General features: G+C 45.8%; 42 protein-coding genes and 1 pseudogene (2 of these 43 cut by a window edge). 29 read left to right on the top strand and 14 right to left on the bottom strand.

The features are described from left to right. The 6 genes and pseudogenes from QD47_RS04670 to QD47_RS04645 all read left to right on the top strand — a co-directional run. Positions 1-705 carry the 3' portion of a pentapeptide repeat-containing protein gene (locus QD47_RS04670; protein WP_044645019.1) on the top strand. 591 nt of this gene lie to the left of the window's left edge, so the window shows 705 of its 1,296 coding nt (coding positions 592-1,296); its start codon lies off the left edge, out of view; its stop codon occupies positions 703-705. Between the two features lie 14 nt (positions 706-719). After that, on the top strand, positions 720-1,241 hold the full coding sequence (locus QD47_RS04665) for a hypothetical protein (protein ID WP_044645067.1): 522 nt from the start codon (positions 720-722) through the stop codon (positions 1,239-1,241). Position 1,242: 1 nt separating this feature from the next. Further along, on the top strand, positions 1,243-1,659 hold the full coding sequence (locus tag QD47_RS04660; RefSeq protein ID WP_044645018.1) for a DUF4280 domain-containing protein: 417 nt from the start codon (positions 1,243-1,245) through the stop codon (positions 1,657-1,659). Between the two features lie 75 nt (positions 1,660-1,734). Beyond that, positions 1,735-4,662: a polymorphic toxin type 43 domain-containing protein gene (locus QD47_RS04655; RefSeq protein WP_082067103.1), complete on the top strand. Its 2,928-nt coding sequence runs from the start codon at positions 1,735-1,737 to the stop codon at positions 4,660-4,662. 3 nt (positions 4,663-4,665) lie between these two features. Further along, the gene (locus QD47_RS04650; protein ID WP_044645017.1) at positions 4,666-5,178 is read left to right on the top strand and encodes a hypothetical protein; all 513 of its coding nucleotides are present in this window, start codon (positions 4,666-4,668) and stop codon (positions 5,176-5,178) included. A gap of 65 nt (positions 5,179-5,243) precedes the next feature. Further along, positions 5,244-5,528, top strand: a pseudogene (locus QD47_RS04645) (DoxX family protein); the annotation flags it as partial. A 91-nt stretch (positions 5,529-5,619) separates the two neighbouring features. Here QD47_RS04645 and QD47_RS04640 read toward each other — a convergent pair. Continuing rightward, positions 5,620-6,846: an MFS transporter gene (locus QD47_RS04640; protein WP_044645016.1), complete on the bottom strand. Its 1,227-nt coding sequence runs from the start codon at positions 6,844-6,846 to the stop codon at positions 5,620-5,622. A gap of 231 nt (positions 6,847-7,077) precedes the next feature. Between QD47_RS04640 and QD47_RS04635 the strand changes: the two genes are divergently transcribed. The 8 genes from QD47_RS04635 to QD47_RS04600 all read left to right on the top strand — a co-directional run bounded on the left by QD47_RS04635 (position 7,078) and on the right by QD47_RS04600 (position 19,345). Next, the gene (locus QD47_RS04635) at positions 7,078-7,656 is read left to right on the top strand and encodes a TetR/AcrR family transcriptional regulator (RefSeq protein WP_044645015.1); all 579 of its coding nucleotides are present in this window, start codon (positions 7,078-7,080) and stop codon (positions 7,654-7,656) included. Positions 7,657-8,014: 358 nt separating this feature from the next. Next, entirely contained in the window at positions 8,015-8,737 is a 723-nt protein-coding gene (locus QD47_RS04630; RefSeq protein ID WP_044645014.1) for a GntR family transcriptional regulator, read from the top strand. Positions 8,738-9,028: 291 nt separating this feature from the next. After that, positions 9,029-11,413 carry a phosphoketolase family protein gene (locus QD47_RS04625; protein ID WP_044645013.1) on the top strand — a complete coding sequence of 795 codons (2,385 nt, stop codon included), beginning with the start codon at positions 9,029-9,031 and terminating at the stop codon, positions 11,411-11,413. Positions 11,414-11,762: 349 nt separating this feature from the next. Continuing rightward, on the top strand, positions 11,763-12,419 hold the full coding sequence (locus QD47_RS04620) for a PspA/IM30 family protein (RefSeq protein WP_044645064.1): 657 nt from the start codon (positions 11,763-11,765) through the stop codon (positions 12,417-12,419). A 26-nt stretch (positions 12,420-12,445) separates the two neighbouring features. After that, entirely contained in the window at positions 12,446-13,477 is a 1,032-nt protein-coding gene (locus QD47_RS04615) for a TFIIB-type zinc ribbon-containing protein (RefSeq protein WP_044645012.1), read from the top strand. Continuing rightward, positions 13,477-14,268 (top strand): TPM domain-containing protein, encoded by a 792-nt coding sequence (locus QD47_RS04610; protein WP_044645011.1) that lies wholly within the window; start codon positions 13,477-13,479, stop codon positions 14,266-14,268. Before QD47_RS04615 ends, QD47_RS04610 begins: the two co-directional genes overlap by 1 nt. Before the next feature lie 19 nt (positions 14,269-14,287). Beyond that, positions 14,288-15,274 (top strand): SPFH domain-containing protein, encoded by a 987-nt coding sequence (locus QD47_RS04605; RefSeq protein ID WP_044645010.1) that lies wholly within the window; start codon positions 14,288-14,290, stop codon positions 15,272-15,274. A 330-nt stretch (positions 15,275-15,604) separates the two neighbouring features. Further along, positions 15,605-19,345: an alpha-L-arabinofuranosidase C-terminal domain-containing protein gene (locus tag QD47_RS04600; protein ID WP_044645009.1), complete on the top strand. Its 3,741-nt coding sequence runs from the start codon at positions 15,605-15,607 to the stop codon at positions 19,343-19,345. Between the two features lie 147 nt (positions 19,346-19,492). Here QD47_RS04600 and QD47_RS04595 read toward each other — a convergent pair whose 3' ends face one another. After that, positions 19,493-19,858: a cupin domain-containing protein gene (locus tag QD47_RS04595; protein WP_044645008.1), complete on the bottom strand. Its 366-nt coding sequence runs from the start codon at positions 19,856-19,858 to the stop codon at positions 19,493-19,495. A 220-nt stretch (positions 19,859-20,078) separates the two neighbouring features. On the opposite strand from QD47_RS04595, the gene QD47_RS04590 reads away from it, so the two are divergent. Both QD47_RS04590 and QD47_RS04585 read left to right on the top strand, forming a co-directional pair. Continuing rightward, the gene (locus QD47_RS04590) at positions 20,079-21,164 is read left to right on the top strand and encodes a DUF3626 domain-containing protein (protein ID WP_044645007.1); all 1,086 of its coding nucleotides are present in this window, start codon (positions 20,079-20,081) and stop codon (positions 21,162-21,164) included. 311 nt (positions 21,165-21,475) lie between these two features. Next, positions 21,476-22,684, top strand: a complete 1,209-nt coding sequence (locus QD47_RS04585; RefSeq protein ID WP_044645006.1) for an IS110 family RNA-guided transposase — start codon at positions 21,476-21,478, stop codon at positions 22,682-22,684. A gap of 202 nt (positions 22,685-22,886) precedes the next feature. Here QD47_RS04585 and QD47_RS04580 read toward each other — a convergent pair whose 3' ends face one another. Together QD47_RS04580 and QD47_RS04575 are read right to left on the bottom strand one after the other, a co-directional pair. Continuing rightward, on the bottom strand, positions 22,887-24,287 hold the full coding sequence (locus QD47_RS04580; RefSeq protein ID WP_044645005.1) for a phytase: 1,401 nt from the start codon (positions 24,285-24,287) through the stop codon (positions 22,887-22,889). Between the two features lie 113 nt (positions 24,288-24,400). Continuing rightward, positions 24,401-25,276, bottom strand: coding sequence for a helix-turn-helix transcriptional regulator (locus QD47_RS04575; protein WP_044645004.1), 876 nt, complete (start codon positions 25,274-25,276; stop codon positions 24,401-24,403). Between the two features lie 320 nt (positions 25,277-25,596). On the opposite strand from QD47_RS04575, the gene QD47_RS04570 reads away from it, so the two are divergent. From QD47_RS04570 to QD47_RS04560, 3 genes are all read left to right on the top strand, one after another. Then, on the top strand, positions 25,597-27,540 hold the full coding sequence (locus QD47_RS04570) for a glycoside hydrolase family 127 protein (RefSeq protein ID WP_044645003.1): 1,944 nt from the start codon (positions 25,597-25,599) through the stop codon (positions 27,538-27,540). Between the two features lie 27 nt (positions 27,541-27,567). Next, positions 27,568-28,935 (top strand): glycoside-pentoside-hexuronide (GPH):cation symporter, encoded by a 1,368-nt coding sequence (locus tag QD47_RS04565; protein ID WP_044645002.1) that lies wholly within the window; start codon positions 27,568-27,570, stop codon positions 28,933-28,935. Positions 28,936-29,208: 273 nt separating this feature from the next. Further along, positions 29,209-30,600: an MATE family efflux transporter gene (locus QD47_RS04560; protein WP_044645001.1), complete on the top strand. Its 1,392-nt coding sequence runs from the start codon at positions 29,209-29,211 to the stop codon at positions 30,598-30,600. 86 nt (positions 30,601-30,686) lie between these two features. Here the strand turns inward: QD47_RS04560 and QD47_RS04555 are convergent, their stop codons facing one another. Beyond that, positions 30,687-31,676 carry a zinc-binding dehydrogenase gene (locus tag QD47_RS04555; protein WP_044645000.1) on the bottom strand — a complete coding sequence of 330 codons (990 nt, stop codon included), beginning with the start codon at positions 31,674-31,676 and terminating at the stop codon, positions 30,687-30,689. 135 nt (positions 31,677-31,811) lie between these two features. Here QD47_RS04555 and QD47_RS04550 point away from each other — a divergent pair, with 135 nt between their 5' ends. Together QD47_RS04550 and QD47_RS04545 are read left to right on the top strand one after the other, a co-directional pair. After that, positions 31,812-32,690, top strand: a complete 879-nt coding sequence (locus tag QD47_RS04550) for a LysR family transcriptional regulator (protein WP_044644999.1) — start codon at positions 31,812-31,814, stop codon at positions 32,688-32,690. A gap of 35 nt (positions 32,691-32,725) precedes the next feature. Beyond that, positions 32,726-33,817 carry an RDD family protein gene (locus tag QD47_RS04545; protein WP_412177957.1) on the top strand — a complete coding sequence of 364 codons (1,092 nt, stop codon included), beginning with the start codon at positions 32,726-32,728 and terminating at the stop codon, positions 33,815-33,817. Between the two features lie 157 nt (positions 33,818-33,974). On the opposite strand, the gene QD47_RS04540 is transcribed toward QD47_RS04545, so the two are convergent. Continuing rightward, on the bottom strand, positions 33,975-36,230 hold the full coding sequence (locus tag QD47_RS04540; protein WP_044644998.1) for a glycoside hydrolase family 127 protein: 2,256 nt from the start codon (positions 36,228-36,230) through the stop codon (positions 33,975-33,977). 130 nt (positions 36,231-36,360) lie between these two features. Between QD47_RS04540 and QD47_RS04535 the strand changes: the two genes are divergently transcribed. From QD47_RS04535 to QD47_RS04505, 7 genes are all read left to right on the top strand, one after another. Beyond that, positions 36,361-37,254, top strand: a complete 894-nt coding sequence (locus QD47_RS04535; RefSeq protein WP_044644997.1) for a helix-turn-helix transcriptional regulator — start codon at positions 36,361-36,363, stop codon at positions 37,252-37,254. A 172-nt stretch (positions 37,255-37,426) separates the two neighbouring features. Next, on the top strand, positions 37,427-37,882 hold the full coding sequence (locus tag QD47_RS04530; RefSeq protein ID WP_044644996.1) for a PTS sugar transporter subunit IIA: 456 nt from the start codon (positions 37,427-37,429) through the stop codon (positions 37,880-37,882). Between the two features lies 1 nt (position 37,883). After that, positions 37,884-38,201, top strand: a complete 318-nt coding sequence (locus QD47_RS04525; RefSeq protein WP_014279235.1) for a PTS fructose transporter subunit IIB — start codon at positions 37,884-37,886, stop codon at positions 38,199-38,201. Between the two features lie 116 nt (positions 38,202-38,317). Next, positions 38,318-39,433, top strand: a complete 1,116-nt coding sequence (locus tag QD47_RS04520) for a PTS fructose transporter subunit IIC (protein ID WP_044644995.1) — start codon at positions 38,318-38,320, stop codon at positions 39,431-39,433. 55 nt (positions 39,434-39,488) lie between these two features. Next, a complete protein-coding gene (gene mngB / locus QD47_RS04515; RefSeq protein WP_044644994.1) occupies positions 39,489-42,164 on the top strand; it encodes a mannosylglycerate hydrolase in 2,676 nt (891 codons plus the stop codon). Between the two features lie 46 nt (positions 42,165-42,210). Further along, positions 42,211-44,178, top strand: coding sequence for a BglG family transcription antiterminator (locus tag QD47_RS04510; protein WP_044644993.1), 1,968 nt, complete (start codon positions 42,211-42,213; stop codon positions 44,176-44,178). A 215-nt stretch (positions 44,179-44,393) separates the two neighbouring features. Then, entirely contained in the window at positions 44,394-44,936 is a 543-nt protein-coding gene (locus tag QD47_RS04505; RefSeq protein WP_052646715.1) for a GNAT family N-acetyltransferase, read from the top strand. Between the two features lie 205 nt (positions 44,937-45,141). On the opposite strand, the gene lacZ is transcribed toward QD47_RS04505, so the two are convergent. The 8 genes from lacZ to QD47_RS04465 form a co-directional block, all read right to left on the bottom strand. Further along, entirely contained in the window at positions 45,142-48,189 is a 3,048-nt protein-coding gene (gene lacZ, locus QD47_RS04500; protein ID WP_044644992.1) for a beta-galactosidase, LacZ type, read from the bottom strand. 56 nt (positions 48,190-48,245) lie between these two features. Beyond that, the gene (locus QD47_RS04495) at positions 48,246-49,070 is read right to left on the bottom strand and encodes a carbohydrate ABC transporter permease (RefSeq protein WP_044644991.1); all 825 of its coding nucleotides are present in this window, start codon (positions 49,068-49,070) and stop codon (positions 48,246-48,248) included. After that, positions 49,067-49,963: a carbohydrate ABC transporter permease gene (locus QD47_RS04490; RefSeq protein ID WP_044644990.1), complete on the bottom strand. Its 897-nt coding sequence runs from the start codon at positions 49,961-49,963 to the stop codon at positions 49,067-49,069. The genes QD47_RS04495 and QD47_RS04490 overlap by 4 nt, the downstream gene beginning before the upstream one ends. A 102-nt stretch (positions 49,964-50,065) precedes the next feature. Continuing rightward, positions 50,066-51,355 (bottom strand): ABC transporter substrate-binding protein, encoded by a 1,290-nt coding sequence (locus QD47_RS04485; RefSeq protein WP_044644989.1) that lies wholly within the window; start codon positions 51,353-51,355, stop codon positions 50,066-50,068. Between the two features lie 434 nt (positions 51,356-51,789). Continuing rightward, entirely contained in the window at positions 51,790-53,601 is a 1,812-nt protein-coding gene (locus tag QD47_RS04480) for a cache domain-containing sensor histidine kinase (RefSeq protein ID WP_044644988.1), read from the bottom strand. A 39-nt stretch (positions 53,602-53,640) separates the two neighbouring features. After that, the gene (locus QD47_RS04475) at positions 53,641-55,200 is read right to left on the bottom strand and encodes a response regulator transcription factor (protein ID WP_044644987.1); all 1,560 of its coding nucleotides are present in this window, start codon (positions 55,198-55,200) and stop codon (positions 53,641-53,643) included. 239 nt (positions 55,201-55,439) lie between these two features. Continuing rightward, entirely contained in the window at positions 55,440-56,075 is a 636-nt protein-coding gene (gene udk / locus QD47_RS04470; protein ID WP_044644986.1) for a uridine kinase, read from the bottom strand. A 75-nt stretch (positions 56,076-56,150) separates the two neighbouring features. Then, positions 56,151-56,672, bottom strand: a complete 522-nt coding sequence (locus QD47_RS04465) for a ClbS/DfsB family four-helix bundle protein (protein WP_044644985.1) — start codon at positions 56,670-56,672, stop codon at positions 56,151-56,153. 324 nt (positions 56,673-56,996) lie between these two features. Here QD47_RS04465 and QD47_RS04460 point away from each other — a divergent pair, with 324 nt between their 5' ends. Then, positions 56,997-57,671, top strand: the 5' end (the start) of a protein-coding gene (locus tag QD47_RS04460) for a pectate lyase family protein (protein WP_044644984.1). 1,419 nt of this gene lie beyond the right edge of the window; 675 of the gene's 2,094 nt are visible here — the first part of the coding sequence; its start codon is at positions 56,997-56,999; its stop codon lies off the right edge, out of view.

The raw sequence follows: 57,671 nt of genomic DNA, 5'->3' as shown, positions 1-57,671 counted from the left end.
AGAGTCATGGAGGCGAACGAAATCCGGTCGTGGCTGGAGGAACAAGAAGAGCATGCCTACAGCTATCAGGCGTTGGAGGAAATCCAGCTTTCGGACGGAGATTATAGTCAGTTGGATTTCCGCTATACGGCTTTTCGCCAAATCGAGATGGAACATAGTCGCTTGCATGGTTGTGTCTTGGTTGGAACGATATGGGAGGAAAGTCAACTCGATGGAATCGACTTAACGTACAGCTTGCTTCATGGAGCTGATTTTAGCGGTTGTTCCATGAGAGGGGCGATATTGGATGTCGTTATGGGTAACACCGGATATGGATCAGATGCTTCTTTAGATTGGGAGCCATTGGGTTTTGCTGGCGTAGATTTCACAGGGGCGAACTTGCAGGGGACCCGATTTCAAGATGCACAGTTGCGAGGAGCCGTATTTCAAGAGGCGTCACTACAAAGGGCGTTCTTGAACGGGGCGGATCTAACGGATGCCTGCTTTGCTGGAGCAGATGTGTCAGGTGCATCCTTTAAAGGAGCTTGTTTGATCGGAGCTGATTTTACGGACGCCAATGTACAAGGAGTCATTTTTACCGATGCACAGCGTAGAGGAGCCATTGGATTGGAATGGGCAACTCTTGAGACTTCCCTTTCATACGGAGAGGAGTCTGCGTCTGCACAGGTGAGGGGTGCCGTTAGTAAAAGGGAGTGGCTGCATTGAGATATTTTCGACTGATGGTAGACGAGCGGGTAAAACATCGGGTAGAACCTGCTGCGCTGTCTCCCTTGCAAGTAGAAGACATCCTGACAGGGACCCAGGGACAAAAACAGCAGGATGATCCTCTTTTTCTGGCTGTACATACCGATTCACGAACGGTGTACCCGGACTTTTTGGAATTTCCTCTGCCGCTGGTGTCGGATCGTCTGAAAGCATTATTGGAGAAATATATGCCGGGACTGGAATGGAAAGCGGCCATCCTTACCGATTTCCAGCAGGCCAGACAGGACGTGTACTGGGTGCTTCATCCGCCGATGGTGGACTGTTTGTCCGCACAAACGGAATGGTACCCCAACGATATGTTGAAGCGTTTGATACTGAGACAGGGGGAGATGGAATCTTCTGTTTTTCGGATTGAGGGAATGATCGAACCTCATATCTATATCCATTTGGCTGTGGCAGAAAGCCTGCTGCGCCGATCTTTTACAGGCATTCGAGTGCAAAGAGTTGAGATGGAGGCACTAAGGAGGATGGGGTAAGGTGGAAGAAGCCCAAGTGAAACCGGGAACGGGTGCGAAAAAGAGCTATGTCGTGGCAGGAGCGATTTTAAGCTGTAGTTATGGCACGCAGCCTACCCGTTTAAAACGACCTTTCAGCCATGGGGTCTACGTGAAAAACAAAGCACAAATGAACATTGGAGATTATGTACCGGGTGTGAACATCCAGTCTTTTGGGAACTGCTCCAGTCCATTAAATCCGGCTGTGCAAGCCAGTGACATGGTGGACATCTATGGTGTGAAGAAAGCCCCGTGTGTTCCTGTCCTGACCATGCCGTGGCTGAACGGAAAAAGCGACATGAGGATTGAGGGCCAACCTGCCTTGACACAGAACTGTACCCATCAATGCCTGTATTGTGGTCATATCCGAATTGAAAATGACGGGCAGGAGCTGGATTAATGCCCGTTTCATGACTGCTATATTTCGGACACCACCTCACGGCTTTATGCTGTCGGAAAGGAGAAATGAACTCACTTGAGCGTATTGCAAAACGGAATCGGGTATGAAAGTCTGCGTTTCTACGGTTTTTTTCAGCCTCAACATATAGAAAAGCTTCAAATGACAAGAGCCATCAACGATCACGTATATTTGACGGTGAGCGGCATGCTGTCCGAAGAACAGGGAGCCGCGTGTATGGGGCAGAACATGGAGGAGGAGCCGATTGTTATCCGCCAATTGGATGAGCAGGGACAGTCGCTAAGACGATTGTTTCACGGTTTGGTTACACGCATGTCCGTACACTGCATACGGGGCGTATATACCTTTGAACTGGAGGCGGCTTCGCATTCGTATCAGATGGATATCAAGCTGAAAAAGCGGTCCTATCAGGATATTCACCGCACCTATGATGATCTGGTCACAACGATGGTTCGAAAATACCAGTATGGAGATGCCATTGATACCGTCACGAACTATGCTAAACTGGACACTTTTGTTTTACAATATGAGGAGACTGATTGGGCGTTTTTAAAGCGCCTCGCCTCCCGCTTTGGGTCGGTGCTGGTGCCGGAGGTGACCGCAGCTTCGCCCAAGGTTTTTTTCGGGATGCCGGAAGGCAAATCGTACAGGGTGGAACGGGATGTATTTTACCGGGTACGGAAAACGTTTCATGAGCTAGATGAAGGAAAACCGGGAGAACGAACAGGCTCATATGTGACTTATGTGATCGAAAGTTTGCTCTATGTGGCGCTAGGGGATCTCATTACGTTACCGATTGGATCAGGAAAAGAGTTGGTCGTCGTTCGGGCAGTGACACGGTTAGAGGATGGCTTGTTGCTCACTCGTTACGATCTCCAGGCCGAACAGGATACCCGCTATGCCCGTTATGAAAACGATAAGGTTACGGGCATTACACTTACGGGTAGTGTGTTAAAGGTACAGCAAGACTTTGTACAGCTCCAGTTGGATATCGACCCTAAACAAGACCCGGCTAAAGCGTGTTGGTTCCCGGTGGCGACTCGCTATGTAGCGGAAGAACACAGCGGCTGGTATGATATGCCGGAGATCGGGGAGCAGGTGGAGCTTTACTTGCCGACGAGTCGGGAACATGAAGCGTATGTGACGGATTCGGTGCGGCAACACCGCCACACGACGGGGCAGCCAGACGTCAAAGTATGGAGACATGCGCAAGGAAGTGGCGTGGACATGTCGGAGCAAGAGCTGACCCTGTCCACCTCGGGGGCATTTTCCATTACACTCCATGAAGGGAGTGGCATTACCGTCAGCAGTCCGGGAAATGTGCAGATTCAAGGCGGTCATGTGAAGCTGGATGCAGGTCAGGAGCTGTCACTTGAGGCGGGAAGTGCATTGTATCTAAAGGGCGGAGCCAGCAGTATGGTGCTGGATGGCGAAACGGATACCAAGGCTCCGGTGATTCATCAGGAGGGTACGGTGAAGGCTCCAGTGTTCGTCATGGATCTTCCTCCTGTGCCGGAACCCCCGCTGATGAACATCAAAGCGTATGAGGCGGCACAATCCGCAGCCGCGAAGGCTTCATCCAACAGCACAGCAAAGCCCCCGACCGCGAAGATCACGAGCCCGGCAGCTCAAAAAAAAGCTGATGCGTTGCTGGGTACGGTATCCAAGTTGTTAGGCTCCATTCCGGTGATCGGAAAAGTGGCGGGTGTTGTGATGGGAGCAGCACTAAGTGGACCTGTGGGAATGGCAGCGGGTGCGATTATGCTCGCAACCGCAGCGATTCCTGTTCGGAGCAAAGGAACGTCTACCTTGGGAATGTCTAAAAAAACGGGTGTACATCCGTTAAAACATTTGGCAGGTTTGGCACTTCAAGGATTGATTAGCCAGTACGAGCATGAGCAAGCGAAACAAGCCTATTATAGCAAGTGGATTCTAGGCAAAGTATATACGAGTGCGCGTCATGTGGCCCATTCCGGTGGTCCCCTAGAGCTCGTTCAAAACTTACTGAAAGAATCGAATGCTATGGTTCATGCCTATCAGCAAGTCCCGGAAGATGTGAGAAAACACTGGAAGGCCAATCACGACAGTTACATGAAAAAGGAAAAGGAGAAGGCAAAGGAGAAGGCAAAGGAGAAAGAAAAGGAGAAGGCAAAGGCAAAGGAGAGAGAAAAAGAGAAAGAGAAAGTTAAAGAATCCTACAATTTTAATGGGTATGGAAAACAAATTATATGGGGTACGACAATACTTAGTAAAGAAGGGGTTTCGGGTAAGGAAGCAGCCAAAGCTAGCATTGCCTATAAAGATGAACAAATCAAAATAAACAAAGGATTAGTTCACGAGGATATTAACCAAAAACAATTAGAAGCAGCTATAAAAGGCTATGATTATTTAACGGGAAAGAAGATAGACACATTACTAGCTATTTCTATTATCGGTAGTAGTTTAATTATTAACTTTCAGGGGATTAGAGGTGCGAATAGGAATCTAGGGATAACCCCTAAACCATTTAACATCTCAAAGGTTAAAAAACCGATAACGGGGAAGGTCACGCCTTCAAAACCAATTGAACCACCCAAAACTGAAGGAACGGGTAATGTTCCAACTTGGAAAGGTTCAGGACCGACCTCAGGTGTACTTGAGGTAAATTCCTCATCCCAATCCGTTAAAGCTATTAAAAATTATTATCCTAAACAAGGAGGAATTGAGTTTGTATTTGACCCTAAAACGAATACATTCGTTGTTGGTAAGCCTAAAGATACTACTTCCTTTAAAGGTTCACCACACCAAAAGTTAGCTCAAACAATAGATGCTGATGGAAAAACTGTCGTTGGTGGGACTTTTAGTAGAGGGCCAAATGGAGAAATCTATACCACTGAGAATAGCGGTCACTATGGTCAGAATTGGACTCCTGAGGTGAGAAAGCAATTTGATGAGGTAATGAAGAGTTATGGATTACCAGTAAAACATGAAGTTTGGGGTGATTAATCTATGAATATTAACTTGAAAACTTTTATTGAAAGCAAGATTCCATTTGAAGAATTTACTTCTACTCGTCTTATTGATTCTGAAGAATCTCTAAGGTGGATTCCAATTATATCATACGGGGAACATCAGACAATCATTGGTTTATCGAGGGATGCTAAATGGGTAATTAAGGAGAAGGAAGGTTTAAGAATACTGGATGAGACATGGAAATTTCTTCGTTTATTAGTGTTATTAGAGCAGCCAAGAAAAAAACTTGTCGAATCACTAGAGGAGGCTTTGGGTAACTACGAAATAATTGTTAATGTAGATGAAATTTTTCCTTTCGTAGAAATTGTTAAAATTGGTTTTGAACAAAAATCAGATTATTGGGTGGAATTAGCTTTAAATTGGTTTGCAGAATTGCCACTAATAAAACAAAAACTGTTATTAGAATCTTTAATCGATATTGTTAATGCTCGATGGGCGTCTCAAATGCTACGCCATAGAGCAAAAAAAATATTAAGGAACATTCAATAAATATAGAGTTTCACAGTAGATTAAAATCTTGATGGGTTCCATGCCTTTCAAGGTTTTTTTTGGAGGGGGAGATGGAATCGGTCGGAATTAAACCGGGAGTATTCATGGCCGTGTCCGCTGGGTTGATGGAATTGCTGGGAGGAGTCCTATTTGCTTTGGGACTACTCACTCCATTGGCTGCATTGTTCATTACGCTGACTATGCTTGGGGCGATTTTCAAAGTACATGGCCAAAACGGAATTTGGGCAACAGCTAATGGCTATGAATATCCGCTAGTTCTGATTGCAGTCGTAGTCGGTATCGCATTGACAGGGGCAGGCTCATATTCCATCGATGCAATACTTAAATAAAAGATTATGAACCTTTAGAACACAGCATCCCCTATTCGTCGTGTGTATCTCTAACTACTTAGACGAATAGGGGTAATTTTTTGTTGTATGGTTATTCCGCCGAAGGTTTCTTTTGTACGTCTCCACTCGTTTCTTTCTCAGTGAAAAAGTAAAGCAAAGCTAGCAACGGCAGCGCGACTCCAATGAGAGCACTGAAATTCCAACCTCCTTGCGCATAAGACCAACCGCCTAACGATGATCCAATGGCACCGCCTACGAAAAAAATAGACATGAAGAGTCCGTTTAGACGCCCCCTTGCTTCACTTCCCAAGGAGTAAATCACACGCTGCCCAAGTACAAGATTTCCCGATACGGCCATATCCAGTGTAATCGCTGAAACAAAGAGCAGTATAAGAGCAACTGTCGAATGGTTTTGAAAAAGATAGATTAGCAAAAAAGACAAGGCGGCAATGATCATGGCTAGCCCGGTTAAGAATTTGCTCCAGCCTTTATCAGCCAATCTTCCGGCTATCGGAGCTGCTACTGCTCCACCCACGCCTACTAAAGCAAACAATGCAATACCTTGCTGGGACATTCCGAAATCATCCGCTAATCGCAGAGGAACGACAGTCCAAAATAGGCTGAAGGCTCCAAATAGACAGGCTTGATATAGGGCACGGCGGCGCAATACGGGTGTTTGTTTTAAAAGAGTGCCCAGAGAGAAAATTAATTTGCCGTAAGATACCGTAGGCGCAGGCTTGCGTTCAGGAAGAGCTCGCGAGAGCAGAATCGTCAACAGCGTTACGACAATCGCTGACAAAATAAATATGGCTTGCCATCCCCAGATGCTGGTTATAAAGCTTGCCACTGGTCGTGCGAACATAATTCCTAGCAACAGTCCACTCATTACATTCCCGACAACGCGGCCGCGCTGCTCTTCAGATGCTAAGTACGTGGCATATGGCACCAGTATTTGGGCTACCCCCGATCCAATTCCAATGAACAGAGATGCGGTCAGGAACAACGGCGCATTGGGGGCGAATGCGGCTGCGAGCAATGCACCGACTGTAATGATTAGGGATACGACCATGAGGCGTCGATTTTCAATAATGTCACTGAGCGGTACGATAAACAGTAATCCCACAACATAACCGACTTGAGTTAATGTGACAATGAAGCCCGCTGCTGTGGAAGAAAGGCCCATAGCAATATGGATAGGTCCTACAAGGGTCTGAGCATAATAAAGATTGGCAACGATCAGGCCGCATGCGGCTGCCAACAGAAACATCATCCCATTTGAAATACGGTTACTTCCTATTGCTTGTTGTTCTCTTTGCATGATAATCCTCCTTATGATTGTTTAGTGATTGTGCAACAACACTCCTTAATTCAATGCTACCGGAAAATAAATACTGAACGTATAGTTCATTAATTCGATAATCAAATAATATACTGAACGTTTGGTTTTGTAAATAGGTAAATTCGTTTTATTTTTACTTGATATTTGATATACTGAACGTACAGTTTATTTTTTGTGTTTACTTACATCTAAGAGGAAGGGGGGGTTCCAGTGCAGAGTAAACGAGGACGTCCGCGTAATGTCGAGACGCAAAAGTCTATCCTTACGGCTTCCTATGATCTACTGTTGGAGCATGGCTTTGGAGCGGTTACGGTAGAAAAAATTGCTGAACGAGCTAAAGTTAGCAAAGCGACCATTTATAAATGGTGGCCTAACAAGGCTGCCGTGGTGATGGATGGTTTTCTGTCAGCTTCCATAGCAAGATTGCCCGTACCCGACACGGGTTCTGTATTAGATGATATTCTCATTCATGCTACGAATTTAGTTCGGTTCTTGACAAGTCGGGAGGGTAAAATCATTACGGAGTTAATAGGTGAAGGGCAGCTTGATTCAGGATTATCGGAGGCATACCGGACGCGGTATTTCCATCCTCGGCGGCTCGAGGCCAGGCTTCTTATGGAGCGGGGGATTAAGCGTGGGGAATTGAAGAAAAATCTCGATATTGAATTAAGTATAGATCTCATTTACGGACCGATTTTTTATCGATTGCTGGTAACTGGTGATCCATTAGACGATTCCTATGTGCAGCAATTAGTCATGAATGCGTTCGAAGGAATTCGCTTGGACTGAATCAAGACTAGAGAAACAAAGAGGATGTTCCAATCAAGTGCCCTTCTAAATGTTCAGGTAGAAAAGTGACGGTATCGACTTTGGCGCAGGGAGACGCTTTCGTCGGTGTCGTCGCTCTTTGGGGTTGAAAGGGGATGACTATCTGCCCTTAAAGAGAGAAAGGATCATACTCTGCATGAACATGATGCATTGCAGTGGTATGATGTATGTGCAATCATGGTATTATGCATAGAGATGTATAGTAAAAGCAAGCTATCAGATGAAGGCTCACTCTACATACGTAAACAAACATGAGATGGAAAGAACAAGTTATGGTAAACTATATGAAGTTATAGAAGACCTGAAAGAGGAGTACGATATGACACAATTTGTCTATAAGCAAATTATTGACGATCTTAAGATGAAAATCTTTGCTGGAAAGTTTGCAGATATGAGATTGCCAGATGAACGCAGTCTTAGTGAGACTTACCAGGTTAGTCGTAGTTCAATTAAACGTGCTCTGACTAAAATGGAGAATGTCGGAATTATTTTCAAGAAGCGCGGTTCCGGAACATTTATTAATCCATTATACATAAGAAATGAATCTATCTTTAACTACGAAGGCTCTAATCTAGGGGTCACTGATAATTTTCAAATGCATGGTAAAAAGCCTAAAATCAAAGTATTGAGTTTTGAGGTCATTCCACCAACAGAAGAATTACAGCGAGATTTGTTCTTGGAAACCCATGATTTTGTTTACAAAATTGTTCGCTTACGTTTGTTTGATGATGATCCTTTTATGATTGAAACGGGCTATATCCCTATTAAAATTGTCCAAAATTTAAATCAGACGATTATCGAGGGGTCGATTTTCAATTATTTGGAAGACTCGCGGAATCTAGCCGTCACCAAATCTTTTTTATCCATTTTTGCAGAGCCGTCCCAAGCAGACGATCAAGAACTACTGCATTTGAAGGAAAATGAGCCCGTAGGCATCATGGAAGGTGTTTTCTTTTTGGATAATGGCACGCCATTTGAATTTTCTCATATGCGATTCCATTACAAATATTTGAAATTCAACACCTTCGTATCGGTTCATTAACGATGAGACTGGAAAAATTTCCAGTCTTTTTTTTATGCTTTTGAAAAAAATATCTGATCATACTATGGATAGAATTGTAATAAAAAATGTGGTTTAAATTTCTATTTATTTTAATGTAAGAGCTTTTTTACTGTCTTTTTAATTATATTTCATACTATGTTCAAAATTTCACAAAATTGGACCGTATCATTTGTTGAAAAGGTTGAATTTAATCGATGCAGCGTTATGATGTACATGTCGATGAAATTTCCGGAATAAATTACAAACAAAATTGTTTAGGGAGTGGACATCATGTCATTATCACCAGTAATAGTAGATTACTCATCTAAAGCATATTTGGAAAAACTTGATGCATATTGGCGTGCAACGAACTACATTTCGGTAGGCCAACTTTATTTAAAAGATAATCCTTTGCTAAGAGAACCATTAAAAGATTCGGACGTAAAGATTAAGCCTATTGGACACTGGGGTACCATTCCTGGCCAAAACTTTATTTATGCACATCTAAATCGTGTTATTAATAAATATGATTTGAGCATGCTTTACATTGAAGGCCCTGGTCACGGCGGCCAGGTTATGGTTTCAAATTCATATCTCGATGGAAGCTACACTGAAATCTATCCGCAAATTACACAAGATATCCTGGGTATGAAAAAATTATTCAAACAATTCTCGTTCCCTGGCGGTATTGCTTCACATGCCGCTCCTGAAACACCTGGATCTATCCATGAGGGTGGAGAATTAGGTTACTCCCTTTCTCATGGGGTGGGTGCCATTTTAGATCATCCCGATTTGATTTCGGCTGTTGTTATTGGTGATGGAGAAGCTGAAACCGGACCATTAGCTGCTTCGTGGTTCTCTAACAGATTTATCAACCCCATTACTGACGGTGCAGTGCTGCCAATCTTACACTTGAATGGCTTCAAGATTAGTAACCCAACGATTATGTCTCGTCAATCGAAAGAAGAAATAACCTCATATTTCAAAGGCTTGGGTTGGGAACCATTTTTTGTTGAAGGTGAAAATCCTGATCAAATGCATCCAGAAATGGCGAAAGTATTGGATACCGTCATCGAAAAAATTGAAGCTATTCAAAAGAATGCGCGTGAAAACAATGACCTTACTCGCCCAGCATGGCCGATGCTTGTCTTCCGTACACCTAAGGGCTGGACGGGTCCAAAAGAATGGGATAACGTACCTAATGAAAATTCATTCCGTGCCCATCAAGTTCCAATTCCTGTTGACCAAAAAAATATGCAGCACGCACCTGCACTATTAGAATGGCTGAATAGCTATAGACCAGAAGAATTGTTCGACGAAAATGGCCGTTTAAAACCTGAGATTGCTGAAATTCTACCTACAGGCGATAAACGAATGGGGATGAACCCTGTTACGAATGCGGGTAACCTCATTAAAGACTTGCACTTACCAGATTTCCGTAACTATGCGCTGGATAATTCCGTGCCTGGTAAAGTCATTGCACAGGATATGTCGGTTTTAGGGAAATACGTTAAAGATGTGGTTCTTTTAAATGAAGAAAATCGTAATTTCAGAATCTTCGGACCTGATGAAACGATGTCTAACCGCTTAGCTCCTGTTTTTGAAGTAACCAAACGTCAATGGATGGACCAAATTATTGAACCTAATGATGAATTTTTAGCATCGTATGGTCGTGTTATTGATTCCCAATTATCCGAACATCAAGCAGAGGGCTTGCTGGAAGGTTACGTTTTAACGGGTCGTCATGGTTTCTTTGCAAGTTATGAAGCCTTCCTGCGTGTTGTTGACTCGATGATTACTCAACACTTCAAGTGGTTACGTAAAGCAACGGATCAAGGATGGCGTGCAGATATCCCATCATTGAATGTCGTAGCAACTTCAACGGTGTTCCAGCAGGATCATAATGGGTATACACACCAAGACCCAGGCCTGTTAGGTCACTTGGCTGATAAAAAACCAGAATTTATTCGTGAGTATCTGCCAGCTGATGCCAACTCCTTACTGGCTGTCTTTGATACCATTTTAAACGACCGTCAAAAGATCAACTTGGTTGTTTCGTCTAAGCACCCACGTCCACAATGGTTTACAGCTGATGAAGCAAAAGAGTTGGTAGATAAAGGATTGAAGATCATTGACTGGGCAAGTACAGATCAAGGTGGAGAACCTGATCTTGTCATTGCTTCTGCCGGTACAGAACCAACGATTGAAAGTTTAGCTGCGATCTCCATTTTGCATGATAAATTGCCTGAGCTGAAGATTCGATTCATCAACGTGGTAGATTTATTGAGATTGAGAAGTCAAAAAATAGATCCTCGTGGATTATCTGACGCAGAGTTTGATCATTATTTCACAAAGGAAAAGCCAGTTGTTTTCGCTTTCCATGGCTATGAAGGTCTAATCAAAGATCTGTTCTTTGATCGTCACAATCATAACTTGTATGTGCATGGTTACCGTGAAAATGGTGATATTACGACACCATTTGATATGCGTGTATTGAATCAAATGGACCGTTTTGACTTAGTGAAGGAAGCTGTTCTAAACTTACCTGACGCCGGGAAGTACACAAGCATTGTGGTTGAAATGGATGCTATGGTTAAGAAGCATAATCAATACATTCGTGAAGAAGGCATCGACTTACCAGAAGTAGAAAACTGGGTATGGAAAAGCTTGAGATAAAAAATAAAGTCCACTTCAACACTATACAGGACAAGCAAGCATGAAGTGGAATATATGATTAGTTACTGCGGTGCAAGTGCCTGCCCCCCGTGTCTTAAAGTATGATTTCACGGGGATCAGGCACTTTTTTTGATTTGGTTAGCTGTACTTTTGCCTATGCAGCGGCGAGGTGTTATCTTATATGAAAATAGTAAAGGAGGCTGTTCATATGAACCGGAAAATTACGGAAAGGGTATTGAATGATGGCGTTAAAGTGCCTGTCATTGGATTTGGAAAGGGAAATGAACCCTTTTTTCCGAATTTGATGTATTATATGGTAGGAATGCAGTCTTTTCGAAGGGAGACCATGATGGGGATTCTGTCGAGATTTAGGGATATTATGAAAATGAATGTTAACGCCTTATTAGACAAGGTGGAAGATCCGGAGAAGACAATTGACGATTACATGCGGAACCTGAACATCGACCTGGGCAGAGTGAAAGCGGAAACCGCTTCGGTGTTGGCGGATGAGCGAAGAGCGAAAAGAGCTTTGGATGAATGCAGAGCCGAGATCAAAAAGCTTCAGAATTATGCTATGAAGGCAGTGGAGGCTGGCAATGATGAGGACGCTCGAAAGTTTCTGGAGAGAAAGGTAACGCAGGTGGAGAAACGGGGACAATTCGAAACCGCTTATGACTTGGCTTCATCAAACGCCGAAAATATGAAACAAATGCAGAATAAACTGGTGTCCGATATGGACCAATTGGAAGCACGGCGCATCAAGCTAAAAGGGAAAATGGCGGTTGCCAAAGTACAGCAATCATTGAACGCCATGGGCGGCCAGGATTCCGTATTCGAAGCTATGGAAGAGAAGGTTAACAGGGCATATGATGAAGCAATGGCTATAGCCGAGCTTAGAGCAGGGACGCAGGACGATCTGGATGATTTATTCGTACAATATGAGAAAAGCACGAATGCAGAAGATGAATTGGCTGCGATCAAAGAAAAATTGAAAGATCAGAAATAACAGTTCTTTATGATAGAGGTGAGCAGATGCCGGTTATCGAATATAAATGCCCAAACTGCGGCAGTGGCATGGTCTTTGACAGTGAAACAGGAATGTTATCCTGTCACAGTTGCGGAAGAAAGGACAATATCGAGTATTTTCCAGATCCTCTGACGAATCATGTTTTTATAGAAGACGAGGCTCAGGAGTACCATTGTACCAGCTGCGGAGCAGTTATTATGACCGAAGTAGAGACAAGTGCGACGGTTTGCAGCTTTTGCGGTTCAGCGGTTGTTCTTGGCGATCGACTGACAGGGGAGCTGGCTCCCGCGCAGGTCATTCCTTTTTCGATCAGTAAGGAAGAAGCAATGCAAGCTTTCCGAAAATGGTGCAAGAATGGTCGTCTGACGCCGAACCGGTTCATGACAGCAGATCGAATCAAGGGAATCACCGGGATGTATGTGCCTTTCTGGTTATATGAATTACATAATAAAATTGAGGTTCAGGGTCAGGGCAAAAAAGTGAGAACCTACACGAGCGGGGACTACGAGTATACGGAAACACAGCATTTTGATGTATACCGGAAAATCCGTCTGAATTATGTGAAGGTTCCGATTGATGCCGCGGAGAAAATGAACGACGAGCTGATGGATAAATTAGAGCCTTTTCCTTACGATCAGCTAAAAAGCTTTAAAACTCCGTATCTCGCCGGCTACATTGCGGAGAAATACAGTTATAACGACGAGGAGCTTTTCCCGCGAGTGAAAGAAAAAGTGAAGGAATATATTGATGCTTATATTCAGTCTGCGGTGTCAGAGTACACGGCCGTGAACTACACGGAAAAGCAAATTGATACTACATTAAAACAAGCAGATTATGTCCTGCTCCCGGTATGGGTAATACACTATGACTACAATAGATTGGAGCATACGTTTGCCATGAACGGTCAGACGGGCAAGGTAGTCGGCAAGCCTCCGATTAGCAAGGCCAAAGTGACTGCCTGGTTTGCAGGCATTTTCGGTGTCTCTTTCCTTTCATTGAAGCTAATCACTTGGGTGATCATGGGGGGGATGTTTTAATGAAAAGGGTTGGACTGATCCTGGCAATCTTATTTTTCTTCGCTGCTTTTCTAGCCGTTCCCGTGGAAATAAAGGCCGAAGCGGCTACAACGGAATGGAAGTCATTGATTTATGATGAAGCGGGTCTGCTTAATCAGACAGAGTATGATGAGCTGAACACGATGGCTAATCAATACGGGTCCGAAAGAGAAACGGACATTATTATTTTTACCTCCAACAATCCTGACAATATGGATGTTATGAAAATGACGCAGGACTTTTATGATGATCATGGGCCTGGATATGACAGGTCTCATGGAAATGCGGTTATTTTAACGCTGGACATGCGAAATAGAGAGATTTATTTGGCCGGATTTTACAAAGCAGAGCGGTATCTGGATAACGACAGACTGGATAAAATACGTGACGAGATTAGCCCATACCTGACGAGCGGTAACTATGAGCCTGCATTCCAAAAATATATTTTAAGTGCGCACAGGTATTTGGGAATCCGACCAGGGGTGAACCCGGACAGTATATTTTATAGTATTGCGTTTCAATTGGTGGTTTCACTGGTATTGGCGGGGATTATCGTGGGTAAGATGGTTTCCAATTCTGGCGGCCGCGTTACGGTCAATAGGCAGACCTACGAGGATGCAAGCACTTCAGGGATTTTGGCTCATCGGGATCAATACCTCCACACAACAACAACGAAACGGAAGATCGAAAAGAGTAGCAGTAGCAGCGGTTCAGGCGGAGGCGGAACCACCAGTGGCGGTCATTCGCATAGCGGCAGCAGAGGTTCATTTTAACTGAGGGGATGGGAACAGAATGTCGTTCTTTAGAAACCAATTTGCGAACGTGGTAGAGTGGGAAGAATTTAGAGATGATATGATTTTTTGGAAATGGAGCAATCGGGAGATTAAAAAAGGAAGCAAGTTAATGATCCGCTCCGGTCAAGATGCGATTTTCGTAAATAACGGCAAGATCGAAGGGATTTTCGAGAATGAAGGATCTTACAATATAGATTCTGAGATTATCCCGTTTCTGTCCACGCTAAAAGGGTTTAAATTCGGCTTTAACAGTGGTATGAGGGTGGAAGTTTTATTCGTCAATACGAAGGAGTTTACCGTCAAATGGGGGACGCAAAATCCGGTTTTGATCCCGACTCCCCAGCTTCCGGGCGGTATGCCTATTCGTGCGAATGGCACGTTTAATTTTAAAGTGGACGATTATGTTACGCTCATAGATAAGGTTGCTGGGATGAAAGACAGTTATCTGGTGGAGGATGTTAAAATCCGGATTACTTCTGTGCTGGATCAGTTGTTAATGAAGTGGATCAGCAGAGAAGGGAAGGACATGTTTAATTTGCAAGCGAATGCTTCCGATATTTCCAAAGGCATTCAAGAAGATCTGGATATGCAAGTGATGGACAACGGGATGACGATTACAGGCTTTCACGTGATGAGCTTCAATTATCCTCAAGAAATTCAGGATATGATTACGAAGACGGCTTCTCATGAAATGATCGGTAATTTGCAAAAGTATCAACAGGTCACAATGACGGACGGTATTGCATCTGGCAACGTAAAAGGCGGCGGCGCTGCTTCGGACATGGCGAGTATGATGATGGGGATGAATATAGCAAATGAAATGATGAAAAATTTGAATCCCAACCAAAATCCTCCGGCCGAGCCTCAACCTGAACCTGCTGCTCCTGCTCCTTCTGGAGACCATAAAAAGCCCAATTTCTGTCCTAACTGCGGCGTGAAAAACGAAGGAGCTAACTTCTGTCCGAATTGTGGTCAGAAACTCTGAACGTGTAACCCATGAGGTCGGTTTATTTACGAGCTGAAAATAAATTTGTTTAATACTGAATAAGTAGTTAGTCCCAAGGAGTGAATATTGACTAAATCTTTGGGGCAAAAAGTTGTTTCCAATAGAGAATTAAAGCAGTTCATCTAATTGAGTGAAAAATTTACCCTAACAAGGATGGCCCATCTGAAAAACCGCTCATTGAGCGGTTTTTTTGTCACTATAAAGGATTGAAAAATGTGGGCAGGATAAGGTACTATAGTTATATAGTATATATTTATATTAACTAATTAGTTATTACATTAACAAAATATATGTATAGGAGCAACGAAGATGACCAAATTCCAAGATCAAATCATTGCGCGGTACAAGTTTGATGATGCTGGGAACGTCGGCAAAGATAGCTCAGGGCAAGGTAATGACGGGGTTGCTTCTGGCACAGTAGCACCAACAATCTCCAATGCCAGCGGCAGAATGGCTTTAACGCTTGAGGGAGGTTCTAATGGTACATCGTATATACAGCTTCCTTCCAATTTGCTTAAAGATGTAAGCGATAACACGGGCGTCACGGTGACTGCTTGGGTTAACTTCGGTAGATTCACGGATATGTGGGAACGTGTTTTTGACTTTGGCAAAGCCCATACAGGGCCTTATATGTTCATGACACGGAATCTGCGCGGGACTCTTTTCGCCGAGGCAGATCTGGCTGTAGATCCGGGGAGAGGTTTTGTTCGGGATGAGTGGATGCACATAGCCATGTCCGTGATCGGCACAAAAGGCGGCACATTAAGCAGTGCGGGTCCGGTTGTGTATGTGAACGGCGAAGTCGTAGCAGACGGCTCCATCAGCCAAACCTCCAGCGGCAGCTATGCCAAGCTGCGCAAATGGTTTGAAACGTTTACAGACTCGTCCAACTACAGCAACAATTTTATCGGTCGTTCCCAGCATGCAGCGGATGTGGACTTTTCCGGCTCCCTATCGGACTTCCGCATTTATAAAGCAGGCTTGTCAACGGATGAAGTCATCGAAGTCATGTGCGATTCGTTGACAGACGAAGAGATTGTGAAGCTTGCTCGCGATAAGTATCTGTCCTTCCCAACGACGATTGTAACCAAAGACTTGTCCCTGCCAACGGTCCTCATGGGAGGTAGAGTAGAAGTGACCTGGAAATCCAGTCACCCTGAGATACTCTCTGACAACGGTCAGGTCCAGACAATTACCTCCTCACAGGGGGTAACCGTGACAGCCTTCTTGACGAAGGGCCAAAGCTGTATTGAAAAAAGTTTTGAAGTATCCGTACTTCCAGAACAGCTACCTCCTTACACTTTGACCATTCATGGAAATAGGGAAGTCATGGATATCAGCGAAGTGATGTACGGCTTGTTCTACGAAGATATCAATAACGCAGCGGATGGCGGAATTTATGCGGAGCTTGTTCAGAATCGTTCCTTCGAGTCCTTCGTGTTCGATACCTATTCCCATGCTTCCGGTGAATGCGGCTGCTCTACGGGGCGTAACCGTAACCCTTTGTTTGCCTGGTCCGGTGATACGGACAAGATGACTCCGCAAAATAGCGGCGGATTAAATGAATTTTTAGGTGCTAAAGACAAAGATGTGAACTCTTATTATGTGACGGTATCGGATGGTGCGACTATTCGGAATAAGGGCTTTTCGGATTCTAACCAGAATTGCGCCATGTCTATCCAAGCGGGTGACAAGTATGATTTCACCATCTGGGCGAAGGCTGAGTCGGCAGGCACGATCACGCTACAACTGCAAGACACGAATGAGAGGGGGATTAGTGATTCGGTAACCGTACAGGTGGAAGGCAGCAATACGTGGAAAAAGTACGGTATAGATTCCAAACTGGTGCTGACAGGATCGGCTACGGTTCTGGGGCAACTGGCACTGACGTTTGACGGTGAGATTTCGATAGATATGGTTTCCTTGTTTCCACAGGATGTGTGGGGTGTAGGGGAGGAAGCCCGATCCCAATCGGCACACGCCAACTTCCAAGGGAATCCCAACTATAGACTGAGAAAAGATCTGGTGAACACGCTGGTCGATATGCATCCGAAGTTCCTGCGTTTTCCGGGCGGTTGTATCTCTGAGGGTTCGTTTATATGGGAAAATGTATACGACTGGAAGGAATCTATTGGCGATATTGAGCTGCGCAAGGAAAATTTTAATGTATGGGGCTATATGATGACCATGGGCCTTGGTTATATGGAGTATTTCCAGTTAGCCGAAGATCTGAATGCGGCTCCGCTTCCGGTTATGGCCTGCGGCGTTCTCTGCCAAGCTCGTTCCGATTATGCTCATCCGGCTGGTGGAGCATTAAGAGAATACTATATCAAGAATTTTACGGACCTGATCGACTTTGCGATTAATGTGGATTTCGAGAACAATGAATGGGCCGCCATGCGTAAAAAAATGGGCCACGAAGCGCCGTTCGATCTGCATTATTTGGGAGTAGGGAACGAAAACTGGGGTACAGAATTCTTTGCCAACTTTGAAGTGTTCAAAACGTCTATTGATGCGTACATGGAGGAAAACTATCCAGGCTATGAGCTGCATATCATCTCTACGGTTGGGGCTCAAGCAGACGACGATGCATATCAGCAGGGCTGGAAGTTCCTGAGCGGTAATATAACCGGTTCGGCTAAGGTCGCTTTTGCAGATGGTGCCCAAGTAACCGAGGAAACCGTGACATGGTATGAGAAGCAAGAAAATTACATGGACACCATTGCAGATGAGCACTACTACCGTTCCAACGAGTACCTGCTTAATAACGCGGACCGATATAATTATTACTATAGAGCGTATAACGCAGACGGCAGCATAGACTGGAAGGAAACGTCCAAGGTGTTCGTGGGTGAGTATGCGTCTACGGATAAAAATACATTGGCAGGCGCAGTAGCAGAGGCAGCGGTGATGACAGGCTTTGAAAATAACGCCGATGTCGTTCTGTTGGCAGCCTATGCTCCCTTGTTCAACAAGGTGCTGACGGACGGAACCTATAGATGGACCCCGGACTGCATCTGGTTCGATGACGAAACGGTGTGGTTTACGCCAAACTACTATGTACAGCAAATGTATGCTAAATATTTAGGCAATAAAGTATTGCCGACCTCTTTTTCCACTTACAAAAACGGCAAGCCGATAGACCTCATTCCTCAGGGTGGAATTGAGATCGCGACAGGCAACGCAGAAGTGATTGTCAAGCGTGTGACGGTCACTTCCAACAAGGACGGCAGCGTACTGCTGGATCAGGACTTTACCCAGGAATGGAATCCGGCTTGGCAGGTTATTCCTGGTTCCGTGGGATCTACGCTGGAGGCAGGCAAGGGGCTTGTGCTCAAAGCTCAAGACAGTGGTCTGAACGGCCTGTACATTTTGAACGACCAATGGACGAATTACAAGGTGGAGGTCGTCGCTTCCCGTGTTTCTGGCATGGACGGTTTTTATGTGGGTGCAGGTCTTACGGATATTTCCGCAGAGAAAAAGGACGTGGTCGAATATGCCATCGGCTATGGCGGCAAGGCAACGGGCGTGAAGGTTTACAAGCAAGGGGTGGAAGGCTATACCTTAGGTGACTACTCTTCCAGTACAGCGGCAGGCAACCTGAGAGCGGCCAGCTATGAAGAGCTTGCTGACAACACGGATTACACCATCACGGTGAATTACGGCGGTGAAACGGGTAACAGCCTGATCTGTTCTTACACTGACGGAGTGACAAGCAGCAAAGTGCTGGACTACAAGCTGGAAGCTTACAACAGAGACGTGTTCAATTCGGTGACCAAAGATGCGGAGCATGTATATGTGAAGCTTGTGAATGCCGACAACGTAGACAAGGCCACACAGTTGAACCTTCAAGATTTGAGTGTCGAGGCCATTGCCAAGCTGATTACACTAACCGGCGATGCTTCTCTGGTTCATGTTCCTAACGTGAATAAAAAGAATGATGAGAAGGTAGTGCCTACCGAGCAGCAGGTTTCGCTCAGTAATAACGCGATCCTTCTGCAATTACCCGCTAATTCGGTGAATGTACTGGTGCTGGATCTTAAAGCATAGGCAAACTGAGGCACGTAATCATGTGTAGAAAATTTGAAAAACCCGCTCACTGAGCGGGTTTTCTTTGGATGAAACTAGTGTTAAAAAAGTCCTAGACTCCCGTAGTTTTAACGATGTAATCGAACGAGTTCATTATTCTAACAGACGCTATATCCAAATATCATTGGCTGCTGTTAATTCGGACTCAGTCCCGCCAGTGTTAACTAAACCCCTAGGCTCCACCAGCATGATATGGCATTCCTTTTCGGCGAAAGGCTTGTGCTCGACTCCCCTTGGGACAATAAACATCTCGCCCTGGGAGATTTTCACCTGACCATCGCGGAAATCAATGAACATCTCCCCTTCGAGCACGATAAACACCTCGTCGGTATCTTGATGATCGTGCCATACAAAATCCCCAACAATCTTGACGAGCTTAAATTGATAGTCATTCATTTCGCCAATAACTTTCGGAGACCAATGATCGTTGAACTTAGATAATTTCTCATTCAGGTTAATAGCTTGGTAATGGATACTAATCCCTCCGATTCCTTTACCTCCATTATACCATTAACGAGGTTTAGGTATTATGAAGATAATACAGTCAGAATGTTGTCAGAAGAAAATAAAGTCCTAGACTGTCGCTGTTTTATTGAACTAACGTTCCCCGTTAATTTAATAACTCTATCTGCAATTTCCCTTACTGTCCATCATGTATTATGATTCTATAAAAAGGGAAGGGACTCTTCTGCCCATGGAATTATCGAGGTCTCAGCAATTAGCTCAAGAGTATATAACAAATTACGCAAGAAGCCGCAAAAATGAGGTGGAGCAAACAATTAGGGAAATCCTTCAAATGTCCAGCATCGAGCTGAAGACATTTGAAGATGCTATCACTAAACTAAAATCTCATGCAAGTATTGCGCTACACTTTCACCCAGATAGATTAGATCCGACCATGAAAAGCGTTGCTGAAGCACTACTTGAGCAGGGAATTTATAAAAGCCAGTTTGAGACTTTCCTATCGAATGGAAGTGTATCAGCATTTTCAGGTGGTGAACGTGACGTTTGGGAGAATAAAATGTTTGGCGGAGCGTACCAAATAAATGGCTCAACCAATAGCGAACGGCCCAAGTATGGGGCACTCAATGTCATGTTACATCCCGATGGACCTGCTCCACGTTTTGGATCATGCTATTTCCTTTTATCCACTGAGGTCTCTCATCGTTGCACTTATACTTATTTGGATTCTCACCAAGACCCCAAGGAAAAGGGGACGTATGAGGAATTTGACCTCATTTTGGCTGCTCTCATGAGGGATGCGTTCTATAGTGATTTTGCCATTGGTGAAAGAAATCTGACGGTTCGAAAGTTAATCGACCATATGCTCGTCAATCTTGAGAAACCATTCCAAAATCCATCAAACAAAGAGCCCAACCGAAATCTTAACCACTATATCGAAGCTCAGGTTCATGGTGACATTTTTCTTAAAGAAGACGTAAAGATGCTTGTTGCCGATCCATCATTTAAGGGCACCCATACAGGACGAATCTTAGAACAGATATGTTTAAAGTATTCAGTTGATCTTTACTGGCACATGGGCTTTACACTTTTGGTTGATGAGGTTCCTATGAATTTTAGAGGTCCTTCGATGCCTTCACTAGCCAAAAGAATTGCGCAAAGTGATTTTATTGATGTAAATATGATTGGCTCTGCAGCTATGGACTTGAAACGAAATCCAAGTAATTGGAGCGATAGAGGAACCTACAAAGAAGTTCTGCAAGAATTAAAATTACTCTGGCATGTTTTAGTGAGATATGGAAAGCCAATGGAAAAGTGAACAATTTTCCGTGAAGATGGAGCAATTCTGTACCCTTCTCCCTCAGTCACTAACCTGCCAGTTCGTATTATGAGATCAACCAGTTCTTTCTGGTTGATCCTTTTTTCATTTGCATAGAGGATTAAGGTAGCCTGGTCGAACGTACCTGCCCGTGGGACTTGAACCCGAGCGCTATAGTGTTCACCCCTACTTGTCATGACCATGATTGAGGCTGGTTGGGACGTAAGATCCCGTATAACAAGCGATGCTATGGAGCGACAAGAAGAACCTTAGGGGATGCCGGTAAATCTAAACTTACAGGGAGAGATGAAATGAATCCAGTTATCGGTCTAGATATTTCTAAAGAAGAAAGCCATGGACAAGCCTTTTTAGCGCGAGGAAAGCCATTCAGAGGGACATTCCACTTCGAGCACACTCGTGATGGTTTAGCAAATCTCCATCAAGTTTTAAAGGACGTTGAATCTGCATCCAAACAACGTCCTTTGCTTATTCTAGAAGCAACCGGCCATTACCAAAGTCCGGTTGTTCAGTTCCTAGAAGAACATCACTATGTTTACATTGTCATTAATCCGCTCATCTCAAATCGGCTTAGGAAGTCTCAACTTCGTAAAGTAAAGACGGATGCTGCTGACGCTTACCTATTGGGAGAGTTGTACTACAAGGAAGAGTTTGAACCTTTTAAGAAAAGAGGGGTGCAACTTCTCAATCTGCGCTATCTTACAAGACAATATGATTCTCTTTCAAAGATGTGTGTACAGACTAAACTACAATTCCAAGCTGTTTTAGATCAGGTTTTCCCGGCTTACAAAGGCGTCTTTGGAGCTATGTATTCCGGTGTTTCACTACGGTTTTTAAGTGAATTCCCAACCTCATATTCAGTTTTGCAGACAGATGAAAATACACTCAAAGCTAAGATGAAAGAACTGCTTTCTTCGAAACGAGGGCGTTCAGAGGACTGGATTAACCAACGGATTCAACGACTGCTAGATGCGGCAAAACAAAACCCATTTCAGCAAACCATGTATGCTAGCCACTTAATCAATTTGAAAGTCCTTATTACCCTCATTCTTCAGTACCAAGAGCATCTTACTGAATTGGAACAGAACATAGATGCTCTGGCTGAAGAAATTGAAGAGTATGAATTAATTCAGTCGATTCCCGGTATTGGGCATAAAATTGCGGCAACAATTTTATCTGAAATTGGAGAAGTCGACCGATTTGATCATCCTAAAAAGCTAGTCGCCTTTGCAGGCATTGACCCGAGTGTCTTTGCTTCCGGTAAGTTTACAGCAACTCGAAACCGAATCACGAAACGTGGGTCCAGGCAGTTGCGTTACGCGCTCGTGATGGCTGTTCAGTGTGGACTTATTCGTTCTCGCAACACTCGACTCAAAGAATTTTACGAACGCAAAAGAAGCGAGGGTAAGCCGCATAAAGTAGCATTGGTCGCATGTGCAAACAAGCTAGTTCATTGGCTCCATGCCATCTTGAAAAGTAAAAAGGCATTCCGTCTGGCTTAACAATTACAATTGGTTTAACCTTCCAAAACGCTGTCCGAAATGGAGGGTTATTTGACTTGCCTATTTTAACTATAACATAAGATTTATGGTCATTTTACTGGTAATCTTGACATGCTATTAGCTGGTATAGCGTAATAGGAGGTTACCAGTCTAATACTTTATTTTCTTTTAACAGATGTTGAACGTAACTTTCTGACAGGCATTACTTCGTGCTTCTGTTCACCAATTCACGTGGGTTAATGCCATCGTCTATCGTTAGCGGGATGCGTGCGCCCTTGGCGATCTGCTCCCAAGGCACCATTTTAAAATTCTGATTCAGCTTTTTGCCGTTTTGAAGATTTTCATCATCTTGTACAACGAAGATACCGTGCGGGAAGTTCTTGCCTAATCCATAGCCAAGAACATCAATACCGTCTGTAACAGAGGTACCGTCGACTGTAGGGCTGGCACTAATCGTAAAGTTGCTTATATAAGCATTGTCACTTTGTCGTTCATAGATCGCATAGCTGCTGTTTCCTTGGCTGGAGGCAATGAGATACCCCTTGCCGTCTTTGCCGTAATACAATGTAAGTCCCTCTATATCATCCTGAAGTCTGCGCCCGTCTGCAACATCAACACGTCGTAGCGGCTCGGAGGAACCGTCTGGCTCGGCATCATATTTCCAAATGGCGTGATCCTCTTCAGCGATGTAGACCGTGCCATATTCATCATCAGCCACCATGCCCTCGGATTGCGTAGCGAGCTTGAACTGGCGGACCAGCTTACCAGCTATTTTGCCATTTCCGTTGTCCGTCAGCTCATATTGTTCAAATTCACCCTCTTTGCCCAAAACGAGTGCGTAAAACTTATCTGTCTTGAGGCTATGGTACAAGCTGAATCCGTACACTTCTTTCATAGATGATTTAATAGGCTGGTCAACCACGTTTGTTAACGTTCCTGATACCCCGTCAATGGCAAAGATATCAACGGTGTTGTTGGTGCGATTGGTTGCTCCTGCAATATCAATCTTTTTACCGCCCAGTGTAAAACCGTAACGGATATCCACGTTGTTCATTTTGCCGACCTTATAGTTCTGTAATTGCTTGCCTTGCAGATCATAGACCAAAATTCCGCCGCCTTTATTGGTCGCTACAAGTCTGCTTCTCTCCGGGTCGGTCGGATTCAGCCAGATAGCAGGATCGTCGGCCGCGTCATCTCCATCCTCCACTGCTTCTGTCTCAGCAGTAGGGGTAACCTTGTAGGTAGGAACTGCGTCTTTGGGATCAGCATATTTGCTGTTTTCTGTCTCAAGCGTGGCAAGCAGCTTTGCCGGAAGATATAAATTCCCGCCGACCATCTTGATTTCACGATCTGCTTCTCCGGTTTGGCCTGCCAGACGATAGGTCTTCTCACCGACGGTAAAGGTGCCGACAATGCCGTTTTTCAGCTTGACCGCAGCAGACTTGTCGTCACTGTCCCATGTAATGACCGCTCCCATTTTTTCCGCCTGTGTTCGCAGCGGTGCATACCCGGATGACTGAACGTCTGCCGCCTTGGTTATTTCAGCAGGTGATATCAAAGCCCCGGCCAAGACTGTCAACAGGGCTAGTTTGGTTGTCTTCATATGTATACCCCTTTTCACGATGTAAAATCTATAGCTGACTCAGTATAAAGGGGCAATATAACGGGAGTATGTTAAAAATGTAAAGGAGATGTAATGCCTGTACATTTTTCGATTCAATGAGTCGGCTTCCAATATTGTTGCCTATAGTTTTTCGGGGACATACCGAATTTTTGTTTAAAGCATTTGGAAAAATAGCTGGCTTGGGAGAACCCTGTTTCTTCTGTGATTTGTTGGACGGACCAGTCGGTTTGCAGCAGAAGACTGCGTCCTTGATCCAGACGATAATCCATTAAATATTCAAGCGGCGTACGGTGGAAAGCGGTCTTCATGCATCTGGCGAGATAGTTTTGATGTACGTGAAAATGGGCCTCCAGGTCTTTGTTGGTGATCGCATTTTTGTAATTCTGTTTCAGGTAAATTTCGATCTGTTCCGCTAACTTAGAGGAGCTGTCTTTATTATTCTGATCATGCTCCAAACTTTGAAAAATATTCACAAACGTCTGTTGGGCCTCCCATAGTGCCAGCTTTCGAGGTTTTAAAGTAGAGGATAACAAGTAGTCCAGCTTGGAAAATAGCTCATGTGGATTCACCACTTTTTGAATTTTGGGCAAATGAATGGTCGTATGTTCTGAATGAAAATGCAGTTCGGGAATGGGGGTGCTAGGTACAATAAGATCGGGCGAGGATTGTGCGCACCATGTGCTATTGGTTTGAAAGTGGAACCAGTAAAAGGAGGTTTGTTCTGTACATGCCTCAATGGGAAAATGGTGTTTATCAGGTTCAAGAATGAGAGCGTAGTTTTCAGTTACCTTCCACGCTTCATCCTCCTCGCCTATGTGCAACAGACCTTCCTTGACAATAATAACGTCAAAATAGCCCAGATTATAACGATTCGGGTGCCAATCTCCTTTTTGGTATGTAGTAATATTCCCCTCAATGAAATAAGGAAGTGGAGGGACAAGGAAGGACAAAAAGTTTGTTTTGCTCATGGAAGTCAGCTCCTTTATGTGTGTGCATTTTGCATAAATCCATAGAGCGGCTTTCAATCAGCATGATATAAATTCGGAATGATTTTGTCCGTTTATATCATGTACCCGCGAGCAAATGGAATCGAATTATGCAAAATGCTGATGTGTGAAATCGTATAACTTTTAGTTAAAGATCGCGATTTTTTTTATAAGTTCAGGTTGATAAAATAAGGACTGTAGCAAGGGAACCCCAGGTTAGCTTGGTCGGGTATTTATCATTACTTTATCCTTATTTTTTCAAAAATGAAAGCGTTCTATTTTCGGGAAGGGATGTTTATCCAATGAAAACAGCTAAGCCAGTAAAACATGTCGTCATTGAGGATTCATTTTGGAAAAAGTATAAGCAGGTTGTGGCAGAAGAGGTCATTCCTTATCAGTGGAAAGCATTAAATGATGAGTTACCAGATACAGAACCCAGTCATGCGATTGAAAACTTTAAAATTGCGGCTGGTGAATCCAGCGGGGAGTATTATGGAACCGTTTTCCAAGATAGTGATATTGCCAAATGGCTGGAAACGGTGGCCTTTAGTTTAAGGGATCATCCGAACCCTGCGCTTGAAGAACGGGCGGATGAAGTGATTGCGCTGCTGGGAAGAGCTCAAGCTGAAGATGGATATTTGAATACGTATTATTTGCTGAAAGAGCCCAACAATCGTTGGACCAACTTACGCGATAACCATGAGCTATATTGTGCGGGACATTTTATAGAAGCGGCGGTCGCCTATTACGAAACGACAGGCAAAACGAAGTTTCTACACATTATGGAGAAATACGTGGACCTGATCCAGCAGATTTTTGGTACGGAAGAGGGGAAACGAAAAGGCTACCCTGGGCATGAAGAAATCGAGTTGGCTTTGATCAAATTATACGACGTAACTGCAAAGAATCAATATCTCAAATTAGCAGAATATTTTATTGAACAGCGGGGGCAGCACCCGATTTACTTTGAAGAGGAACGAGAAAACAGAAAACAAATTCAAACAGAGCCCACCTGGAATGATGATAACAACATTAATTTTGGCTTAGGCTTCGAATACCAGCAGGCACACAAGCCTGTCCGGGAACAAACTGAGGCTGTTGGTCATGCCGTAAGAGCGGTGTATCTGTATATTGCAATGGCAGACTTGGCTGCGAAGACAGGAGATGCCTCCCTTTTAAAAGCCTGTGAAACGCTGTGGGATGATGTGACGAACCGAAAAATGTATATTACCGCTGGCATCGGATCTTCTGTAAACGCGGAAGCGTTCACTTGCAGTCATGATCTTCCGAATGACAGCATGTACTGTGAAACCTGTGCTTCTGTAGGGCTGGCCTTTTGGGCCAATCGTATGCTGCGCTTAGCACCAGACCGGAAATATGCCGATGTGCTGGAACGTGCGCTGTACAATGGAACAATTAGTGGGATGGACCTGGATGGAAAACGATTTTTCTACGTAAATCCACTGGAAGTTAATCCTTTTCAAAAATCCAGAAAAGATCAGGAGCACGTAAAAACAGAACGGCAAAAATGGTTCTTCTGTGCGTGCTGTCCGCCCAATTTGGCCCGCATGATCGCATCGGTCGAAGACAATATGTACACCCAAACCGAGGATACGTTGTATACGCACCTGTATATTGCAAGCAAGGTAAACATGGTTTTATCCGGTCAAAAGGTTGAAATTACACAAACTCATCATTATCCATGGGATGCGGATCTGACCTTTTCGATTCATGTAGTAGAGCCGACTTCGTTTACATGGGCTTTGCGGATTCCGGGGTGGTGCAAGCAGGCAGAGGTGAAGGTGAATGGCGAAACCATTTCATTACATCATCTGGAAAAAGGCTATGCAGAGATTCAGCGCACCTGGAATGATGGTGATGTGGTAACCCTGCATTTGGCTATGCCGGTCGAACGGATTCGGAGCAATGCTCTTGTCTCCATGAATCAGCAGCAGGTCGCTCTCCAACGTGGTCCAATCGTGTTTTGTCTGGAAGAAGTGGATAACGGGGAGAACCTGGCGGGATTAAGATTGCCGAAGGACAGTCTCATTACCGAAGAGTTTAGCGAAAACCTGCTTGGTGGCATTGTAAAGCTGACCACGGAGGGGTATCGGGTGAAAGGTTCACCGACATTATATAGCTCGGAGCCCCCTGAATTGGTTTCTCAACAAATCACAGCTATTCCTTACTACGCCTGGTGCAACCGGGATAAAGGAGAAATGCGTGTGTGGGTTTATGAATCATAATTCATTCTTATGGGGAGAGAAGAGATCATGAGCACGAGAATTGTGAGTACGGAACCACCCGAGAAAGCAGACAGTACCGTTCCTTTTCATCGTAAAATCAGCTATTCATTAACGGATACAGCAGGCAATCTTTTATACTGTGTCATTTCCAGCTATTTATTATATTTTTATACCGATGTGTTCGGTCTTTCTATTGGAATTGCCGGGACATTACTATTTATCACCCGCTTCATTGATGCCATTGATGCCCCGATTTGGGGCATCCTGATTGACCGGACCAAGTCAAAATACGGGCAGAGTAGACCTTATTTTCTATGGTTATGTATCCCGTTTGCGGTGTTCATGGTTCTTACGTTCACAACACCCAACTGGAGTGAGTCTGGAAAAATTGCGTACGCTGCGATCACTTATATCATAGCCGGTATCCTGTATACAGGAATCAGTACGCCCATTACGTCCATTCTGCCTAACCTGAGCACGAACTCTAACGAGCGCGTCGTATTGAACTCCTTCCGTATGGTCGGGGGGAATGTGGGCTTCTTCATAGCTACGACGTTTACATTGCCTCTGGTTGCCTTCTTTGGACAGGGGAATGATCAAAAAGGTTTTTCCTTAACGCTCGTTTTATTTGGAATCATGGCCGTTATCATGTTTTTGATAGCGTTTACCGATTTGCGAGAAAATGCAGCGGTTAAAACGAAATCCGTTCCGATTGCTAAAAGTTTTACAGCCATCAAACGAAACTGGCCCTGGATGCTCGTCGTAGCTGCTAATTTGTGCTACTGGATTGGATTGAATATCCGTTCAGCGACGCTTATCTTTTATCTGCAATACAATCTGGATAGCAAGGACTTGGTACCTTTAATCAACGGACTGACCTCTTTACAATTGATCTCGATGGTTCTGATTCCGTTTTTCGCCAGAAAATTAAGTAAAAATTCGATCATGATTATTGGATTGATCCTGGCTGCATTGGGTCAGGTTGTGATTTTAATGGGAAGTACGGACTTAACCCTCATTATAATTGGTTGGATTATTGGTGCGTTAGGATCAGGCTTTGCATGTTCTATGCCGTTTGCGATGTTATCAGATACAGTCGATTACGGGGAATGGAAAAATGGTATTCGGGCAAGTGGATTCCTGACCTCCATTGGAAGCGCATTCTGTATTAAAGCGGGTAGCGGAATCGGCGGATTATTGCCGGCATGGATCATGGGCAGCACCGGTTACATCGCCGGGAAGGTCCAAACGCCTACTGCGTTGTCTGGAATTCAGTTCAGCTTTATCTGGCTACCGTTTATCGTCTTCCTGATCGGTATCATTCCTATGTTCTTGTATAAAAAATTCGAAAAGAACGAAGCTTCCATTCAACAGGATTTAATTGCGAGAAGATAATTTTAATTCACATAAATCCATTTGTGTGAAAATGATGTAATTTTACCTGAAAACCTGTTCACTGAACTGAGCAGGTTTTTGTGTTTTTTTCTATTTTTAAATGTGAGCAAAACCATTGACAGGATTTTCTTTTGGAGTGATACTTCTATGTAGAGAAAAGTGTACGAAATCAAGAACTAGGTACATCTAGCCTTGCAACTCTATACATTTTCCCGCCATGGAAGCTCTTCTGTTGAAGGGTTTTTTTCAATTTGATAAAAAGAATGTGATGATATGAGTCAACTGAGTGTAAGAATAAGAACACATGGCTTTCTGAATAGGCATTTTTCGGGAGAGTCTATTGATTATCGACAGATTATTGCTTTATTTATTCCTCTATTGATCGATCAGGCTTTTATTGTTGGTCTTAATTTGGTGAATACGGCAATGATCAGCTCATCGGGTATGGCGGCGGTCAGCGCGGTGAATATGATTGATTCCCTGAATATTTTCCTGATTAATGTGTTTGTTGCTGTATCCACCGGGGGTACGGTTGTCGTTGCGCAGTATAAGGGTAGCGGTAACGACCTGATGGTCTCCAAAGCCGCATCCGGTACCATTTCCTCCGTTTCCTTGCTGGCCTTAGCTATCAGTCTGTTTATGATCTTGCTGTACAATCCGATCTTAAGTGTTCTGTTTGGCTCCGCCTCGGCTGATGTATTAGCTAACGGTAAGGTGTATCTGCTGGGAAGCTGTATGTCTTTCGTGGGGATTGCGATCGTTGAGGCGGTGTGTGGAGCGCTGAGGGGGATAGGGAAGACAAGGGCATCGCTGGCTCTTTCTCTCATCATGAACCTCTCGTACGTGCTTCTAAATGTAGTATTTATTAATGTATTGGATATGGGTGTGCTGGGCATGACGATTGCCGTAAACGTGTCCAGATATGCAGGGGCAGTCTGCGCGTTGATCTATTTGGTCAGGGTAGATGACGATTTGCGTGTTCAGCTTAGAGATATGCTTTATTTTAATCTAGCCATGCTTAAAAAGATTCTGTTCATCGGGCTTCCATTTGCAGCAGAGCAGATGTTTTTCAATGGGGGTAAAATTTTAACCCAAATTTTCATTGTGAGCCTGGGAACAAATGCGTTGGCGACGAATGCCATTTGCTCATCACTAGCTAACGTGTTCCAAATTCCTGCGAATGCCTTGGCTCTTACGATTGTGACTGTAGTCGGTCAATGTATGGGTCGTCGAAATGTCGAGGATGCCAGAAAGTTTACCAAATCATTTATTTGGCTGTCGTCTTTTTCTTTTATTGTAATGGGCCTCATTCTTATGCCTTTGTTCAAGCCGATGGTGGGGCTATTTCATCCGCCTGCTGAAATCGTAGATGACATTTTTATTGTCATACTGATTAATACGTTGGCCCAGATCCCGCTCTGGTCCATCGCCTTTATTACACCCTCTGCGCTTAGAGCAGCAGGTGATTCGAAATTTACGTCCCTCACCTCGATGCTGTCCATGTGGTTGTGCCGGGTGGTGCTAGGGTATATTTTGGGCATTGTGTTCAATCTGGGGATTGTTGGTGTCTGGCTGGCTATGGATATTGAATGGGGCGTGCGGGGGATTGTTTTCCTTTGGCGCTTCCGCGGCAACAAATGGGTCCAGCATCGTTTGATCGACTGAGTAGGTCCACTACCATAAAATTGACTTCTGGATGAAGGCATTTTATAGTAGTGGATTTTTTTTCTTCCTGTACTTCGTTCAGGCTCTTACTTCATCCTGATCCCTATATTACCTAACTGTGCTCCCTGCTGCATACGGTGGAAGGCTTGTGCCGTGTCTTGTAAAGGGAATACGCTATCTATAATTGGATGGAGTGCATGGCGCTCCATGAATTGAAGCATATCTGCGAATTCCTCGCCGCTGCCCATGGAGGTGCCGATGATGCTGATTTGAGGGAAAAATATAGACCGCAGCGGAATCTCTATTCGATCTCCTGAGCTTGCGCCAAATGTAACGATTCGACCGTTCGGTTTGAGGATTTCCATGTATTTGTCGAACGTAGCAGGGCCGATACTGTCAAGGATCAGATCCACGGCGTCTCCGTTTACACTTTCTTTCCAATCGCCATGGCTGTCAAATACATGATTTGCGCCATGGGCGAGGGCAGCTTGTCTTTTCGCTTCGCTACGTGATGTGACGCTGACCCGTGCGCCCGCCGCTAAAGCCATAAGCATGGCATACGTGGCTACACCGCCGCCAATACCGGGAATGAGGACATGCTCACCCTGCTGTAATTGGCCTCTGGTAAAGAGAGCGCGGTAAGCGGTCAAGGCAGACAAAGGTAGCCCCCCTGCTTCGTCCCAAGATAGGTAAGCTGGCTTGCGGACGGCATTTTGGACGGGGATGATAACCGATTCAGCGAATGTCCCGTCTGAAGGTCCGCCCAGAATGGCTGGAACCAAGGGAATGTGGTGCGTATGCTCCCATCCGATACATGGATTAATGATTACATCGGTGCCTACCAGCGAGATTGGGACGCCATCGCCCACAGCCTCGATCACGCCTGCGCCATCCGACCCGAGAATGAGTGGAGCATCGTTGGTGGTTCGATCCGCCATGAGGAATAGATCTCGATGGTTCAATCCTGCGGCTTGGAGCCTTACCTTCACTTCGTCGTGCCCCGGCTGTCTGTCCGTAACTTCTTTATACATAAGGCCCTCAAGGCCGTTTTTGCTGGCATGTATCATAGCTTTCATTGTAAAACCTCCCGTGGTTCGAATTGAGATGCATTTGCATGTATATTGAATTGTACAGAGCGATAAGCATCCGGTAAAATGAACAAAATCGAACGTGAGTATCATAAATGATCATACCAAGCAGGTGACGTATATATGGAAAGCAGTGATTTGAAAATATTTCAGGCTGTTGCTCGCGAGGGCAGTATCACGAAGGCTGCGCAGGTTTTGAACTATGTACAGTCCAATGTGACCTCCCGGATTCAGCAGCTTGAGGCACAATTGAACGTACCGCTTTTTCGTCGATCTAATCGCGGAATGACGCTAACGCCGGCAGGAGAGAATCTACTGGGATATGCGGATACAATTCTGACCTTGCTGGACGAGGCTGTAAAGTCCACTCAATATTCGGACCATCCTACGGGACCTTTGCGATTGGGCTCGATTGAGACAGCGGCGGTCACGCATTTGACTTCATTATTGGCGGAATACCACTCACAATACCCGGATGTCCAACTATCCCTTTTGACAGGCGGCACGCATGATCTCGTACAAAAGGTATTGAATTATGAATTAGATGGAGCCTTCGTCTATGGGCCTGTCGATGATCCGCATATAGACCATGTTGCGGCCTATGAAGAGGAATTGGTGCTTATCTCGGAACCGGGGAACAGGAACATGGACGAGCTGCTTGCCAAGCCGATGCTGTTTTTCGACGTGGGCTGCACACACCGGGCAAGAGCGGAAGGTTTTTTGAGCGAAACAGGTATTAATGCCTATCAGATTATGGAATTTGGAACATTGGAAGTTATTCTGGGTGGTGTAGCTTCTGGTCTGGGAGTGTCCATGCTGCCACAATCCTCGATTGCGAAGGCGGAGGAAACGGGAAGTATTGCTTCACATCGTCTGCCTGAAAAATATCGGAAATTGGAGGTGTGGTTTGTTCATCGGCGGGATTCCGTTTGCTCCAGTGCGCTGTCAGGCTTGCTTCACTGGATGAAAAGGAATGCTATACTGAATGAGGATTTAATTTGACATTAGAGGTGTATGATTTGGAAGAACATGATTTAATGAAACATCCATCCACCGTAGTATCGGGTGAGCATGTAGTCAATGGGAGCTATATTCGACCCGAGCCGGACAGGATGGCTGTGTTATCAGCAACATACGGAGCCTCTATTTTTTTCAGAAGATGGGCTGCCTGGATGATTGACTTCATCCTTATCGTTTTTGGATATGGAGGACTGGTTTATTTTGCAGCGAAAAAGTTAGCTGCTGCCGAAAGTCCCAATATCGTTATGGTTGTGGGTATCTTCCTGATCGGCTCCTTCTGCTATTATCTCTTACTGGAAGGACTTACAGGCTACACGCTGGGCAAATATCTTCTTCGTATCCAAGTTGTGAATGGGGAAGGAAGCTCGCCGGGCATGGTTAAATCGTTGATCCGCACCGCCATACATCTGGTGGATACGAATCCGCTGCTTTTCTGGGGGTTACCTGCAGGTATATGTGTGCTGGCGACACCCAAAAAACAACGGCTGGGTGATATGGCTGCGGGTACATATGTTGTAAAGGTACGGGATCTGAGAGCTGTGGGAAGAAAGAAAACCGGGATTTTTGCAGGGGCAATCATCCTGATGACGATCATTTCGGCCATCTTTGCTGTATCCCTTATTTCTTCTCTCATCACACAAGTAACCAAGCCCGACGTTTTTGTCAGTAAGGACGATCAGTTTGAAGTTACGGCTCCGTGGAGCTGGTCACGGGATTATACGATTAATGAGGATGCGGATATCTCCATTAAAAATGAATTTACAGAAAGATACTTGATTGTATTATCTGAACCGAAAAGCGATTTCGACAGCAGTATGACTCTTCAAGAGTATAAACAGATCATTCAGAGCCATATAGAATCAGGGCTTACAACCCCTGAATCGGGAAAGGTTTCCAACATCGTGGTAAACGGCTATCTTGCTATTGAATTTACATTAAAAGGAGAAGTGGAAGATACTCCAGTTATGTATAACGTGACTACGATAGAGACTCCTTCGCATTATCACCAAGTGCTTGCCTGGACGTACGCTTCCCGATATGGTCGATCACAGCAAGAGTTGCGCAAGATTAGAGACAGCTTTCGCGAAATGAACATTAAAACGGAGTAGGCGGAATGGTGCTGTACAAGCGAAGCGGTCGCTTTCAAAGCCTTCTGTAGGAAAGCTCGCTTCGGAAGCATCACCACCCCCGGATTTCCACCGATGAAGGGCTTTATTCCAGAAATCCGGTGGGCGATGGGAAGCACTATCCGACTGCGTAGTGGCGCTATAGGTAACTTTTGATTATCCGCAATCCGGCAACTTTCGCAACCTTGCCTTGTGGATGGGCTGTGAATTGAATCGTAACTTCATTCTTTTGGCTCGTCACAGGCAGTGGAAGCTCATACGCGAACGTTTCAAATTTGTTCATTTCCTCGGACTTCAGCTTGCCTTCTCCTAACCTCTGACCATCTGCGGTGATGTCAAAGTCACGATGAGAGCGGTTGGAGTCTTTCAGATAAGTCACCGCTAATTGGACAGGCTCATCCGGGAGCACCTTCATGACAAAAGAAAACCAGCCCCCAGGCCATGTATCGCGATATTTACGGTTATAGATGGACCCCAGACTCACATGTTCGCCCGTAAAGGCATGATCCCGTTCAGGCTGCATTTCAGCAGGTTGCACAACATCCACCGTAAGTCGCTCCAACTCCAACTGGTACGCTAACGCAGTGCGGTATTCCGCCTCTGTTGATGCCCATTCTTCCTTGGAAAAGAGGTCCCAATAAACGGTATAAGAACGATCATACATCTGATAAAACGGGCGAAGCTCCAAATCTCTGACATAGCCTACATCGTTCATAAGGAATGTATTAGGCTCGTTCTCGTCAGCAATCAGTTTCGTTGTCAAAGAGTCGGCCGATCCAATCAGAACAGACGCAAGCAGATGCTCCTCGTTGGACTCCGGTGCGACAGGCCCAAGGTCCCCGGCCAGCACAAGCGGACCGTACATAAAGGCAATCCGGCGCGGATTATCCGGCATTTCCTCGACTCTTACTGTCATAGGAATGTCGTACTCGACCGTATCCCCATCGTTCCATTCCCGTTCAATTACAACATAGCTGGTAGGACAAGCCTCTGCGGCATACTCTTCTCCGTTGATTTTAATCATCATACCTTGCTCCGCCCAATGCGGGCATCTTAGCTTGATCGTGAACAATTTGGGCTCCTTGCTGATGACGCGCAGCGTTCCCCGACCATTTTGCGGAAAGAGAGTTTCTTGTTTGAGCTGTACGCCCATCTCATCCCACGTCACGGTCGAAGGGACATATTGATTAACATAGATCGTTTTTGGCGTGTGAAAATAAATCGCAGTGCCGTACATGGAGTGGCTTTCCATCCCGGACCCGACACAGCATGTAAAATCCTCATATTGAGAATTGAAGGACTTGTGTCCGCCCATTTCCAGCGATACAAAATAGCATACACGTCCATCGACGGGCTGCTGTGAAGCCAGAATATGATTGAACATTGCCCGTTCATAGTAGTCTGCATACGCTGCATATGCGTCCCATTCGAACATATGCCTCGTTAATTTCAGCATGTTGTAGGTGTTGCAGGTTTCGCAGGTACCTTCGCCCAAACGGTCATTCAGCTTCCCCGGTTCACCAAAATGCTCATTATAGCTATTGCCGCCAATGACATAGGAATGCTTGTGAACAACCCGATCCCAAAAAAAGCGGGAGAGATCCGCATACTGCGGTTTCCCAGTCATTTCATATTGCCGTGCAGCGCCAATGATTTTGGGAATTTGGGTATTGGCATGCCGTCCTGCCAACGTATCGTGGTTTTCTGCCAGATCGTTCAGCACTTCCCCATGATAAAAGCGTTCCGCCAGCTTCAAGAAGCGCTCTTCCCCGGAATGTTCGGCCAGATCCGTCAGCACCTCGTTCATGCCGCCAAACTCGCAATGAAGCACCTGCTGCACCTGATCATCGTTCAGCCCTTGGAATACATCCTCCAGCCAGTCACCGAGTTTGATTTCCATCCGCAAAGCCTTGGGATGATGCGCGAGCAGATGGGCATCCCGCAAGCCTGCGAAGAGTTTATGCATGGTGTATAGCGGTACCCAGCCTCCGTTCAGATCAAAGCCCTGAGAGCGTATATCGCCAGCCTTCACTTCCTCGAAAAGCTCTTTCCCACGCGGAATCCCGGAAATGTATCCGTTTCCATGATTGTTTTGGCATATTTCCAGCTCGTCGATGACATAATGTACTCGTTCAAGCAGCTTTTCGTCACCCGTTGAGGCAAACATCAGCGAGCAGCCGGACAGATAGTGACCGAGGGTATGCCCGCTGATGCCGCGGGATTCCCAGCCTTCATAGTGAGCCGCTTTGGGCTCCAGTCCTGCATATTCACGAAAGCGCGATAATAAACGGTCGGGTTCCAAACTCAGCAGATAGGCCGCATTCAGCTCCATAGCATGTAAAAGTGGGCCGGAATCAATGCTTACGTTATGCAATTCAAAAGCTTTTGCTTTCAAAATTATCGCTCCTTAGCTAAGATGAAAGTGTATATTTCTCCACTACATTAGCATTGCCATCGCGGTATGTCAGTAGCTTAACCATACAATGGGTGGACAAATCCGAACATGAACCTAAAGAGGCGATAAAATGACTTATCTGAAAGTAAACGTGGATGCACCCGTTCAGCTTATCTCAGCAGGTGAGTTTATTTCCGAGGTGCCCTGGAAGCATATGAGTCGTTCTATAGAGAACTTCGAGCTGATCCTTGGTGTGCGGGAGACGGTATATATACGGGAGGAACAAGAGCATTTTGAGATCGGGGAAGGAGATATTGTGTTGCTTTATCCCGGTCGTACACATGGAGGATATCAAGAATCGTTGCCGGGAGTAACATTTTACTGGTTTCACTTCGATGTTCCCACGACCCCAAATGTATTATCTAATGAAGAAATGAAGCGGGAGACCCGTGTTATGGATGCTCATTTGCAGCGCCATGGCTTTGTACGGGATATCTATATACCGCAATGTGTACGCGCAGGCAATGGAGACCGGATTCATATAATCGTCAATCAGATTCTACACGTAGCCAATTCGCACTATCTTACGTATCACAGTGTAAATTATCTGTTCACCTCGCTGCTGATTGAGATATCCGAGCTGGCTCTCAGCCGCTTGACCTCCAGTCCCGCCAGCCCACAGGGGAATGTGAGCTTCAACAAGATTATCGAGTGGACCCGTATTCATGCGGAAGAACCGATAACCGTGACGGATTTAGCCCGAAAATTCAATTACAACAAGGATTATATATCCCGTTTGTTCAAGCAAAATACAGGTATGCGGCCCTTGGAGTTCATTCACAGCATCCGTATCAATAAAGCCAAGGAGCTGATTTCCCGTACCGATATGAGCATTAAGCAGGTTGCGGAAGAAGCGGGATATACGGATGAAAAGTATTTCATGCGTCTGTTTAAAAAAATAGTGAATATGACCCCTTCGCAGTACCGGAATGCCTATCATAAAACATTTATGAACAAAGTCTGACGAGAAGCTAAAGCGCCTTGTGCGCTTTTTTTCTTTTCCATTCCCAAAAATTAACTCTAATGCATTTCCGCTTGGATAGGGAAATTTTATAGGTAAAACATTAGAGGAGAGTCGGCTAGAATGAACTTGTAAGCGTTTCACTTATAGATAGAAGGGAGGAGAGACATCCACCATGATTACTAGAGAACAGATTTATCTGGATAAGAAGCTGGAGACAAAATCGGCTGTATTTGAATTTATTGCCCAAGAGGCTGAGAAGCTGGGTGTCACCGTCCATAGAGAACAGCTGGTGCAGGATTTGTGGGAAAGGGAGAAGGTATATTCGACGGGCCTTCAGGATCAGTTTGCCATACCTCATACGCAGAGCGAAGCAGTCACAAGACCAGCAGTTCTGGTTATCCGATTGCAAGATAGTATTGATTGGGCATCTCATGACGGTAAGCCTGTCCAGTATATTTTCAGTATTTTAGTACCAAAAGGCTCCGTGGATGTATCCCATTTGCAAATTATTTCCTCACTCGCAACCTTGCTATTGGAGGATTCCTTCAAAGAGGCGGTGGCGGGTGCCAAGAGCGGCGATGATGTGTATCATTTGCTCGAACAATATACAGAAGGGTTGGTGTCATAAAATGAAAATTGTAGGCGTTACATCGTGTATAGCAGGTTTGGCTCATACCCCCATGGCGGCAAAAGCACTGGAAAAAGCAGCAGCACAGCTCGGTCACAACATTAAAGTGGAACAGCAGGGTGCGCTAGGCCAGGTGAACAAGCTTACGGAGGAAGAAATTGCAGCAGCGGACTTTGTACTGATTGCCTCGGACCAGACGGTAAAGGAAGCGGAGCGTTTTGAGGATAAACGAATCGTTCGTGTCAAAATCGGTCATGCGGTCAACAATGCGGAAGCGGTTCTCACCAAAGCGGTGGAAGCCATCTCGGCTCAAAAATAAGGCCAAGGCTGGGGAACAGCAACATGTAGTAAAAAGAAAAGCAGCAGCGTAGCTGCCTTGAATAACAACCGATTAGCCTTTGGATAACAGTAGTATTCAAGATAGGAGAGAACATGATGAAAAAATGGCTGAGTGAAGCTAGAAAGCATCTAATGACAGGCATTTCCTACCTCCTGCCAGTTATTATTGCAGGTTCCTTGATTGTTGCGGTGTGTAAGATTATTGGACTGACGATGGGGGTCACGGACTTCGGTCCCTATGCCGATAAAAGCGGATTTCTTCATATTTTATACTTGATGGAAAATGTCGGCTGGCGCGGAATTGGGTTGCTGAACATGGTGCTGGCCGGATATATCGCCTACTCGATTGCTGATAAGCCTGCGCTTGCTGCGGGGCTGATTGGTGGCGTACTGGCACAGGAAACGAATGCTGGTTTTCTGGGCGCGCTCGTTGCCGGGTTCTTTGCCGGATACCTCACCCTGTGGGTGAAAAATAAAGTAAAAATCACAGGCCCAGCCGCTGGTTCTGTTCCACTGATTATTCTACCGCTCATTACCGTAGGCTTAACGGGGATTCTCATGTCCGTCATCCTGGGTGGACCGCTCAGTGCGATTAACGAAGGACTGGTTAACTGGATCAAGCATATGAGTGAAAGCGGAACCAGCACCCTCGTGCTTGCCCTGATTTTGGGCGCCATGATCGGGTTCGACCTTGGCGGTCCTGTCAATAAAGCAGCCTGGATGGCGGGAAATGCGTTATTCCTGTCAGGTGTGTACTTGCCTAATATTTTCGTAAACATTGCTATCTGTATTCCACCATTGGGCTATGGACTTGCGACTCTGATTCTGAAACGCCGTTTTTCCAAAACGTATCGGGAAGCTGGAAAAGGCTCGGTCATCATGGGCATTATCGGAATCACTGAAGGGGCTATTCCCTTTACGTTGCGCAACCCTGCCAAGCTGATTCCGTTGAACATGATTGCCTGTGCGGCAGGTGCGGCATTGACAGCTTTGTTGGGCGCACATGTCATCATGCCTCCAATCGGCGGCCTGTATGGCGCGATATCTGTAGGTACTCCGTTTGCTTATCTCGCAGGAGGGATTACGGGAGCTTTAATCATTGTAGCGGGAACCCTGCTCGTCAACTTCCGTGAGGAAGAAAAGCAGCATGCAGATACAAAAGAAGCGTCCGTCAAGAAAAATGGAGAAGACATCGAACTGGTATTTGACTAAATTATTCCTGAACTTCACTAGATAGAAGATAGACAACACGGAGGGAGATAGAGATATGAACCGTACGAAAGTGCATGTCATTCCACATACTCACTGGGATCGGGAGTGGTATTTTACCACTTCCAGATCCAAAGTTTACTTGGTAAAGCATGTGAAAGAAGTGCTGGATGCGTTAGAAAATGTAGACGAATTCAAGTATTATCTGCTGGATGCACAAGGGTCCTTACTGAATGATTACATCAAATGGTGTCCCGAAGACGAGGAGCGCATTCGTCGTCTTGTAACGGACAAGCGCCTGTTGACCGGGCCGTGGTATACGCAGACGGATCAGCTAGTCATTTCCGGCGAATCCATGGTCCGCAATCTGTACTACGGTATGGAGACGGCGCAGAAATATGGTCATGCGATGAAGGTCGGTTATGTGCCGGATGCTTTCGGTCAATCGGCGCAAATGCCGCAGATTTATCAGGAGTTCGGCATTCGCCATTTTCTGTTCTGGCGCGGGGTGGCAGACAATACGAACCCGAAAACTGAATTTTTGTGGAAGGGCTCGGATGGGAGTCAGGTGTTTGCGGTTCAAATACCGTTTGGGTACTACTATGGCGGTAATATTCCGGAGGAACCCGGAGAACTTGAAGCATATCTGGACAGCCAAATCGGTGCGCTGGAAGAAAAAGCGTCCACTCGCCATATTTATTTTCCGAACGGCTTCGACCAAGCGCCTGTCCGCTTGAACCTGCCGGAGCTGATCCGCAAGTTCAACGAGCTTGACCCGGAACGGGAATATGTGATGAATGAGCCGGAGCGTTTCCTTGAAGAAATTGAAAAGGACAGCAGCGAACTTCCTGTGCTGGAAGGAGAGCTAATGGAAGCGAAGCATATGCGTATCCATAAGTCGATCTTTTCTACGCGGGCTGACCTCAAGCAGCAAAATAACTATATTGAAAATTTAATTGTAAATACGCTGGAGCCTGTACTGTCGATCAGTCATGCACTGGGACATGACTACCCGCATTACATCGTGAAGGATATCTGGAAGCTGATGTTTGAAAATGCTGCCCATGACAGCATCGGTGGCTGCAACAGTGACACGACGAACCGGGATGTGGCTTTTCGCTACAAGCAGGCGCGGGATATCGCGGAAAATCTACTGGAGCTGCATAAACGCCTGATTGCTTCAAAGATTAAACAGGAGGAGACTTTTGCCTTCACCATCTTTAACACATTGCCTTATCCCCGTAAGGGCGTTACAGAGATTGATGCTTATTTACCGGAGGGAAGCTTTGTAATTCGGGATACGAACGGACAGCAGCTTCCGTATACGATTACCGAAAAAGTGGAACAGACAGACTATGTGCTTGGTCAGCATATTTACCTGAATCCGAGCAAAAAAGTGTATCTGCCTGAACGTGTATTCCGTGCGAAGCTGCTGGTAGAGCTTCAGGAAGTACCTGCTATGGGATATACGCAGATTGTATTTGATTTCAGTTCGACCGGGGATGCCACGGAAGAACACAGTAACGGAAACTGTATTGAAAACGAATTTTATAGCGTAGCTGTACAAGAGAACGGGGCATTAAGCATTACGGATAAAATCTCGGGACGTGTGTACGCGGATCAGATGGTGTTTGAGGAAAATGGGGATGACGGAGATTCCTATAACTATTCTCCGCCGGAACGTGACCTCACCATTTCTTCGCTCGGTGCTGATGTGGAGACGGTGACATCTAAAGGTCCGGTAGCCGAGGAGCTGTCCCTCCGTATGAAGCTAAAGGTTCCGTACGATTTGAATGAACGCGCCGCTGCTTTGACTTCTGCCGTGCTACCACTACAGGCATCGGTTTCCCTGCGGAAAGGTGAACGCCTGATACGTTTCTCGGTGGATGTGGACAATCAGGTGCTGAGTCACCGTCTGCGGGTGCTATTTGACACTGGGATTGCTTCCAAGCTTTCTATTGCGGATCAACCGTTCGGGGTCATTGCCCGTCCGACAACGCTGGAGGAGGTAGAGGTGTGGGAACGTGAGCAGTGGACGGAAAAACCGATCACGATTGAGGCTCTGCAAAGCTATGCTGCGCTGAACGATGGTTCCCGTGGAGTAGCGGTGCTGACCGGAGGAGTACGAGAATATGAGGTCATTGGCAAAGAACATGATACAATAGCGCTGACGTTATTCCGTACTTTCGGGTTTATGGGCAAGGAAAATCTATTGTACCGCCCGGGACGCGCTTCGGGAGAAAAGATCGTAGAAACGCCGGATGCACAGCTCATTGGCGAGCTTTCATGCACTTTTGCCCTGCATGTGCATGAGTCCGGTTTTGATGAAGCAGATGTAGCTAAAGTGGCCAAGGAATATTTAACGCCATTGACCAGCTACCAGCTGTCTGACTTCCTGAATGGTCGTTTAATTTTCGCCTTCCGTGACGAAGAAAGAATATTCGAGCAAAGCTACAGCCTTCTATCCTTTAGCGAGGATTCGAATGTGATCCTGAGTGCCTTCAAGAAAGCAGAGCATAATGATGGATATATTGTGCGTGTATTTAATCCTTATTTGGAGAAGAATGCAGTCGGACGCATCGCATTCGGTGAATCGGCCCACTATGAGCTGGCTTCGCTGGATGAGCGCTCCAAGGGAGAAACGTTGGCCTCATCGGATGCCGAAGGCGCACCATTGCCGGAGTTGGGGCATTGCAAGCTATTAACGGTACTGGTTACACCTGAATCGAAGTAACACGGAAACAAAACATAGTTTATCGGAAAGGAGGTCTTGAATCTACATGAATTTTCCCTACAAACGCTTGAAAAAGCTGTACCAGCTCGTCAGTGGAAACGATCAGGGCTGGTCTTGGACCACCAAAGCACTGTCTGAGCGGCTGGAGGTCACAGAGCGGACGATCCGCGATGATCTCAAAAAACTGGGCGGTATTCTGAATGAATATGGAGCACGTCTGGAATCCAAGAGGGGCAGCGGCTATACAATCATGGTCGTTGATCCCGAAAGATACCGTTTATTCGCTGAGGAAGGTCAGGAAGAAACGGAGGTAAGCGGGCGGCTACCGGGAGCACCGGAAGAACGCATAAGGTATGAGCTATTCAAGCTGCTGAATACGGGAGAATACGTGAAGATGGAAGACCTCGCCGACGAGCTGTATATTAGCCGGGCGACCATGAATAATGATTTTAAAATCATTCGGCGGATTCTGGATGATTATGCTCTCACCCTGCGCACCAAGCCGGGATATGGCGTGAAGGTGGTCGGGGAAGAGAAAAGTATTCGTTACTGTCTCGCTGAGTATGCCGATGTACGCGATGAAGAAGGACAACGCAGCGGTATGCCTTTGGAACAGCAACAGCTGTTTCAGGGGCTGGATTTACCGCGAATCCGTGCAATTATTTTGAAGCATCTACGGCCCAACGGCATCAAGATGGCGGATTTGGCGCTGAAGGACCTGATCACCCATCTGGCGGTTATGGTACTGCGAGTGAAGGAAGGACATGGATTGGAGCGCTTTGAAAAGGTGGCAGGCGGTCAGCGGGATATTGAACTGGCTACTACCATTCTGAGTGAGATGGAAGAGGCTTTTGGCATCACCTGTCCTTTAGGGGAGCTGGATTATGTCCTGCTGCATATCGTCAGCAAAAAGATGGCCGAAACCGAGTGGGAGCGTCTCCAGTCTGACCGTCTCTTCCTGGCTGTGCGCGAGATGCTGACCTTTGTCTACGAGCGCTTCACCTATGATTTGCGTGACGATGAACGGCTGTCCCGGGATTTGTTTGTGCATCTGAAACCGATGCTGACCCGGCTGGAGCATGGCATGAACATGCGTAATCCGTTGCTTGGGCATATCCGCAAGTATTATCCGCTTGCTTATGAAATCACGGTCGGTGCAGTAAAAGAACTGCAAAAAGCATTTCCGTATGACATCAACGATAACGAAATCGGTTATTTGGCGCTTCATATTGGAGCTGCTTTGGAACGCAAATACAATATCCCACATCGGCGTCGTAAAACCGTGTTGCTGGTGTGCGGCTCCGGCTACGGAACCGCCCGGATTTTGGAATCCAGATTGCGTTCCCTGTTCGCTGAGCTGGATGTATCCCGAGTGGTCTCACTTCGGGAATACGAGGAAATGCCTACTGTCGACGAGGATTTGATCGTATCCACGATCCACTTGCAGCAGCGTAAGGATAAGCCGTCGGCGGTGATCAGCCCGATTCCTTCGGAACGGGATATGGAGACGATCACACGGATGGTGCGTGCGAGCGATGAGGAGCAGGAAATTTCGCTGCTGCGGTATTTTGACCAGGACTTGTTTATGACCCGATCCGATCGGCCGAAAAAGGATGCTCTGATTGAAGAAATGAGCGGTATTTTGAGGCAAAAAGGAGTTGTGACTGACAAGTTCCTGCCAGCAGTCATGGAGAGGGAGAAGCTGGGATCTACGGCTCTGGATCGAGGTATGGCGATTCCCCATCCTTTGGAGCTTAGCTCTAACCGGACGGTCGTAAGCGTGTGTCTGCTGGAAAAGCCGATTCAATGGGATGCCAACCATGAGGTCCATGTTGTATTCCTGCTTTCGATCTGTAAAGAGGATTACGAGCAGGCGATGGGGATTTACGATCTGTTCGTAGAACTGATCCGTCAGGAAGAAACGCTAGAACGATTAAAGCATTGCCATTCCTTTGATGCCTTTATGCTAATAGCCCGTCAGGTGCTTGCAGTCAAGAGCAATGATTTTCATTGAGGGCTGAACACATCATCCTCTTTCATATGAAACGAAAAAAGGGACCCCAAAGGGGCTGTTATAAAGTAGGAAAGGAGCTGCGACTCCTTTCCTACTTTGTTTTTTTGGAGTTATTAATAAAATGATCCTAATATACACCACTTATCGAATCAATTACCGAATCTTCATCCTGTGATATAATTCTCTCAATATCATAGTAATGAAGGATGGTGCAGATGTCGGAGCAGCGAATATACGTCCGGTTCTCTGAGGAGGCGGACGCCGCAGAATTAACAGCAATGTACAAGCGCAATCGGGAGTTGTTTGAGAAGTTTTCGCCAAGCAATCTAGAAGAGTACTATACGGAGGAGCACCAGCTCCAGAAGATTATTACGAGCAAGGCCGACATGATGGAGGATCGGAGATATTCCTTCGTGGTATGCCACAAGGAGGGCGACCGGATTATAGGCAGCATAGGGCTATCTTTTGTGGTGAGGGGACCGCTTCAGAGCTGTATGATCGGATTCGACCTAGACCAAGCTTATAACGGCAAGGGCTATATGACGGAGGCGGTGAAGCAGGCGGTGCGTTACGCTTTCGATGAGCTAAAGTTTCACCGGATCGTCGGGGAAGCCTCTCCTCGGAATCCAGGATCAATCCGTGTGCTTGAGAAGGCTGGCTTTCACAAAGAAGGCATCTCTCGAAGCAACGTAAAGATCAACGGAGAGTGGGAGGATCATCAGGTTCTGGCGATTATAAATCCGTCAGAGGATATCTAGTTTCCCAAAGTGAAAATAATCTATGATTTATGGCTCAACTAACGGGATACGTTAGTTGAATGACAACAGCGGCAGTCTAAGACTTTATTTTCACTGGACAGCTATTTGAATTACAAAAGCCCTTCCGATGCTCCTCTCGTGAGAAGCCGGAAGGGCTTAGCTTGTTGCATAATGATGATCCTGATTATCTATGCGGTGAACTTATTTACACCCGTTGCACGGTAAACTCAAACTCCAGCTTCTGATCGGCTGCAATTTGGTATTCCTCGTGTACGGGAGCGCCCCAGCTATCGTCGCCGCCGACACCCATTTGCTTGCCAGCCACCGTGACGACGGTGTAGTAGACGTTGGGCAGCTCATACTGATGGTATGCACTTTCCAGCTCGAACGCTGTGTACGGTGAAATATTGCATTCCACAGGCGCGGTTGCAGGTGCAGTTATACGAATACCTCGCTGAGAATCGTCAGTAATATCGACACGGCGTACGCCTGTACGGTTACCGGATTCCTGTGGCACGACATAACCGGATACGTTGTCCGCTGCTTCGTTGTGGAATACGCCGAGTCTTGCTCCGAAGGCCCGGTCGATATAGTTTTCCTCTGGTCCCATGGCGTACCAGTCCAAATGGCGGTAGTCTGCTGGAACCTTGAAAGAAAGAGCAAAGATCGGCAGGTTAGGCAACCCGGATACGCCTTCATAAGTGGATTTCACTTTCAGGCTGCCATCGGCAAAGACGGTATATGCCACTGCTACCCGTACGTCTGCATGAATGCTCAGTGTATAGCGGAACGTAACGGTTACGTGATCAGTTTGCTCCTCCGTGACTTCAATCCCCACGCATCTGCGTGTTAGACTCGCAGCAAACCAACCGCCCGCTTCAAACCCAAGCGCTACACCTCTGTCATTGTCCGTGGTTGCACGCCAGAACAATGGGGCAGGAGGAATGGCGATCATCTCGCGTCCAGCGTAGCGCAGTGAAGTCAGGCTGCCTGCTCCTTTGGAGAACATGATACTAAAATCTGCACCGTGAACGCCGATGTTTACATCGCCATGCACGACTCGAATGCTGCCAGCAGGAACAGTCTGTGGACGTGTATCTTCCACGATGAAAATATGCTGTCCAAAGGCTACTTCATATCCGGCCTCCGCCCAGAGCGTAGCTTCTTTCAAGACCAGAGACGTGTGAATAACATATTCACCAGGCGCGTCTATTCCAGCCGTATCTGTCAGCGTCAACGGAATATGAGCTTCTGTCTGTGCCGCTACATCCACATGAATTACGTTCCGTGCGATTTCGTGGCCTTCATGAAGCAGGCTGTGTACCAGCTCGTAGTCATCCGTTCCCTCGAACAGATTTTCATTGCGAATCGTCACGCCTGTGCGATCCGGCGTGAGCTTCAGATTTTGGTACAGGAATTTGACCTCCTGCATCTTCGGTGAAACCTTCCGGTCCGCATAGACGATTCCGTCCGTACAGAATCCATAGTCTGTGGCCCGGTCGTCAAAGTCGCCGCCGATAGCGAGGTACTCGCGTCCATAGCGATCTTTTTTCATGACCGCCTGATCAATATAATCCCAAATAAAGCCGCCCTGATACAGCTCGTATTTGTTCTCCAGCTCTGTATACTTGTGCATACCGCCTACGGAATTACCCATCGCATGCATGTATTCGCAACTGATATACGGCTTTTGCGGATTGTCGTTCAAATACTGCTCGATATCTGCGGGCTTGGCGTACATCCGGCTCTCCATATCGCTGGCATCATCGTACGTGCGGTTGTGGAATACGCCTTCGTAGTGCACCAGACGGCTCGGGTCGGTGGCTCTGAAATAATTGGCTACATTCCGCAGCACTTCACCCGCATAGGACTCATTGCCGCAGGACCAGATCAGGATGGACGCATGGTTTTTGTCCCGTTCCAGCATGGAAATGGCGCGATCCATAACGATATCCTGCCACTCAGGAAGATTGGCTGGAATATTCCACGAAGGCTCGACTGCGCCAAGCTTTTGCCAGGAGCCGTGTGTTTCCAGATTCATTTCGTCAATCACATACACCCCGTACTCATCACACAGCTCATACCACAGAGTCTGGTTCGGATAGTGAGAGGTGCGAACCGCGTTCATATTGTTTTGCTTGAGCGTACGAATATCCCATAGCATATCTTCACGAGAAATCGCACGTCCGGTGCGAGCGTTGAATTCATGGCGGTTCACGCCTTTGAAGACGATCCGCTTGCCGTTCAGATGCATCACCTTGTTGATCAGCTCAAACTTGCGGAAGCCAATCTTCTGCGGAATGACCTCCACCAGTGTCCCGTCCGGCTCGTGAATTTGGATGAACAACGTGTACAGGTAAGGCTTTTCGGCGCTCCAGCGCTGGACTTGATCCAGTGTTGCTGACAGCGAAGCCTTGCCATCTGTAAAATCCGCCTTCAAAGAAGCTACAATCTGGCCCACAGCATCTTTGACATCGACGGCTGCATAGGCTGCTACTGCTTTTTCCAAGGTCAGCTCCAGCTCCAGAAGGCCCTGCGTATACGAGGCGTCCAGACCGGCCTTGGCATGCAGATCACGTACGTGAACAGACGGGATGGTGTACAGATATACGTCTCTGAAAATACCGGAAAAACGCCAGAAATCCTGATCCTCCAGCCATGCTCCCGTACTTCTCTGATATACCTCAACCGCCAGCTTGTTTTCGCCTGCTTGCAGGAACGGTGTCAATTCAAAATCGGACGGTGTAAAGCTGTCCTCACTGTACCCGACAAATTGCCCGTTCAACCACACATAGAAAGCCGACTCGACGCCTTGAAAAGAAATGAACACAGGCTGCGTGTCAGAAGCCATATGTTCCGGCAAAACAAAGCTTTTGATATAGCTCCCGACCGGGTTGTGATCTTCCGGAATATGTGGTGGGCGAACGTCCGAATGTCCGTCCCACGGATACATCGTATTCACGTACTGCATTTGGCCGAAGCCTTGCGTCTGAATATGACCCGGTACCTGAATGTCGCTCCAGCCGCCGTATTCGAAATCAGGGGCATGGAACTCAACCGGACGGCTGGCCGGGTTCGTAGCATAGTTGAACTTCCAGCTACCATTCAGGCTATGACGCCAGACCATATCGGCCTGGCGTTCCGCTTCCTGAAGTGTAGCGTAATATTTATGATCGGAATAGGCAGGCAGACGATGTACTGCAAACTTGGTTACGTCGGTTAGCCAATCCAGGCTGGGGGTGTGGATGGTCAAGGCGAACACTCCTTATTTTTAAATTAAAATGAAGGGATTTCACAACAGCGAATCCGTTATTTTACCGAGCCTACCATACCCGCTACAAAATGCTTCTGCATCAGGAAAAATACCAGTGCAGTCGGCAACGTGGACAGGACGATAGCGATCATAATCACACCATAATCTGGTGCATAGCCGGAGCCGAGGTTCGAAATCAACAATGGAATCGTTTGATTTTCAGGCGTTTGCAACACGATCAGAGGCCAGAGATAGTTATTCCAACTCGACATGAACGTGATGATAGCGGCAGCGGCATAGGTTGTTTTCATCGTAGGCATATACACCCGGAAGAACAGACCCAGCTCGGACAATCCGTCCATACGACCAGCTTCCAGCAAGTCCTTCGGAAACATCTTGGTGCTTTGACGGAAAAAGAAGATCAGAAACGCCGTAGTCACCGTCGGAATGACGACAGACGAAAGTGTATCAATACCGATCCAAGGCAGTGTATTGGAGATACTGCCGAACATCCGATAGAGCGGGATCATGATCGCCGCAAACGGAATCATCATAGACATCAGCAGGATATTGAAGACAATATCCTTGGCTTTACTTTTGTAAATTTCAAAGCCATAGCCTGCCAGAGAGGCAATCAGCATCGCCAGCAGTGTCGTGGAAATCGAGATTTTCGCTGAATTACTCAGCGCAGTAACGATATCCACTTTTTCCAGTAGATTGTGTATATTATCCATCAGATGAGAGCCAGGCAGGAGTCTGCCCTTCGTCACATCAACCGACAGGTTGGTGGCGCTGGATAGCATCCACAGGAACGGGAAAATCGAAACGAACGATATAATGATCAGAAAGGCATACGTAAATAATCTTTTCGTTTTCATCATTTTTTCTCACCTGCCACTTTGAACTGGATGATCGACAAGATAATGATCATAATGACGATGGAGTAGGATACGGTCGCCGCATAACCAAAGTCGGATGAATACTTGAAGGACAGGTTGTAGATATATTGCGAAATAGAAGATGTCGCGTTCCCCGGCCCACCCTTGGTAATATTCATGATTTCATCAAAGAGCTGGAGTGTACCAATCGTCGATGTAATCGAGGTGAACAGGATAATCGGCTTAAGCAGTGGAACCGTAATGTTGAAAAACTGTCGAATAGGGGAAGCACCGTCAATACGGGCCGCTTCATAGATGGAGCTGTCAATATTCTGGAGACCAGACAAGTAAAAGATCATATTGTAGCCGGTCCAGCGCCATGTGATCGCAATAATAATCGTAACCTTGGCCCAGAAAGGGTCTGTAATCCATTGGATCGGCGTGCCAATCACATGTAGATTCAGCAATAAGGAGTTTACCAGACCGTCAGCCGAGAACAAATACTTGAACACAACGGAATAGGCTACCAGCGATGTAATACAAGGCAAGAAGATGGCTGTGCGGAAAAAGCCCTTGAATTTAAGATTTTTATCATTTAGCAATACCGAAATGAACAGAGCCAGAATCACCATCAATGGCACCTGGAAAATCAAATAGATAAACGTGTTCTTCACGGCGGTTATAAACATGCTATCTGTGAACAGACGCTTGTAGTTATCAATGCCGTTGAAGGTCAGATTAGACCCCGTGCCTGTCTTGAAGGACAAGATAAGTGCCTGGATCATCGGGTAGAAATAAAAGGCTGCAATCATGATCACTGCGATGGATATGAACAACCATCCTGTCATACCTGCCTTGAAACGCGATGTCGTCATTTTGGGTGTGGCTGTCTTCATAACCATATCAACTCCCTATGCAGCATTAAAACCTTGAACTCGCAAGCCCAAGGTTTTAAGTGCTTATCGTTTTATTGTTTAGCCTTGGCTAGATGGACTGTCTTATTTAAGCTGTGCTTCTGCTTGTCCTTGAGCATCTTTCAGAACTGTGTCTACATCTTTGCCGTTCAGGTAGTTTTGAATTTCAACGGTCATGATGTCCTCAATTGCATAAGTGTGCATGCCATAATTGACTTTTGGAACTTGTTTGGTCCATTCTGCGAATTTCTTGTAGACTTTGTCGCCACCGAAGTACGGATCTGTCTCGTCATAAGCTTTACCGCTGGAAGCTGCGTTTAATGAACCGACAATTCCAATTTTGCTCAGCATATCTTGATATAGATCTTGATCTGAACCGAATGTTTCTTTCAGGAAATCAGCAGCGGTATCTTGACCGTCTGTATTCAGGACATACCAGGAGCTGCCGCCGAGGCTGGAAGCATTCACGGATTCAGGTACATTTTTCAATTTAGGGAAAGGAACAACGGCCCATTTACCCGATTGTGAAGCTTCTGCTTTGATTGAAGGCGTAATCCAGTTACCTGTTGGTACGGAAGCAACTGCACCGCTATTAAAGGCTGCCAGGAATTGACTCCAGTCGGCATTCATTTTAACAATGTTCGCATCGAACAAGGATTTGTACGTCAAGAGCGCTTCTTTCAGAGCTGTATTACCTGCCAGGTTTGGTGTTTTACCGTCTTCTTTCAGGTACCATGAACCTGCGGATTGGATCATACCACGGATCAGACCGAGGTCGTTTGGATCTTGAGTCAGCATATCTTTACCTGTTTTTTGTTTTACTGCTTTACCGATTTCAATAAATTTGTCCCAATCAATGTTGGTCAGGTCAGCTACTTTGTAGCCAGCTTGTTCCAAATAATCCGTTCTTACATACAGACCCATAACACCGGAGTCGAAGGGAACACCGTATTGCTTGCCGTTGTAGCTGGTCGGTCCGATTTTATAATCGGCGAAGTCGGATGCTTTGATCGAGTTGCTCATATCATGGAAGGAATCAGGATAGGCTTGCAGGAAGTTTTGTGCCCGGTAATCCTCAATCAGAACCACGTTAGGCAATCCTTTGGTAGAACCGGAGTTAAGACCGGCATTCATTTTTTGCACGATATCATTTTGAGCATATTCAACAATGTTTACGTTTACATCAGGATGTTTGGCGACGTAGCGATCTTTCGCCAGCTTTAGGGCCGCGATATTGAAGTTCGGGTCCCAAGCCCAGACCGTGATTTCTTTCTTACCGGAATCCGTGGTGGTCGCGGCTTTCTCGGAATTGCTGGAACATGCAGATAGCAAGATCAAGCTTGCGATCAGCAGAAGGAAAGTCATTTTTTTCATTTCGTTCAACCCCTACTCTTTTTTTATAATCATTTAAAACTTATTGAAAGCGGTTACCTTGTTTATGAATCTAGTTTATCATCCTTGCTCTGCTGGCAGTTAGGAATATCTTTATACGGATTTGTCTTATTATTATGATTTATCAAAAAAGGTACCGCTTACATTTGTGCTTTTTTTAGATTTAGGTATTTTTTTTAGATTGAACTAAAGTTGTACACGAAGCGCCACTGCGCGGTCGGATGGTGCTTCCCATCGCTGTTGTATCCAGATTTCTTTATTCAAATTATATAAGGTTAAAATCCGGATAGGCGATGCTTCCGAAGTGAGCTTTCCTATAGAAAGCTTTTAAGGCGACCGCTACGCTTGTACAGCACCATTCCGCCCACTCCGTTCTTGTTCCACCTTCTTTGTCTTTAGTTCAGCCTATATTTTTATTAGATAGGAGAGGCGGGTTTTACGATCAATGGCAGTGTCATTTTCACTTTGGTACCCTCGCCTTTTTTGCTGGAGATGGTCACGCCATACTCTTCTCCATAAAGAAGGGTAATGCGGTTGTGTACATTCTGGATGCCGATACCAGTGAACAGTTGGCGCTTGCTTTTAGGATTGGGCAGTCCGTCCTTTGCCGTATGCCCGTCCAAATCCATACCGTCTCCGTCATCGGCCACCTCGCAGATTAATGTATCGTCTGTTTTGGACACCAGTATATAGATGTGACCCGCGGTTTTCTCATTAAATGCATGGAAAAACGAGTTTTCGATAAAAGGCTGAATAATCAGCTTGGGCACATGGTACTCCAGACAATCCGGCGATACAAAATAATTCACCTGTACCCGCTGTCCGTAGCGAACATGGTTAATGAACACATAATTTTGCATGTTGGCCATTTCCTGCTCGATGGTGATCGTTTCGCTCACATTGCTGATTGTATTTTGCAGTAGGGAAATGAGCGCATTGATCGTCTCAGCGGCGGTTTCCTTGTTTCCTTTGAGCACCAGCATTTTGATCGAAGCCAGTGTATTGTACAGAAAATGCGGATTGATCTGCCGTTGCAGTGCAGCGAGCTCTGCATTCCGTTGTCCTTTTTGCGTCTCCAGCAGCTTACGAATGTAGTCATTCAGTTCATCCAGCATGTAATTGTAGGCATGACTCAACTGCCTGACCTCATAGCTGCCCGTTACCGGGAGATAGTTATCAAAATTTTTCTCGCGGACAGTCGACATTTGCTTAACCAGCCGAGTCAAAGAACGAATCAAACGCCGGGAAATCAGAAAAACGATCAACAAAGCAATCAGCACGATGCCAATGCAGATCAATACAACAGATTTAACGTCAATAATTTGTCCGATTGCGGTTTGCCTGTCAATCATGTTAACCAGGTAAAAATCATACGAAGGAATATAGTTGGAAAGGAGGATACTTTCCTTGTTCATCACGTTCGCATTCATGTAATTTAGCCCTTGCTCATTGATTTTTGTCGCATAGCCCAGCAGCTCACGGGAGTGTTGTCCGATCAGGTCCTGACGGTTGCTCGACACAATGAGTCCCGATTTATCCAAAATAAGTACATCATTGCCGTTGCTTGTGAAGTTGTTATAGAAGCGGCGGAATTCGGGCTCGCGAATGGCAATGTAGATCATGCCATACAACGTACCGCTAGTTCGCTCCATGAATGCCCTGGAGGCGATAATATAGGGTGTGGGTTTCTGTCCGGTATTATTCATTTGCTGACGAAGTAAATCAGTATCCAGCTGATACATAAGTCGTGTCGGCTGTGCCGCGCTTCGGGCTGTAATCAAATTGTTCCTGAGCTCCTCCGCAGTTACCGGCCAGTAGGACGAGTCGGAATAGAAGCTTCGGCCGTTCATGCCCGTTATGGCGACACTGACATCATAGGCGTCGACATTTGATTTAATCTGCTTCATCTGCTGTGCCATACCGAAGTAGATGCGTGCCGAGTTAATGGAATCGAATTGGCCGCCTGTCAGATAGTTTTTGACCGTCCCGTTTTCCGAGGCATGGGTTACGGCATTCACAATCGAGTCATTGAAGGACTCAAAGCTGGACTGAATCTGGCTAAGTACCTTGGCATTCGTAATACTGAATGTCTCGGCAAAGAGTCGTTCAGACATTCGAATCGTCACCAAAGTGGTCAGCAAGGACACCGCGGTGATGCTGACCACCATAACGACAAATATTTTAAAGAACAGACCTTGATATTTGATTTTTTGCATATACCTTTTCATATTCAATCTCTTTTCTGCTGGCAGATATGCGTTTGCTCTCTAATGGAGATACTCCCGGCGGTATTGACTGGGGGAGTAACCCGTTACCTTTCTGAACACTTTGGTAAAATAGCTGGGGTCCGAATAGCCGACGGTGCTGCTAATATCCGAAATGGACATCGTACCCGACCGCAGCAGTTCCGCAGCCTTTTCAACCCGAATTTTGTTCAAATACTCGCTGAAGCCCTCTGTATGATGCGCTGTAAAATAGCTCGACAAATAGGAGGGATTAAAATGAAAATATTGACCGAGTGTCGTCAAATTGAGCGTCTCAGCGTGATGCTCCTCGATATATTCCAGCAGCTTCTTCATGCTCGCACTGCTTCCTTGCTGCGTTTTAGCCAAAATCTGCATGTTCGCTTCATCTAAAAAGGTCTCCAGCAATCGCACAGCTTCATGTACATGAGGTGCATCATTTATGGCTTTGAAATAGGAGTATTTTGCCGCATCCAGCTCTTTCATATCATACCCCTGATTCCCGAGCAAAATCGTAATGTTAAACACGATGTTTCCGAGAAGAGATTTGAATTCAAAAGCGGTGGAGGTATAGTTGTGGGACATGGCAGCTACATAAGACCTTAAGTCCTGAAAGGCCGTATCAAAATGCTCGCGCTTCATCTCTTCTGTGAACTGCTTTAAGTTAAACGAGCTGTTTACCTGAACAGGCTTGGGAAGCTCGTCTTCCATCAGGAGCGCAGTTCCCGGGAAGTAAAAGCGATAGCTGAGCAGTTTGGGCAGTTCATCCTGATAGACCTCGCTCATTTGATTAAAATCATCAAATAGACGGCTGACCGCCCAGCCCGTCTGTGGCTCGACTTGCTTCGTCTCCTGAGCTACTTCCCTGACTGCAGCCATCCAGGAGTGTAATTCACGCGGATCAAGATTGGCCAAAAAAACAGCCGCATTTGCATCAGACGGCAGTCGCCGCAACACGATTTGTTCACAGGCAGATGTCACTCGATCAGTGAGCTTGGAAAATAGGTCCGAGGCAGGGTGGGACTGGCCTTTCCGCTGTGGTTCCACCTGTTCCACGCCTATGAGTGCAAAACGGACATACGGAAATTCCTGTTTCAGCAGTTCCATATCATAGTCGATGCTATAGCCGGAAATGAGCTTTTCTATCACATGATCCATCGTAATTCGATTATCCCCGGCATCTGCTTGATACTGAATAGACGGAATTTTGCGGGCCGTTCTCTGGAGCACTTGCAGCAGCTCATCCGTGTCCAGCTTGGGCTTCAAAATGTAGTCAGCAACACCTTGCTGGAAGGTGGATCGCACGTAATTAAACTCGCCGTAGCTACTGAGCACAATGACCTCAATATCGGGATAGTTCTGTCTGACAATGCGCGTCAGTTCCTCGCCATCCATGATAGGCATCACGATATCCGTAATGACAATATGCGGGCGCAAAGTTTCAATCAGCTCTAACGCTTCTTTTCCATTAGAAGCCTCGCCTACAATGCGAAATCCATACTGTTCCCACGATAAGTGATGCTTGATCCCTTGCCGTACCAATATCTCATCATCTACAATCAAAATATTGCATAGCTCTTTCATGGCAGCACTCTCCGTAATTATACCTATTCAAAAAAAGACCTCCATTAAAGCGGACGTCACATCATTTGAGGCACATAATTGATAACGCTTCCAAATCGGCTCGAATATAAAGTATTTAATCTTTACATGCTAACATAAATCGGATGGGAATCCAAAAATAAATTAGTTCAAATGGCATATAAAACGACAAAAAAAGGCCATCGAGAAGATCTCGACAGCCTGAACAAACCGGGATTACCCTAAACCGTACCCCATGTCCGATCTCCTGCCAAATATTTTTCAGTCAAAATAGACAGCAGTTGAATGCCAACCTCATTGTGGCCTCCCTCAGGAAGGATCAGGTCCGCGTATTTCTTGGAGGGCTCAATAAATGCTTCGTGCATAGGCTTGACCGTACTCAAATAGTGATCGTGGATTGACTGAATGGTGCGGCCGCGCTCTTCAATATCCCGAAGTACCCGGCGAAGAATACGCACATCCGGATCCGTGTCGACAAATACCTTGATGTCGAGCAGTTGACGGAGCTTTTCGTCAGACAGCACGTGCAGACCCTCCAACATAACGATATGATTCGGCAGAAGCTCTACCGTCTCGTCTGTAGAACGCGCATGAACCGTGAAGTCATACACTGGCGCGTGGGTCGCTTGTCCTTCTTTCAGACAATGAAGATGCTCAATAAGCAATTCGTTGTCAAAGGCAAACGGATGATCATAATTGACCAAAGCACGATCATCATAACTCAGATGTGAATGGTCTTTATAGTAGTTATCCTGAGATATGAAAGTCACTTTGTTTGATCCCAGACGTTCAACGACAGCGCGTGCTACCGTCGATTTACCGGAACCCGTACCGCCGGCAATACCAATAATAAGCATGGCGTTTCACTTACCCTTCCCTGAATATATCCCGATACAACTCAAGTATTGTAGCACAACATGCACTTTTTTTCATCAATGCAGAGCATTGTATTTCTTCCATTTTCGTATCTTGGCTCTGAATGTTTTAAACGGTGCCACTGAGTTGATGTGAATCCATCTAGCCATGGGCCACTTCGGATTACTGCCTGTCCACTTGTGAACGCCCTGCGTAAAGAGTTCTTCATGACTTAGCGTGTCAATCCAATCCAGCCACTTTTGCTCTGTCAGCTTGAATAGTTGGCGTAATTCACGTAAAGAGTGGTGGGTGTAGGTTTTGTAAAAGGATTGGTAAAGCTCGCCTAGCCTATTCCATTTATAATTTGGTGCAGGCATAATGACGGGTTTTCCTTCCTTTTCGTCCCTGTCCCATGACATGACAAGATGAAGCCATCCAAGCTGGTAGGCAATGATTTCTGCGGGTGTTTTGTCTACTTCGGATATCCGGATATCCTTTTGGTTCTCGTCAACCTCCTTGTATTCACTGTCTAACAGTAAGTAGGAGGCATGAATCGCTTCTTTTAACTCGGCTTTGGAAGCATAGTGATAGCTGGGCATCTAATCACTCCTATAGGTTCTTTTCATTATGTCGACCTCTTTAAATGTATCACTTTAAACATGCAACCTTATGGCTTATTCAAAAAAATATTTTTTGTGGTTTTATGAAAGGGTATTTGGTATATTCACGAAAAAGGATGCAAAATTAATAGAGAATTTAAACCAAAAGATAAGTAATTCGACATATTTTAATATTATTTTATAAGTCTATAATTATTAGTGTATTGCGCTAGCGAATATTGTTTGGAAAGGCCGTGTGGCACAAATAGCTGCACAGCTATGTTGGTTGGTTCTTATCAATTTATCTAAAAAGGAGATTGTTACATGAAGCCGAGTTTGTTGAAAAAATGCGCAAGTGTAATGTTGAGCAGTACGATGGTTCTGTCTTTATCGTTACCGTTACTAGGGCATGCATATGCGGATGGGAATTTACAGGTAAGTGATGATTTTGAACAAGGGGAAGCTCAAGGCTGGACAGCAGGTTCAGGGAACTGGTCTGTTGCCTCGAACGGGAATGGCTCTACATACCAGCAGTCTAGTCAAAGCGAAAGCCATTCTGTTAAGGGTAATGCATCATGGACGAACTATAGCGTACAAGCAGATGTATATGTAGATGATTTTAATGGCTCCAATCGGGTATATGTTGCAGGCAGATACACGGATTCCAACAACTATTATGCTGCATCTTTGTACAACAAGAAGGGTGGAGCGCTTGAAATTCGCAAAAAGGTAAACGGTTCTATGAAGACACTGGCTACCAATAACAAATACAAACTGGACACCAATACCTGGTACAGAGTGAAGCTGGAGCTGTCCGGTTCGGAAATTAAGATGTATGTCAATGATAAGCTGGAGCTGACCGCAACAGATTCCGGCCTTGCTTCCGGAGCTATTGGTTTGGTAACCTCCAAGGCGGTTGCCCAGTTCGATAATGTTACCGTATCCGGTGCTTCAACTGAAGCAGATCCAGGCACAACGCCGGTGAATCCAACACCAGGT

Origin of the sequence: Paenibacillus terrae (genome assembly GCF_000943545.1) — a bacterium.
Lineage (GTDB): Bacteria > Bacillota > Bacilli > Paenibacillales > Paenibacillaceae > Paenibacillus > Paenibacillus terrae_A.
The sequence above is the reverse complement of the archived record's forward strand: the minus strand, read 5'-3'. Positions and strand labels throughout refer to the sequence as shown.

Bases quoted from the DNA above. Each gene is read 5' to 3' on its own strand.
- QD47_RS04555 (WP_044645000.1), bottom strand. From the start codon at position 31,676: ATGAAAGCTATGATACATGCCAGCAAAAACGGCCTTGAGGGCCTTATG.
- QD47_RS04490 (WP_044644990.1), bottom strand. From the start codon at position 49,963: ATGAAGACAGCCACACCCAAAATGACGACATCGCGTTTCAAGGCAGGT.
- QD47_RS04650 (WP_044645017.1), top strand. From the start codon at position 4,666: ATGAATATTAACTTGAAAACTTTTATTGAAAGCAAGATTCCATTTGAA.
- QD47_RS04560 (WP_044645001.1), top strand. From the start codon at position 29,209: ATGAGTCAACTGAGTGTAAGAATAAGAACACATGGCTTTCTGAATAGG.
- QD47_RS04600 (WP_044645009.1), top strand. From the start codon at position 15,605: ATGACCAAATTCCAAGATCAAATCATTGCGCGGTACAAGTTTGATGAT.
- QD47_RS04580 (WP_044645005.1), bottom strand. From the start codon at position 24,287: ATGAAGACAACCAAACTAGCCCTGTTGACAGTCTTGGCCGGGGCTTTG.
- QD47_RS04590 (WP_044645007.1), top strand. From the start codon at position 20,079: ATGGAATTATCGAGGTCTCAGCAATTAGCTCAAGAGTATATAACAAAT.
- QD47_RS04565 (WP_044645002.1), top strand. From the start codon at position 27,568: ATGAGCACGAGAATTGTGAGTACGGAACCACCCGAGAAAGCAGACAGT.
- QD47_RS04625 (WP_044645013.1), top strand. From the start codon at position 9,029: ATGTCATTATCACCAGTAATAGTAGATTACTCATCTAAAGCATATTTG.
- udk (WP_044644986.1), bottom strand. From the start codon at position 56,075: ATGCTTATTATTGGTATTGCCGGCGGTACGGGTTCCGGTAAATCGACG.
- QD47_RS04480 (WP_044644988.1), bottom strand. From the start codon at position 53,601: ATGAAAAGGTATATGCAAAAAATCAAATATCAAGGTCTGTTCTTTAAA.
- QD47_RS04550 (WP_044644999.1), top strand. From the start codon at position 31,812: ATGGAAAGCAGTGATTTGAAAATATTTCAGGCTGTTGCTCGCGAGGGC.
- QD47_RS04630 (WP_044645014.1), top strand. From the start codon at position 8,015: ATGACACAATTTGTCTATAAGCAAATTATTGACGATCTTAAGATGAAA.
- QD47_RS04535 (WP_044644997.1), top strand. From the start codon at position 36,361: ATGACTTATCTGAAAGTAAACGTGGATGCACCCGTTCAGCTTATCTCA.
- QD47_RS04585 (WP_044645006.1), top strand. From the start codon at position 21,476: ATGAATCCAGTTATCGGTCTAGATATTTCTAAAGAAGAAAGCCATGGA.
- QD47_RS04525 (WP_014279235.1), top strand. From the start codon at position 37,884: ATGAAAATTGTAGGCGTTACATCGTGTATAGCAGGTTTGGCTCATACC.
- QD47_RS04575 (WP_044645004.1), bottom strand. From the start codon at position 25,276: ATGAGCAAAACAAACTTTTTGTCCTTCCTTGTCCCTCCACTTCCTTAT.
- QD47_RS04520 (WP_044644995.1), top strand. From the start codon at position 38,318: ATGAAAAAATGGCTGAGTGAAGCTAGAAAGCATCTAATGACAGGCATT.
- QD47_RS04610 (WP_044645011.1), top strand. From the start codon at position 13,477: ATGAAAAGGGTTGGACTGATCCTGGCAATCTTATTTTTCTTCGCTGCT.
- QD47_RS04605 (WP_044645010.1), top strand. From the start codon at position 14,288: ATGTCGTTCTTTAGAAACCAATTTGCGAACGTGGTAGAGTGGGAAGAA.
- QD47_RS04530 (WP_044644996.1), top strand. From the start codon at position 37,427: ATGATTACTAGAGAACAGATTTATCTGGATAAGAAGCTGGAGACAAAA.
- QD47_RS04620 (WP_044645064.1), top strand. From the start codon at position 11,763: ATGGGGATTCTGTCGAGATTTAGGGATATTATGAAAATGAATGTTAAC.
- QD47_RS04505 (WP_052646715.1), top strand. From the start codon at position 44,394: ATGTCGGAGCAGCGAATATACGTCCGGTTCTCTGAGGAGGCGGACGCC.
- QD47_RS04510 (WP_044644993.1), top strand. From the start codon at position 42,211: ATGAATTTTCCCTACAAACGCTTGAAAAAGCTGTACCAGCTCGTCAGT.
- QD47_RS04495 (WP_044644991.1), bottom strand. From the start codon at position 49,070: ATGATGAAAACGAAAAGATTATTTACGTATGCCTTTCTGATCATTATA.
- QD47_RS04465 (WP_044644985.1), bottom strand. From the start codon at position 56,672: ATGCCCAGCTATCACTATGCTTCCAAAGCCGAGTTAAAAGAAGCGATT.
- QD47_RS04640 (WP_044645016.1), bottom strand. From the start codon at position 6,846: ATGCAAAGAGAACAACAAGCAATAGGAAGTAACCGTATTTCAAATGGG.
- QD47_RS04475 (WP_044644987.1), bottom strand. From the start codon at position 55,200: ATGAAAGAGCTATGCAATATTTTGATTGTAGATGATGAGATATTGGTA.
- QD47_RS04545 (WP_412177957.1), top strand. From the start codon at position 32,726: ATGAAACATCCATCCACCGTAGTATCGGGTGAGCATGTAGTCAATGGG.
- QD47_RS04485 (WP_044644989.1), bottom strand. From the start codon at position 51,355: ATGAAAAAAATGACTTTCCTTCTGCTGATCGCAAGCTTGATCTTGCTA.
- mngB (WP_044644994.1), top strand. From the start codon at position 39,489: ATGAACCGTACGAAAGTGCATGTCATTCCACATACTCACTGGGATCGG.
- QD47_RS04615 (WP_044645012.1), top strand. From the start codon at position 12,446: ATGCCGGTTATCGAATATAAATGCCCAAACTGCGGCAGTGGCATGGTC.
- QD47_RS04665 (WP_044645067.1), top strand. From the start codon at position 720: ATGGTAGACGAGCGGGTAAAACATCGGGTAGAACCTGCTGCGCTGTCT.
- QD47_RS04570 (WP_044645003.1), top strand. From the start codon at position 25,597: ATGAAAACAGCTAAGCCAGTAAAACATGTCGTCATTGAGGATTCATTT.